The 57,671-nt window shown below is 67.5% G+C and carries 51 protein-coding genes (1 of these 51 running past the window's edge); 27 read left to right on the top strand and 24 right to left on the bottom strand.

The features are described 5' to 3' along the window. Both U1839_RS20945 and U1839_RS20940 read left to right on the top strand, forming a co-directional pair. Positions 1 to 590, top strand: partial view of a carboxylesterase/lipase family protein gene (locus U1839_RS20945; RefSeq protein WP_332805518.1) — the 3' end only. 1,081 nt of this gene lie to the left of the window's left edge; the window shows 590 of its 1,671 coding nt (coding positions 1,082-1,671); its start codon lies beyond the left edge, outside the window; its stop codon occupies positions 588 to 590. A 66-nt stretch (positions 591 to 656) separates the two neighbouring features. Then, positions 657 to 1,310: a TetR family transcriptional regulator gene (locus U1839_RS20940; protein WP_332805517.1), complete on the top strand. Its 654-nt coding sequence runs from the start codon at positions 657 to 659 to the stop codon at positions 1,308 to 1,310. 124 nt (positions 1,311 to 1,434) lie between these two features. Here U1839_RS20940 and U1839_RS20935 read toward each other — a convergent pair whose 3' ends face one another. The 3 genes from U1839_RS20935 to U1839_RS20925 form a co-directional block, all read right to left on the bottom strand. After that, positions 1,435 to 2,394, bottom strand: a complete 960-nt coding sequence (locus U1839_RS20935) for a hypothetical protein (protein WP_332805516.1) — start codon at positions 2,392 to 2,394, stop codon at positions 1,435 to 1,437. Between the two features lie 77 nt (positions 2,395 to 2,471). Further along, positions 2,472 to 3,767, bottom strand: a complete 1,296-nt coding sequence (locus U1839_RS20930) for an MFS transporter (RefSeq protein ID WP_332805515.1) — start codon at positions 3,765 to 3,767, stop codon at positions 2,472 to 2,474. 55 nt (positions 3,768 to 3,822) lie between these two features. After that, on the bottom strand, positions 3,823 to 4,683 hold the full coding sequence (locus U1839_RS20925; protein WP_332805514.1) for a shikimate dehydrogenase: 861 nt from the start codon (positions 4,681 to 4,683) through the stop codon (positions 3,823 to 3,825). Positions 4,684 to 4,866: 183 nt separating this feature from the next. On the opposite strand from U1839_RS20925, the gene U1839_RS20920 reads away from it, so the two are divergent. The 4 genes from U1839_RS20920 to U1839_RS20905 all read left to right on the top strand — a co-directional run bounded on the left by U1839_RS20920 (position 4,867) and on the right by U1839_RS20905 (position 10,810). Then, the gene (locus U1839_RS20920; protein WP_332805513.1) at positions 4,867 to 5,970 is read left to right on the top strand and encodes an alpha/beta fold hydrolase; all 1,104 of its coding nucleotides are present in this window, start codon (positions 4,867 to 4,869) and stop codon (positions 5,968 to 5,970) included. Between the two features lie 50 nt (positions 5,971 to 6,020). Next, positions 6,021 to 9,017, top strand: a complete 2,997-nt coding sequence (locus U1839_RS20915) for a TonB-dependent receptor domain-containing protein (protein ID WP_332805512.1) — start codon at positions 6,021 to 6,023, stop codon at positions 9,015 to 9,017. Between the two features lie 727 nt (positions 9,018 to 9,744). Next, positions 9,745 to 10,047, top strand: a complete 303-nt coding sequence (locus U1839_RS20910) for a hypothetical protein (RefSeq protein ID WP_332805511.1) — start codon at positions 9,745 to 9,747, stop codon at positions 10,045 to 10,047. 16 nt (positions 10,048 to 10,063) lie between these two features. After that, positions 10,064 to 10,810, top strand: a complete 747-nt coding sequence (locus U1839_RS20905) for a hypothetical protein (protein ID WP_332805510.1) — start codon at positions 10,064 to 10,066, stop codon at positions 10,808 to 10,810. Positions 10,811 to 10,835: 25 nt separating this feature from the next. Here U1839_RS20905 and U1839_RS20900 read toward each other — a convergent pair whose 3' ends face one another. Continuing rightward, a complete protein-coding gene (locus tag U1839_RS20900; RefSeq protein ID WP_332805509.1) occupies positions 10,836 to 12,068 on the bottom strand; it encodes an HD domain-containing phosphohydrolase in 1,233 nt (410 codons plus the stop codon). A 627-nt stretch (positions 12,069 to 12,695) separates the two neighbouring features. Between U1839_RS20900 and U1839_RS20895 the strand changes: the two genes are divergently transcribed. The 12 genes from U1839_RS20895 to U1839_RS20840 all read left to right on the top strand — a co-directional run bounded on the left by U1839_RS20895 (position 12,696) and on the right by U1839_RS20840 (position 23,742). Continuing rightward, entirely contained in the window at positions 12,696 to 13,034 is a 339-nt protein-coding gene (locus tag U1839_RS20895; protein WP_332805508.1) for a pentapeptide repeat-containing protein, read from the top strand. After that, positions 13,027 to 13,554 (top strand): hypothetical protein, encoded by a 528-nt coding sequence (locus U1839_RS20890; RefSeq protein ID WP_332805507.1) that lies wholly within the window; start codon positions 13,027 to 13,029, stop codon positions 13,552 to 13,554. Before U1839_RS20895 ends, U1839_RS20890 begins: the two co-directional genes overlap by 8 nt. A 76-nt stretch (positions 13,555 to 13,630) precedes the next feature. Next, positions 13,631 to 14,401, top strand: a complete 771-nt coding sequence (locus tag U1839_RS20885) for a hypothetical protein (protein ID WP_332805506.1) — start codon at positions 13,631 to 13,633, stop codon at positions 14,399 to 14,401. Further along, the gene (locus U1839_RS20880) at positions 14,398 to 15,279 is read left to right on the top strand and encodes an ATP-grasp domain-containing protein (protein ID WP_332805505.1); all 882 of its coding nucleotides are present in this window, start codon (positions 14,398 to 14,400) and stop codon (positions 15,277 to 15,279) included. Before U1839_RS20885 ends, U1839_RS20880 begins: the two co-directional genes overlap by 4 nt. After that, positions 15,272 to 15,940 (top strand): hypothetical protein, encoded by a 669-nt coding sequence (locus U1839_RS20875; RefSeq protein WP_332805504.1) that lies wholly within the window; start codon positions 15,272 to 15,274, stop codon positions 15,938 to 15,940. The genes U1839_RS20880 and U1839_RS20875 overlap by 8 nt, the downstream gene beginning before the upstream one ends. Further along, positions 15,922 to 16,650, top strand: a complete 729-nt coding sequence (locus U1839_RS20870; RefSeq protein ID WP_332805503.1) for a hypothetical protein — start codon at positions 15,922 to 15,924, stop codon at positions 16,648 to 16,650. Before U1839_RS20875 ends, U1839_RS20870 begins: the two co-directional genes overlap by 19 nt. Further along, on the top strand, positions 16,647 to 17,372 hold the full coding sequence (locus tag U1839_RS20865; RefSeq protein ID WP_332805502.1) for a hypothetical protein: 726 nt from the start codon (positions 16,647 to 16,649) through the stop codon (positions 17,370 to 17,372). The genes U1839_RS20870 and U1839_RS20865 overlap by 4 nt, the downstream gene beginning before the upstream one ends. Beyond that, positions 17,366 to 18,064: a 2OG-Fe(II) oxygenase family protein gene (locus U1839_RS20860; RefSeq protein ID WP_332805501.1), complete on the top strand. Its 699-nt coding sequence runs from the start codon at positions 17,366 to 17,368 to the stop codon at positions 18,062 to 18,064. Before U1839_RS20865 ends, U1839_RS20860 begins: the two co-directional genes overlap by 7 nt. A gap of 90 nt (positions 18,065 to 18,154) precedes the next feature. Further along, on the top strand, positions 18,155 to 20,095 hold the full coding sequence (locus U1839_RS20855) for a hypothetical protein (protein ID WP_332805500.1): 1,941 nt from the start codon (positions 18,155 to 18,157) through the stop codon (positions 20,093 to 20,095). Between the two features lie 220 nt (positions 20,096 to 20,315). Further along, positions 20,316 to 20,663, top strand: a complete 348-nt coding sequence (locus U1839_RS20850) for a hypothetical protein (protein WP_332805499.1) — start codon at positions 20,316 to 20,318, stop codon at positions 20,661 to 20,663. Between the two features lies 1 nt (position 20,664). After that, a complete protein-coding gene (locus U1839_RS20845) occupies positions 20,665 to 23,172 on the top strand; it encodes an Hsp70 family protein (protein ID WP_332805498.1) in 2,508 nt (835 codons plus the stop codon). Positions 23,173 to 23,307: 135 nt separating this feature from the next. Continuing rightward, the gene (locus tag U1839_RS20840; RefSeq protein ID WP_332805497.1) at positions 23,308 to 23,742 is read left to right on the top strand and encodes a hypothetical protein; all 435 of its coding nucleotides are present in this window, start codon (positions 23,308 to 23,310) and stop codon (positions 23,740 to 23,742) included. 297 nt (positions 23,743 to 24,039) lie between these two features. Here U1839_RS20840 and U1839_RS20835 read toward each other — a convergent pair whose 3' ends face one another. The 7 genes from U1839_RS20835 to U1839_RS20805 all read right to left on the bottom strand — a co-directional run bounded on the left by U1839_RS20835 (position 24,040) and on the right by U1839_RS20805 (position 35,138). Continuing rightward, positions 24,040 to 25,314, bottom strand: a complete 1,275-nt coding sequence (locus U1839_RS20835) for an MgtC/SapB family protein (RefSeq protein ID WP_332805496.1) — start codon at positions 25,312 to 25,314, stop codon at positions 24,040 to 24,042. A gap of 6 nt (positions 25,315 to 25,320) precedes the next feature. Next, positions 25,321 to 26,142: a universal stress protein gene (locus U1839_RS20830; RefSeq protein WP_332805495.1), complete on the bottom strand. Its 822-nt coding sequence runs from the start codon at positions 26,140 to 26,142 to the stop codon at positions 25,321 to 25,323. Between the two features lie 105 nt (positions 26,143 to 26,247). After that, positions 26,248 to 27,369 carry a tetratricopeptide repeat protein gene (locus tag U1839_RS20825; RefSeq protein ID WP_332805494.1) on the bottom strand — a complete coding sequence of 374 codons (1,122 nt, stop codon included), beginning with the start codon at positions 27,367 to 27,369 and terminating at the stop codon, positions 26,248 to 26,250. A gap of 196 nt (positions 27,370 to 27,565) precedes the next feature. Further along, positions 27,566 to 29,371 (bottom strand): vWA domain-containing protein, encoded by a 1,806-nt coding sequence (locus tag U1839_RS20820; protein ID WP_332805493.1) that lies wholly within the window; start codon positions 29,369 to 29,371, stop codon positions 27,566 to 27,568. A 309-nt stretch (positions 29,372 to 29,680) separates the two neighbouring features. Beyond that, positions 29,681 to 33,457 (bottom strand): FG-GAP-like repeat-containing protein, encoded by a 3,777-nt coding sequence (locus U1839_RS20815; RefSeq protein WP_332805492.1) that lies wholly within the window; start codon positions 33,455 to 33,457, stop codon positions 29,681 to 29,683. 174 nt (positions 33,458 to 33,631) lie between these two features. Next, a complete protein-coding gene (locus U1839_RS20810) occupies positions 33,632 to 34,177 on the bottom strand; it encodes an RNA polymerase sigma factor (protein ID WP_332805491.1) in 546 nt (181 codons plus the stop codon). Between the two features lie 133 nt (positions 34,178 to 34,310). Continuing rightward, the gene (locus U1839_RS20805; RefSeq protein ID WP_332805490.1) at positions 34,311 to 35,138 is read right to left on the bottom strand and encodes a LytTR family transcriptional regulator DNA-binding domain-containing protein; all 828 of its coding nucleotides are present in this window, start codon (positions 35,136 to 35,138) and stop codon (positions 34,311 to 34,313) included. Between the two features lie 59 nt (positions 35,139 to 35,197). Here U1839_RS20805 and U1839_RS20800 point away from each other — a divergent pair, with 59 nt between their 5' ends. The 5 genes from U1839_RS20800 (at position 35,198) to U1839_RS20780 (ending at position 37,273) form a co-directional block, all read left to right on the top strand. After that, positions 35,198 to 35,779 carry a DUF1579 domain-containing protein gene (locus tag U1839_RS20800; RefSeq protein WP_332805489.1) on the top strand — a complete coding sequence of 194 codons (582 nt, stop codon included), beginning with the start codon at positions 35,198 to 35,200 and terminating at the stop codon, positions 35,777 to 35,779. Positions 35,780 to 35,876: 97 nt separating this feature from the next. Further along, positions 35,877 to 36,200: an ArsR/SmtB family transcription factor gene (locus tag U1839_RS20795; RefSeq protein ID WP_332805488.1), complete on the top strand. Its 324-nt coding sequence runs from the start codon at positions 35,877 to 35,879 to the stop codon at positions 36,198 to 36,200. Further along, the gene (locus tag U1839_RS20790) at positions 36,197 to 36,607 is read left to right on the top strand and encodes an SRPBCC family protein (protein ID WP_332805487.1); all 411 of its coding nucleotides are present in this window, start codon (positions 36,197 to 36,199) and stop codon (positions 36,605 to 36,607) included. Before U1839_RS20795 ends, U1839_RS20790 begins: the two co-directional genes overlap by 4 nt. A 40-nt stretch (positions 36,608 to 36,647) precedes the next feature. After that, entirely contained in the window at positions 36,648 to 36,875 is a 228-nt protein-coding gene (locus tag U1839_RS20785; RefSeq protein ID WP_332805486.1) for a hypothetical protein, read from the top strand. Positions 36,876 to 36,880: 5 nt separating this feature from the next. Then, complete coding sequence (locus U1839_RS20780; RefSeq protein WP_332805526.1) at positions 36,881 to 37,273, top strand: DUF1801 domain-containing protein; 393 nt, start codon at positions 36,881 to 36,883, stop codon at positions 37,271 to 37,273. 16 nt (positions 37,274 to 37,289) lie between these two features. On the opposite strand, the gene U1839_RS20775 is transcribed toward U1839_RS20780, so the two are convergent. The 6 genes from U1839_RS20775 to U1839_RS20750 all read right to left on the bottom strand — a co-directional run bounded on the left by U1839_RS20775 (position 37,290) and on the right by U1839_RS20750 (position 41,516). Further along, complete coding sequence (locus U1839_RS20775; RefSeq protein WP_332805485.1) at positions 37,290 to 37,910, bottom strand: MarC family protein; 621 nt, start codon at positions 37,908 to 37,910, stop codon at positions 37,290 to 37,292. 40 nt (positions 37,911 to 37,950) lie between these two features. Continuing rightward, a complete protein-coding gene (locus U1839_RS20770; RefSeq protein WP_332805484.1) occupies positions 37,951 to 38,553 on the bottom strand; it encodes a hypothetical protein in 603 nt (200 codons plus the stop codon). Next, positions 38,550 to 39,425 carry a bifunctional methylenetetrahydrofolate dehydrogenase/methenyltetrahydrofolate cyclohydrolase FolD gene (gene folD / locus U1839_RS20765; RefSeq protein ID WP_332805483.1) on the bottom strand — a complete coding sequence of 292 codons (876 nt, stop codon included), beginning with the start codon at positions 39,423 to 39,425 and terminating at the stop codon, positions 38,550 to 38,552. The genes U1839_RS20770 and folD overlap by 4 nt, the downstream gene beginning before the upstream one ends. Before the next feature lie 7 nt (positions 39,426 to 39,432). Further along, positions 39,433 to 39,729 carry a YggT family protein gene (locus U1839_RS20760; protein WP_503653551.1) on the bottom strand — a complete coding sequence of 99 codons (297 nt, stop codon included), beginning with the start codon at positions 39,727 to 39,729 and terminating at the stop codon, positions 39,433 to 39,435. Between the two features lie 82 nt (positions 39,730 to 39,811). Then, positions 39,812 to 40,711, bottom strand: a complete 900-nt coding sequence (gene argB / locus U1839_RS20755; RefSeq protein WP_281129576.1) for an acetylglutamate kinase — start codon at positions 40,709 to 40,711, stop codon at positions 39,812 to 39,814. 118 nt (positions 40,712 to 40,829) lie between these two features. Next, positions 40,830 to 41,516, bottom strand: a complete 687-nt coding sequence (locus tag U1839_RS20750; RefSeq protein ID WP_332805481.1) for a queuosine precursor transporter — start codon at positions 41,514 to 41,516, stop codon at positions 40,830 to 40,832. Positions 41,517 to 41,873: 357 nt separating this feature from the next. Between U1839_RS20750 and U1839_RS20745 the strand changes: the two genes are divergently transcribed. Further along, entirely contained in the window at positions 41,874 to 43,115 is a 1,242-nt protein-coding gene (locus tag U1839_RS20745; RefSeq protein ID WP_332805480.1) for a NupC/NupG family nucleoside CNT transporter, read from the top strand. Between the two features lie 29 nt (positions 43,116 to 43,144). Next, entirely contained in the window at positions 43,145 to 44,362 is a 1,218-nt protein-coding gene (locus tag U1839_RS20740; RefSeq protein WP_332805479.1) for a M20 metallopeptidase family protein, read from the top strand. Positions 44,363 to 44,487: 125 nt separating this feature from the next. On the opposite strand, the gene U1839_RS20735 is transcribed toward U1839_RS20740, so the two are convergent. From U1839_RS20735 to U1839_RS20725, 3 genes are all read right to left on the bottom strand, one after another. Beyond that, positions 44,488 to 45,657 carry a serine hydrolase gene (locus tag U1839_RS20735; RefSeq protein WP_332805478.1) on the bottom strand — a complete coding sequence of 390 codons (1,170 nt, stop codon included), beginning with the start codon at positions 45,655 to 45,657 and terminating at the stop codon, positions 44,488 to 44,490. 85 nt (positions 45,658 to 45,742) lie between these two features. Beyond that, positions 45,743 to 47,332: an L-aspartate oxidase gene (gene nadB, locus U1839_RS20730; RefSeq protein ID WP_332805477.1), complete on the bottom strand. Its 1,590-nt coding sequence runs from the start codon at positions 47,330 to 47,332 to the stop codon at positions 45,743 to 45,745. Positions 47,333 to 47,449: 117 nt separating this feature from the next. Continuing rightward, positions 47,450 to 48,373: an ABC transporter ATP-binding protein gene (locus tag U1839_RS20725; RefSeq protein ID WP_332805476.1), complete on the bottom strand. Its 924-nt coding sequence runs from the start codon at positions 48,371 to 48,373 to the stop codon at positions 47,450 to 47,452. Between the two features lie 445 nt (positions 48,374 to 48,818). Here U1839_RS20725 and U1839_RS20720 point away from each other — a divergent pair, with 445 nt between their 5' ends. Next, positions 48,819 to 49,526 (top strand): hypothetical protein, encoded by a 708-nt coding sequence (locus U1839_RS20720; RefSeq protein WP_332805475.1) that lies wholly within the window; start codon positions 48,819 to 48,821, stop codon positions 49,524 to 49,526. Positions 49,527 to 49,559: 33 nt separating this feature from the next. On the opposite strand, the gene U1839_RS20715 is transcribed toward U1839_RS20720, so the two are convergent. From U1839_RS20715 to U1839_RS20700, 4 genes are all read right to left on the bottom strand, one after another. Further along, positions 49,560 to 51,452: a glycoside hydrolase family 2 protein gene (locus U1839_RS20715; RefSeq protein WP_332805474.1), complete on the bottom strand. Its 1,893-nt coding sequence runs from the start codon at positions 51,450 to 51,452 to the stop codon at positions 49,560 to 49,562. A 66-nt stretch (positions 51,453 to 51,518) separates the two neighbouring features. Next, positions 51,519 to 52,685 carry a mannonate dehydratase gene (gene uxuA / locus U1839_RS20710; protein WP_332805473.1) on the bottom strand — a complete coding sequence of 389 codons (1,167 nt, stop codon included), beginning with the start codon at positions 52,683 to 52,685 and terminating at the stop codon, positions 51,519 to 51,521. Positions 52,686 to 52,752: 67 nt separating this feature from the next. Continuing rightward, positions 52,753 to 54,063: an alpha/beta hydrolase family protein gene (locus U1839_RS20705; RefSeq protein WP_332805472.1), complete on the bottom strand. Its 1,311-nt coding sequence runs from the start codon at positions 54,061 to 54,063 to the stop codon at positions 52,753 to 52,755. 59 nt (positions 54,064 to 54,122) lie between these two features. After that, positions 54,123 to 56,396 carry a TonB-dependent receptor gene (locus tag U1839_RS20700; RefSeq protein WP_332805471.1) on the bottom strand — a complete coding sequence of 758 codons (2,274 nt, stop codon included), beginning with the start codon at positions 56,394 to 56,396 and terminating at the stop codon, positions 54,123 to 54,125. A gap of 164 nt (positions 56,397 to 56,560) precedes the next feature. Between U1839_RS20700 and U1839_RS20695 the strand changes: the two genes are divergently transcribed. Then, positions 56,561 to 57,364, top strand: a complete 804-nt coding sequence (locus tag U1839_RS20695; protein WP_332805470.1) for a FadR/GntR family transcriptional regulator — start codon at positions 56,561 to 56,563, stop codon at positions 57,362 to 57,364. Positions 57,365 to 57,671: the final 307 nt, after the last annotated feature.

Here is a 57,671-nt window from a genome sequence, read left to right as displayed (position 1 = left end):
GTTATGTGACGAGGCTCGACCAATATCATGCGACGGCGCAGGCCGCGTTCGGCGCCGACGCACCGGCTTTTCTCCACCTGTTCCCGGCAACGACCGACATCGAGGCGAAGGTGATGGCGCACAATGTCGCGCACCTGACCGGCTTTGTGGCGGCATCGCGCCAATGCGCCCGCGACCAGGCGAGCATCGGCCAGCCCGCTTATCTCGACCAGTTTTCGCGCAAGCATCCCTACACGCCGGGCGTGCACTTTGCGGACCAGGACCCGGCGACGATCGGAGCCTATCACACCGGCGACATCCCCTATTGGCTCGGCACGCTCGACAGCTACAACAGCCTGCGCCGGACGCGCGACTGGACGCCGTACGACCGACAGCTCTCGGCGACGATGATGGACGACCTCATCGCCTTTGCGCGCGACGGCAAGCCGGGCGCGGACTGGCCGGCATGGTCGGCGCGGGCGGAGCGCGAAGCCTTGTTCGGCGACAGCGTGGCGGTGCGGCCGCTCGACGTACGGCGGCTCGACTGGCTCGCCGCGCATCCGGTCGCGCGACAGGCAATTCCGCCAAAGGCCGGCTCACCGCGCGACTGACGCCCTGTTGATCGCGTTGGCGGATCGCTCTACGCCTGTGGCCGCAACACCGGGGACACGGAACCGTTGACCAACACCACCACGATGCCGGAACCACGCGGCACCCGGACCGCGGATTCCGAGGCGACCAAGGCCAATATCCTCGACGTCGCGCGCCAGGAATTCGCCGACAAGGGGCTGAGCGGCGCGCGGATCGATGAGATTGCCGAGCGCACCAACACCAGCAAGCGGATGATCTATTACCATTTCGGCAGCAAGGAAGGCCTGTACCGCGCCGTCCTCGAACAGGCCTATACGGGCATCCGCGAGACCGAGACGGCGACGCCGATCGAAACGATGGGTGCCGAGGAAGCGCTCAGGGCCAATGTCCGGCTGACCTTCGACTATCACAACCAGCACCCCGAATTCGTCCGGCTTGTGATGAACGAGAATATCCATCATGGCGCCTTCATCAAGGACGTCGCCGGGATCGAGCGCCGCAACGAGAGCGTGATCCGCGTGCTCGGCGCCATCATCGCCAAGGGCGTCGCCGAGGGCGTGTTCCGCGACGGGCTCGACCCGATCGACCTGCACATGACGATCAGCGCGCTGTGCTTCTACAATGTCTCGAACCGCTATACCTTTTCCGAGATCTTCCGCCGCGACATGACTTCACCCGAGGCGATCGCGCGGCGGCGCGAGCAGGTGGTCGAGGTCGTGCTGGCGGCGTGCCGGCGGTAGAGGGCACAAGAGACCCAACCGTCTCCCGGCCTTGTTCCGGCCGCCAATGTGCCGCGCGAGCGACGCTTGCGGTATGTGCGGAACCGTGGACCCCGGAACAAGTCCGGGGTGACGGGAGGTTCCATTACCGCCCCGGCAGGGGCCGATACGCCAAACGGTCGGCCTGGTATGACCCCAGCCACAGCGCGCCGCCTGCGATGATCGCCGTCGACACGCCGTTGAAGCCCGCCTCGGGCTCGCCATAAGCCAGCGTTGAGACGGCACCCTTCAACGGGTCGATGGTTGCGGCGACATAGCCGCGGTGACACAGCATCTTGTCCGCCTCGCCCTTCACTACCTTGCGCAGCCCGCCGCACGCCGGTTCGTCGAGCCGCATCCCTGCCGCGACCAACCGACCGTCGGTCCAGTGGACATTGTCGGGCATGAAGTCGGGCATCACGATCCTACGCACCGGCGTCGCGCGGTGGCGGTCGAACACCACCACCGCATGCCAGCCGAACGCGACGACGTAGAAATGACGCCCGTCGGGATCGACCTCCAGCCCGTTATCGCCGGGCAGTTCGGTGCCCCTGATCGCGCGGAACCGGTCGTCGCCGACACGCCATTGCCATACCGCGCCGGTCGTTTTGCCGAGCATGAAGTCGCCGATCGTCGTGCCAGGCCGGGTCAGGACGGTGACCAGCAACGTGCCGTCGGCGAAGGTCGCGACGGCATTGCCCACCTGCCCCACCGGCATCACCCGGCAACCGCGCCATAACAGGCGCGGCGTTGCGCCGCCGAGGATGACGTCGAAGACCTCGATCGATTCGCGCCCGCCGTTATTGACGACATGGAGCGACCAGCGCCCCTCGCCGGTGCGGCGGAGCGCGAGACCGCGCACGTTGAACAGCTTCGGGTCGAGCGGGCCGGGGCATGATGGGTAGGCCGCGCGGTCAGGCTCGATCTGGCTGGACGCGCCGGTGAACCACGGGATCGCGCTGTGCCGCTCGGCATCGACCAGCTTCAGCCCCGCGCCAGGTGCGAACCCGCTGGTGACGATGAAGGGCGTGCCGGGGATCGCGACGAGATCTTCGGGCCGCTCCACACCGCAGATATAGTCGAGCTTCGCACCCGGCGCGCAGGCGGTGGGCGTTGCCGCCGCCAGCAGGGCCGCGAGCCAGATCAGAGTTCGATCCGCTTCACGTCGCCGAGGATGAAGATATAGGCCAGCGCCCCCATCAGCGCGAGGCTGCCGACATAGGCCAGCGCATAGAAGAACGAGCCCGTTGCCGAGACGATCGCGCCGATCACCAGCGGCGTGACGATGCCGGCGAGATTGGCGGCGAGGTTGAACACGCCGCCGGTCAGGCCGAGCATGCCCTTGGGGGCGATGTCGGACACCAGCGCCCAGCCAAGCGCCGCCATGCCCTGGGCGAAGAAGGCCAGCGACAGGATGGCAATCACCGCCATATTCGACTCGACGAAATTGGCCGCGATGATGGTCGAGGCGAGCAGCAGGCCGGTGATGATCGGCGCCTTGCGCGCGACATTGGCCGACTTGCCCCGCCGCAGCATCGTGTCGGACCACCAGCCGCCGAACAGCACGCCGACCGAGGCGGCGATGAACGGCAGTACGGCGTAGAAGCCGATCTTGAGGAACGCCATGTGGCGCTCGGTCGCGAGATAGGTCGGGAACCAGGTGAGGAAGAACACAAGAGTCGAATTGCCGGCGAACTGGCCGAGGCAGATGCCCCACATCTGACGGAAGCCGAGCAGCTTGCCAGCCTTGCTCCAGTCGATCTTCGCGGTCTTCGGGTCACTGCCGGCGAGGCCACCGCCAGCCTCGATCAGTTCGAGTTCGGCGGCGTTGACGCCCTTGTGCTCGGGCGGATCGCGATAACGGGAAATCCACACGCCCACGAAGGCGAAACCGATCACGCCGCAGACGATGAACAGCGAGCGCCAGCCGTAATGGACCAGCAGCCAGAACATCACCGGGCTGAGAAAGGCGAGGCCGATATATTCGCCGACCGTATAGACGCCGGTGGCGAAGGCCCGTTCGGATTGCGGGAACCAGGTTGCCACGACACGGCTGTTGGCCGGAAAGCAGGGCGCCTCCGAAACGCCGAGCGCGAGGCGCAACCCGAGCAGCGAGGTCAACCCCCCGGCGAGCGCATGGAGCAGCGTGAACAGCGACCAGAAGCCGACTGACAGCGCATAGGTGACGCGCGTGCCGAAGCGGTCGAGGAATAGCCCGCCCGGGACCTGCGATGCGGCATAGCTCCACGAAAAGGCCGAGAACACCACGCCCATCACCGCGGCGTCGATCGCCAGTTCCCTGGTCAGTGCAGGGGCGGCGATGCCAAGCACGGTGCGGTCGAGGTAATTGACCAGCGTGCCGGTCGCGATCAGCGCGAGCATGCCGAAACGCGCGCGACTCGGGCGCTGGCCCGCGGTCATCGTGTCGGTGTTCGGCATCAGTGGTCCTCTCGCGAGGCGCTTCGTTCGGCGCCCCCTGCTCATCGACGTGATATCAGAAATTCGCCGCCATGCGTTCGCGGTCGGCACGGTGGCCGGTGAACAGGTCGAAGGCTCGCGCCGCCTGGAACACCGCCATGTCGCCGCCATGCGCGGTGCGGCAGCCGATCGCGCGCGCGGCGCGCAGCAACGCGGTTTCGAGTGGGAAATAGACCACATCGGCGACCCACAGGTCCGGGCGCAGCAAGGCGGTATCGACCGGCGTGCCGGGATACCCCTCCATCCCTACTGGCGTGGCGTTGATCAGTCCGCTCGCGCCGGACAGTTCGCCGGCGAGATCGCGGCCGACGCGGGCGATGTTGCCGGGCAGGCGCGAGACCAGATCGTCTGCGCGATCGCCCTGTGGATCGATGATGACGAGGTCGCGGCAACCCAGATTGACCATCGCCATCGCCGTGGCGGCCCCCGCGCCACCGGCGCCGATCTGCACCACACGATCCACGCTCGCGCCGACCAGCTGGCGCTCGAAGCCCTCGGCAAAGCCCGACGAGTCGGTATTGTATCCCACGCGACCCTCGGCGACGAACACCACGGTGTTGACCGCTCCGATCGCGCGAGCCTCGTCGCTGAGTCGATCGAGTAGCGCCATGACGCTCTGCTTGAACGGGTGCGTGATGTTCACCCCGGCAAAGCCGGCGCGCTGCACCGTGTCGAGCGTCGCGGCAAGATTCGCCGCGGCGTGATCAGCGCCGGCGAGATCGAACAGCTCGTATCGCAGCGCGATGCCCTGGGCGGCGGCTTCGCGCATATGCATGTCGGGCGAGCGCGAACTCTGGATATCCATGCCGATCAGCCCGGTGAGGACGGTATCCGCCCCGGTGCCTTGCACCTCGCCACCGGATGAAACGGCATCCACCACCTGATTTCCTCCCCGATTTTCGAGGGCCAACCCCACCGCGTTACCTGCGGCGAAGGCGCCTCATCAACTGCCATTGACTCGGTACGAACCATTTCGTACATCAAATGTCAACGGCGAGATCGGAACAATCCGATCATGACCGGGCAGGCGCGACGAAAGCGCCGCGACGAAAGGAGAGGCATGACGGGGCGTTTTGCACTTGCAGCGATGCTGCTTTTTCCGGGTGCCGCGGTCGCCGCGCCGGTCGGGCAGAGCATCGGCGCCCAGATCGCCGATGCCACCGATGTCGGCCCACGTGTGCAGGCCGTCGGCGCCGATTCACTGTCGGTGGTCAAGGTCGACTTCGCCGCTGGCGTGACTGGATACCCTGACCTCACCTATCAGACGTTGCCGGGCTATCGTCCGCTCAAACTCGACCTGTTCCTGCCGCCAAAGAGCTTCGCTGCGGCCGGCCCGCGCCCGCTGATCGTCTATATCCATGGCGGCGGCTGGATGGCCGGCGGCCCGCGACGCAGTGCAGCCTATAGCGACTGGCCCAAGGTGCTCGCGATGCTGGCTGCCCGCGGTTATGTCGTCGCCAGCGTGTCGTACCGATTCTCGCGCGAGGCGCCGTTTCCGGCCGCGATCCAAGACGTGAAGGCCGGGATCCGCTGGCTGCGCGCACGTGCCGCAACCTATAATATCGATCCGAAACGCGCGGCGATCTGGGGCCAGTCGGCAGGCGGGCACCTCGCCGCGCTGGCCGGGGTGAGTTGCAACGTCGCGTCGCTCGAGCCGGGCGCGCGGATCGTGCCCGGTACCGCCAATGTCGAGACCGTGCCGTCGACCGTCGCGGGCAGCGACACAGCATCGGACTGCGTTCAGGCGGTGGTCGGCTGGTTCGGCATCTATGATTTCGCGACCATGCCCAAGCGTAGCAGCCCGCCACCGGGCATGCCGCCCGGGCCGAGCGCGGAGGACCTGTTCCTCGGTTGCCCGGCGGGGGATTGCACGGCGCAGCAACGCGCCTTCGCCTCGCCGGTAACCTATATCGACCGCACAGATCCGCCGTTCCTGCTGATGCATGGCAGCGACGATCACACCGTGCCCGAGGCGCAGACCGAGACGTTCGACGCCGCGCTGCGGGCGGCAGACGTACCGGTGAGGAAGATCGTCATTCCGGGTGCCGACCATAGCTGGATCGGGACCACGCCGGCAGCAACCAGCGACGCCAGCAAGCGCGCGCTGCGCGAGGCGATCGACTTTATCGACGCACAGATCGGCGACGGACGCCGCAAGAATTGAACGGCAAAATGCCGTCACACGATCAACGATATTATGAGGGGAGAATCATCATGAACAATCACAGCCGCGCTCGCCTGGGCCTGGGACAATCCGTTTCGACATGGGCGATCACCATCGGCGCAGTGACAGCGGCGATGGCCGCGCCGGGCATGGCGTCCGCGCGCACCGCTCCCGACGCGCCCACCGTGGCGGTCCCTGCCGCACAGGCGCCCGATGCGGCCGCCGACGACCAGAGCAAGGACATCGTCGTCACCGGCTCGTTGATCCAGCGCCCCAACAATACCGCAGTCAGCCCGATCGTCACGGTCGGCGACCAGGCATTGAAGGACAGCGGCACGGCAACATTGCAGGATGCGCTGAACCAGTTTCCGAGCTTTACGACGGGCGGCAATGCCGCGACCGGCGGCCAGGGTACCGGCGGCCGCGCCTCGATCAACCTTCACGGCCTCGGCACCAATCGGAACCTCGTGCTGCTTGATGGCCGGCGTCTGCCGACGTCCGATATCAACGGCAATGTCGACATCAACATCCTGCCCGAGGCGATCATCTCGGGCGTCGACGTGATCACCGGCGGGGCCTCGGCGGTCTACGGGTCGGACGCCATGTCGGGGGTGGTCAACTTCAAGACCGTGCGCTCGATCGAGGGCGTGAAGATCGACCTGATGAACTCGATCAGCGAGCGCGGCGACGCGTTCAAGTTCAACGGCTCGCTCGCCTTCGGCGCGAAATTCGCCGATGACCGCGGCCATGTCGTCGCGGCGTTCAGCTACGCCAGGCAGAACCCGGTCAACGGCAGTTCGCGTGATTTCTTCCACGACAAGACGCCCTCGTCGTTCATCGGCAACGGGACTTTCGTGCCCAGCGCGACGAACGCGCCCAACGCCGCGGTCGTGCAGTCGGTATTCGCCACCTATGGGGTGACGGCGACCGTCAATCCGCTGCTCAACCTGGGCTTCAACAATGGTGGAACGCTGTTCACCCAGACCGGCGCGCTCAATTATCGCGGTCCGACCAATGGCAGCGGCTACCTGCTCGTCGGGGGCAATGTGCGCATGCCGGTCGGCCAGCAGGTCGATTTCTACAACGGTATGCAGCGCAAGACCGCCTTCCTCAAGGCCGATTACGACCTGACGCCGGACCTCACCGCCTACGGCCAGTTCATGTATGTCGATCTCAACGTGCATACCGCGAGCGGCAACAGCCTGACGCAGTTCGGTACGCTCACGTCGGTGCCGGTCACCAATCCGTTCATTCCGACCGACCTGCGCACGATCCTCGCCTCGCGCCCGACGCCCGGCGCAGCGTTCACCTGGAACGGCCGTTATGTCGGCGTGCCGTACAAGGCGTGGGACGAGAGTTACCAGATCCAGCAATATCTCGCCGGCGTGAAGGGCGGCATCGCCCCCGGCTGGACGTTCGACCTGTTCGCCTCCTACGACGAGTCGGTTCACAACCAGACGCTGCACAACGCGATCCTCAAGTCCAAGGTGCAGACGCTCCTCAACGCGCCCGATGGCGGCGCCTCCTTGTGCAGCGGCGGCTTCAACCCGTTCGGCGATGCCAACGCCCGCTCGCTGTCGCAGGCGTGCGTCAACTATATCACCAAGGATGCCTTCTCACCCGAGAAGCTGACCCAGACCCAGGCCCAGGCGCAGGTGAACGGCAAGCTGTTCGACCTCGGTGCCGGCGCGGCGCAGATCGCCTTCGTCGCCGACTGGCGCCGCAATACCTATTCCTACGTGCCTGACAGCGACCTCGCCGCGCAGGGGATCGAGGCGGTGATCGCCTCGTCGGCGGCGCGCGGCAATATCTCGGTGAAGGAGTTCGCGGCGCAGGTCGACATCCCGCTGATCGCCGACAAACCGTTCTTCCACGAACTCGGCGTCGGCGCCGCGGTGCGTGTGTCGAACTATTCGTCGTCCGGTACGGTGACCAGCTATGAGGGCGACGCCCGCTGGCGGCCGATCGAATCACTGCTGTTTCGCGGCAGCTACCAGCGCGCCGTTCGGGCGCCGAACATCGGCGAACTGTTCCAGCCGTCGTCGGGCACCCAACTGGTGATCGGCACGCCGCCGGCCTCGCTCGGCGACCCGTGCGACATCCGCTCGACCGCCCGCACCGGCAGCGCGGGTGCCCAGGTGGCCACGCTGTGCGTCGCGCAGGGCATCCCGGCCGCCGCCGTCAGTTCCTACACCTTCCCGACCACCGCGACCGGCCAGACGATCTCCGGCAACACCGGCCTGACGCCGGAACGCGCCGACACGTTCAACATCGGGGCGGTGTTCAGCGCACCACGCGGCAGCGGCGTCTTCGGCGATTTCAACTTCTCGGTCGATTATTACAAGATCAGCATCAAGAACGTGATTTCGACCGTGCCGGGCCTGACGGTGCTGTCGAAGTGCTTCAACCTCGACGGATCCAACCCGACCTATTCGAACAGCAATCTCTATTGCGGGTTGATCCAGCGCGACGCGAGCGGTCAGTTGACGACCGTCGCCACGCCCTATCTCAACCTCGGCGGGCTGAAGACCGACGGCATCGAATTCCAGTTCCACTGGGGCGTGCATGCGCCGTTCCTTGGCCAGAGCGGCAAGCTCTATGTCGACTCGGCGATCGGCAATCTGCGCAACTACAGCGTGCAGCTGCTGCCGGGCGCGGCGTTCGTGAACTACACCGGCGTCAGCAATGGTGGCGCCGGGACCGGTGCCGTGCCGCCGCGCGCGACGCCGCGGTGGAAGGCCCTGACCACGTTCGGCTATCGCTCGGACAGCGTGGGGTTGGGACTGCGCTGGCGTTACCAGAACGCGATGAAAGACGTCAGCAGCGTGCTGACACCCGCCACCGCAGCAGTCGGCGTCCCGGCCTATGCGTTGTGGGACCTGTTCGGCTCGGTCAAGGTCAACAGGCAGTTGGAGTTCCGCGCCGGCGTCAACAACCTGTTCGACAAGGGGTTGCCGTTCGTCGCCAGTTCGCAGAACGGGACCGATACCGCTCTGTACGATCCGATCGGACGGTCCTTCTATTTCGGTGTGAAGGTCGGGTTCTAGCTCAAGTCGTCGCAGCGATCGTCAAAAGCGGGCGTCGGCAATTTTGTGCTGGCGTCCGCTCGTCGCCGACTATCAAGGAATGAAGCGGTCCGCCGCCCGCTGAAGTTGCCGATCAACATTAGCGCCGGGACGTATGGCTGCTTTCGCAGCTCATCTGTCCAAACTTGCCGGTCCGATAGCTGCCAGTCATTCCCGTTCCGAGCCTTCGCTTCCGTGCGGCCTGAATATCCGGTCTTTGGTTATGAGCCGCCCTACGTGCGAAACACGGCGAATGGCCGAGATGTCCCATCGGCGCGTTATTCGACCGACCATAGTCTCACACAGACATCGCCCGTCCGCTGGATGAACAAGCGTCCGTAGTTGGGAAGCGGCGAAGACGGATCGAGCGACCGGGATTGGGTCCTTTCGGACACACTATTTGGCAGAACGAATAGCGGCCTCCCGACCGTGTCACATGGAAAACAGGAGGTATCAGCCGGTCACAACCCTTGCCGCTGCCACGCCTCCCTACGCGACCAACCCCTTCTCCGCCGCCAACCGCGACACCCTTGCCATAGTGGCGTCGCTAGAATCACGCCGCCGATCTCCAACGTGCGCGACGGCTCCTTCGAACCCGCCCCCAGCCCGTCAACCCACCCTGCCCCATGCACAGCCGGTCATAATCGCGTTGGCGGCGGATCGGCGCTCGGCTTGGGTCGGGGAGGTAATTCACCATAGGAAGAATGCGATGTCACCGTTTGTTACCAAAACTGCCGCCGCGGGCGCGATGCTGGTTGGCGCGCTGGGCCTGGGGGGCTGTGCCACCAAGGGTTATGTGCGCGCGCAGATCGCGCCGGTGAACGAGCGCGTCGCGGCGCTGGAGGCGCGCGTGCAGGAAACCGACGGCACCGCCAAATCGGCATTGTCGCAGGCGCAGGCCGCGGCCGGCCAGGCGCAGAACAATGGCCAGCGGATCGACCAGCTCAACGCGCGGGTCGACGGCGTCGAGCAGCGGATGAAGGAAAGCCAGCGCAAGCGGCCGCGCAATTGATGCCGCACGGCAGTGGATGCTGAACCCGGTGCGGGGGCGCGGGGCAGCCCGCGTGGCGCCGGCGTTGCTCGCTATCGCTCTGGCGCTGGCCGGAGCGATGCCGGCCGCGCCGGGGATCGGCGCGACGCGCGTGCCGCGGCCGCGCGCGGCGGCGATGAGGAAGGCGGCGGTGCCGGCGGCGGCGACCCCGGCGCCGAGCCCGTCGGCGGCGACGTTGCGGGTTGCCGCGTGGATCGCCGCCACGGCGGACAACCACGCGCTGCCCTATGCCATCATCGACAAGAACGACGCCGCGCTGATGCTGTTCGATGCCAGGGGCAAGATGATCGGCGCGGTGCCGGTGCTGATCGGCGTTGCCGCCGGCGACGCGGCGACGCCCGGAACCGGCAGCAAGAATCTCGCCGAGATCGGCCCGGCGGAAAAGACCACGCCGGCGGGGCGTTTCCTCGCGCGTTATGGCGTGGCGGCGGGGCGGCAGCGCGTGCTCTGGGTCGATTATGCCACATCGGTCGCGCTGCACCCGATCCCGCCCGGGGCGAGCCCGAAGGAACGCCGTCGCCAGCGCCTGTTGTCGCCGACGCCCGACGACAACCGCATCACCTTCGGCTGCATCAACGTGCCGGCGGCCTTTTATGCCCGGAGCCTCGCCCCGCTGTTCCGGCGCAAGGGCGGTTATGTCTATGTCCTGCCCGACAGCTGGCCGATCGAGCGGGTCTTTCCCGGCTTGCTTGCGATGCCCGTGGCGGCTGGCGACGGGGGCTGAGCGGCCGCTGAGGCGATCGGGTCGGTTACCCCGCCGAGCCGCTCGCCCCGGCCGCCGGCTCGGTCGCATGGGCGGTGGGATCGCCGCCCGCGAGCAGCAGCTCCTTGAGTTCGGCCCAGTCGCCCAGGCCGAAGGCGGCGGGATCGGCCGCGTCGGTCATCAGTTCGCTGGAGTTGATGTCGGCCAGATAGAGTTCGTACGGCGACAGCAGGCGGCGGTTTTCGGTATCGTAGAAGATCGCCAGCCGCGCGCGGCCGGTGTTGCGGCCATTGTCGCGGATGATGGCGAGATGGCCGCTGCGCAGCTGGATGAGCATGCCGGGCGCGAACACGCCGATGCTCTTCATGAACACGAACAGCAGCTGCTGATCGAGATGACCCTGCCAGCTGGCCATCGCGACGATCGCCGCGACCGGCGACCAGGCATTCTTATAGGGTCGATCCGAGGTCAGCGCGTCATAGATGTCGCAGATCGCGCCCATCCGCGCGGCGAGACTGATATCGTCGCCGGCAAGGCCGAAGGGGTAGCCGGTGCCGTCGATCTTTTCGTGATGATGCAGGCAGACATCGAGCGCGACCGACGCGACATCGCCGCCGACGAGCATTTCGTGGCCGCGCGCCGGGTGCTGGCGAACCTCGTCGAATTCCGCGCTGGTCAGCTTGCCGGGCTTTTCGAGGATCTCCTTGGCGATCTGCGTCTTGCCGATATCGTGCAGCAGGCCGCCAAGCCCGATCAGCCTGACCTGGTCTTCGGGCAGGCCGAGCTCGCGGGCGAAGTTGATCATCAACGTGCCGACCGCGACCGAGTGGAAATAGGTATAGGTATCGCGCGTCTTCAGCCGCATCACGCTGAGCAGCATCGAGCGATTGTGGACCAGTGCGGCCTCGATCGACTCGACGACCGCTTCGAGCTCGCCGAGCGCGGTCGTCTCGCCTTCGCTCAGATCGTCGAAGACTTTTTTCATGAAGCGCCTGGCGTCGTCGGTGACGAGCCGGGCGGCGTGCAGGTCTTCGGCGCGCCGCTCGTTGCGATTGCGCTCGCTATCGCGCGGGTTGCCGGGCGAGCGCTTGCGCGCGGTGATCGAGCGGCCGAGATCGATGACCACGCTGGGCACGCCGCTGTGGCGCAGCGTCGCGACCTGTTCGGGGCTGGTCAGCAGAAAGTGCCAGCGCCAGTAATTGTGCGCCAGCCACGGCCCGTCGAGGGCATGGACATACATGCCGAGCGTCACATCCTGCGCGGGAATCCGCTTCAGCACGCGTGGGGATTCCGACGCCGGGCGCGGCCCGCCACTCCCGCGATGATGCAGTAGGTCCATTGCAATCCATTACCGATGCGCCGGCGCGCGCCTTGCCCCCCTTCATTATAGGCGCCGGCGCACCGGGCGGGGCATTGGGCGGACAACGGTGCGCGACGCGATCGACGGGCAACATGATCCGGCGGTCGATGCCGGGTGGCCCCGCGGCAGCGGATCGCGCATCCGCTTAAGTCCGGCCGAAAGCGCCAGCCGATACTCTACAGATCAGGTAGAGATCAGTATCGGCATATTACGTGCCGAAAGCAAAGGCATGTCACAATGGGCAGAGTCCGCTATTCCTAACGACTCGCTTATGACAAGTGCTGCCGTTGGATAATTACGACATTTAACGCGTCGTTGATCATACATCGCGCCGTAACAATGAACTGTTGCGCCATAACGACTCTCATTATGGATGTAATTTGGCGTGCTCCATGACAAGGGACTTGCATTCAACTGTCATCGGCGATAAAAATATCGCCGGCGTTGCCTCAGAGCAGACACAAGCTGCCATTTTCTTTCACGACCCCGTCGCGTTCGCTGATGCGACGGGATTTGCCCTCGTTTGGCCGCAGTGGAGAAATGAAGATGGAGAAAACCACCAGTAAAGACGCGGAACATCGCCGGCCGATTCAGCCGAACATGATGATGCTGAACGCCAACGGACACAGTTCCACGCTGGCGCGGACCGATTTTTCGCATTCGGTGATGAGCGAGATGCGGTTCTTCAACACCCGCGTTCATCAATCAAACCTCGAGGGATGCGCATTCGACGACTGCGATCTCGACGGCTCGACCTTTTCGGGATGCAGCTTTCGCGGCGTCCAGTTGATCAATTGCGATGTCGATCACATGACGATCAACGGGGTCAATGTCGGCAGCCTGATGCGCCTCCTCTCCGGACCGTTGGGAGGCAAGCATGGCTGAGCGTATCGAACCCTTCATCCATTCGACCGACCGACTCGACCTGCTGGCCGATCTCGCGCGGACGCATAGCGAACGCACCTTCAAGGCGATTGCCAGCCTGATCGAGCGCAACATCACGATCGACCCGAACCACAAGAAGGACGGCAAGGACGGCGGCAAGGATGCCGGCGAAGGCGGCTTCTGGGACAAGAAGGACGGCAAGGACGGCAAGGACAAGGAAAAGGACGGCAAGGAATCGAAGGAAGGCAAGGACGGCAAGGAAGGCAAGGACTCGAAGGACGGGAAGGAAGGAAAAGAGGGCAAGGAATCCAAGGACGGCAAGGAGGGCAAGGAGTCCAAGGAGGGCGGCAAGGACAAGGACGGCAAGGACAAGGACAATGACGGCAGCAAGATCACCGGCACCGAGGGTGAGCTGTTCCGCTACGGCCTGGAAGTGTCGCTGCCGGCCGACGCGCTGCGCCGCATCGTGGAAATCCACAATGTTCGCCTGACCGCGCTGCTCAACCAGCCGATCTTTTGACCCCGCGCCTGTCAGGTGGGCCGGCCCGGCCCACCTGCTTTTTTCCGGCCCACCTGTTTTTTTGGGATCGTGCGCCATGAGCAGCGACATCATCGTCGTCGATGAAGCCGACGACTGGTTTTCCGCCGCGTTCGTCGACTATGCCGCGACGCGTGGCGTGACCGCCGAACGCCAGCGACTCGACGCGTTCGGGCGCAGCGCGACGATCCACAGTGCCGGCACGCGGATCAGCGCCACGCCGCAGCTGCCCCTGCTGCTGCGCCCGATCCAGAGCGGGACCGAGCATGACGAGGTCGAGCGTTTCGCGCGCAACGAATGTTTCGCGGCCACCTGGGCGCTGGCGGTGATGACGCCGGCGCCGGTGGTCAATCGACCCAATTGCTATGGCTGGAGTGCGGCGGTCGCCTTTTCCGCCAACCTCACCGACCAGCGGTCAGGACGGGTCGCGCCGGCCGACGAATATTTCTGGGCCGACCTGCCGCCCGATGCTGCGCCCGACGCGCTGTTCCACCAGTCGCTCGACGATTGGGGCGTGCATGAGGTGCTGCCCGACGGCATTGCCGCGCGCTCGCGCCGGCTGCCGCCGTGTCGTGGCTGGGAACAGGTCGTCGTCGTCGGCGACCGGGCGTTTCGGGTGACGCGCGCGGACATCGGCGCGGCCGACGTCGCGACACCCAGCATCGCGCATGTCCGCGCGCTCGGCCTCGTTTTCGCGACGGTGGGGTGGGCGATTCCGGTCGACGGCGCGCCGATCATGGTGCGGACCAACCCCTTTCCCGGCTTTCATGAAGTCGCCCCGGTGTTCACCGACACGGCGGACGCGCTGCTGGCGGTGCTCGCGGCATGACGATCTACGCGGTCGGCCTCGGCACCGACAAGACGATGCAGCATTTCGTCGCCGCCGCCGGCGCGACCGCGCCGGTCGAACTGATCGACATGAACGTGATGTTCGACCATCCGTGGCGTTTCGCGCTCGGCGCGGACGGGCCCGAGGCGCTGTGCCCGGGCGCGTTCGGCCGGCTCGATCCCGCGGCGAGCTATTATATCCGGCCGGTCGATCTCTCGCCGGTGCTGATGGCGCCATGGTCGTCGCGCTGGCGGGCGATGCTCGCGGGGCTCTCGGCCTTTCTCGAAAGCGCCCCGGGGCGGATTGCCAACCGCCCCGGCGGCCACACCCATAACGGATCGAAACCGCTGCACGAATATTGGCTGTCGCAGCAGGGCTTCGATGCCCCGCCGGCGATCGCCTCCTCGGCGCGCGACGCGCTGGCGGCGTTCGCCGCCGAGCATGACGGCGCGATCTGCAAGTCGCTGTGCGGCGTGCGCGGCACCGCCCGGCTCGTCCAGCCGGCGGACTTTGCTGATTTCGACCCGCGCCAGGGGCCGGTCCATCTGCAACGGCGGATCGTCGGCGACGATGTCCGCGTCCACCTGATCGGCACTGTCGCGCATGGCGAGCGGATCGTGTCGCAGGGCATCGACTATCGCGATCGCGCGGTCGAGAGCGACCATATGCCGATCGACGTCCCGCCGGCGCTGGTGGCGCGGATGGCGGAGAGCGCGGCGGTGATGGGGATGGCCTTTACCGGCTGGGACTTCAAGATCGACCGCGACGGGCGGTGGTGGTGCCTCGAGGTCAACCCGATGCCCGGCTATGACGGTTATGATCGGCGCTCGGACGGTGCGATCACCCGGACGCTGGTGCGGTGGCTGCGCGATGGCTAGCCTGACCGACGATGGCGACATCCGGCGGATCGGCCTGATCGACGAGGCGGCGTGTCGCGCGCAGCTGGCGCGGCTCGATGCCGCACGCGCGAGCTGGATCAGGCGCGGTACCGATTTCCATACGCTCGGCGCGGCGACCTATCTCGACGCGTGCGGCGCGAGCGATCCGTTGCGCTACGCAAGCAACCGCGCGCGGTGCAATCCGGTGCTCGAACGCTGTTTCAGTCAGCTGCTCGAAACGGTGCGGGCGACGCTCGAAGGCGTTTACGGCGCAGCGTGCCGCTTTCACGGCGCGCTGGCGTTGCCGGGCTTCCATATCTTTCTGGGGCGATCGCTATCCGGCGCGATGCGCGACAATTTGCATCTCGACCTGCAGCACAGCCATCTCGACCCGGCCTTTGCGATCGACAGCCCGAGCTTCACCTTCACCTTGCCGCTCGAGCTGCCGCGCGCCGGCGGCGGGATCGAGATCTGCCGTGCCGCGCCGGGCGACAAGCGCGGTGCGGTCACCGAATATGAATATCGCTGCGGCGAGCTGTTCCTGCATTCGGGGCGTGCCCTCCACCGCCGGATGCACCGCGCCGCCACCGGGGCCTGCCGGCGCATCACGCTGCAGGGCCATGGCGTATGGAGCGAGCGACATTGGGTGATCTACTGGTGAGCGCGCAGGTGATCGACCTGTTCGTCCTGTCGGAACAGGAAGCGTGCGCCGTCGCCGACGCGGTGCGCGCGATCGAGGATCGCTGGCTGCGGCGTGGCGCCGGCTTCGCGACGATCGGTGTCGCGACCTATCTCGACGTGATGTGTTCTGACGACGCGGAGCGGCACTATTACGCCCGCATCGCGGAGAGCAACCGGCTGATCCAGGAGCATTTCGGCTGGCTGATCGAACGTGTTCGGGCGACGATCGAGGCGCATTTCGAGCGGCCGACGGTGATCGACGAGCGCGTCGCCCTGCCGGGATTCCACATCTTCCATGGCTGCGGCATCACGCTGGTCGACCATGACAGCCAGCATTTCGACCTGCAGTTCCGCTCGCTGCGCTGGCCGTTCGCGGCGACGCCGAGCGAGGTCGTGTCGTTCACGCTGGCGATCGAGCTGCCCGCTGCCGGGGGCGGGCTGGATTACTGGAATTTCACCGAGGACGATCTGGCACGTGTGCAGCGGCTCGGGCGCAGCACCGACATGGCGTTGATCGGGCGTACCAAGCCGCATATGCGTCACCCCTATCGCATCGGCTATATGACGGTGCAGGTTGCCCCGGTGATGCATCGCATCGCGGCGATTCCATCGGTCTCGCCCGGCGACCACCGCATCACGCTGCAGGGCCACAGCATGCGCCGTGGCGAAGAGCTGGTGCTGTACTGGTGAGCGCCGGGGCGCAGGCACCGTGCGGCCTCGCGCTCGAACGGCTTGCCGGCTGCGGCACGGGCCTGCTCGAACTCAGCTGGTCGAGCGCGCGCGACGGTCTGGGCGTGCTTGCCGCGCCGGAGGCGTGGGAACAGGTCGCGGGGGTGGCCGAAGCGCTGCCGCGCTGGAGCGATCTCGCGCCATGGTTGCGCGCGGCATGGGACGAAGGGCATCGCGACTTCCTGCGGCTCGATCTCGCCGACGATCGCATCGCCGCCGTCACCGTCTATGGCCGCACGCTTGCCGCGCACGCCGTGCTGACCTTTCCCCCCTATGGCGCGGCACGGCGCCTGCGACCGGACGGGCGCGAGGCGCAGGCCGGCTATTATGATGTGCGACATCTGGCCGGCACACGGGTTGCCGACGATTTGGCGGCAGCGGCCGGCGAACTGGATGCCGGCTTCGACCGCGCGCTGTTTCTCGAATTTGCCGGGTGCGGCTGGCTGCAGCTCGTCGCCCTGCATGCCGATTCACCGCCATCCTACATCATTGCCGGTCCGGATCGGCGGCGTCTCGCGCGGCTGGCCGGGCGGCTGGCGATCGACCCCGGGCCTGAGCGGCACCGCGCCATGCTGGGCTATGCCGCGCTGCGCTTCGGCGCCGCTCCGATGTTGCGCTGTTACGCGCGCCCGCAGCGCTTCGCCACGCCGGGCGTGACGATCGCGGGACTGGCGCGGTGCTGACCGCGCGCCAGGTAAGCGATCTGTGCGACCAGGGGTGGACGCAGGTCGCCATCGCCGCACCGCTGTCGGAAATGGTCGAGCGTTCGCTGGCCGCATGGCGCGCCTTCTTTGCCACCGGCCAGAAGCTCGTGATGGGCGGCGACCGCCGGGTGCCATGCGGCTTCGTCCCGCTCTGTCACGCCAATGGGTGCGACATGAAGGAGAGCTTCTATATTCAGCCCGGTTATCCGCTGCCCGGCCACCTTGCGCGCGAAACCACGCCGATCACGCGCGAGTTGGGCCGTATCGCGCAGTTCATCGGTGCCGCGCTCGATCATCCCGCGAACCGGGCGATCATCGAAACACCGCGCCACGGCTGCCTGCGGGTCATGCGTTATCCCGCTTTCGAAGGGGATCCGGAATCGACCCTGATCCGGCAATTGGCCGAAGGGGGCGCGCTCCGCGCACCGGCGCATCAGGATCTCAGCGTCATCACACTGTTGCCGGCGGCGAGCGAACCCGGTCTCGAGGTTGAGCTGGCCGATGGCGGGTGGCTGCGCTGCGACGAGGATCCGCGCGTCCTGACGGTGCTGGTCGGCCAGTATGCGCTGGACCGTTCGGCTTGCTTCAAACGGGCCGCGACGCACCGCGTGGCCAACCCCGAGACCCCGCGCCGCGGCGCGCGGATGGCCTGCGCCTATTTCTGCGGCTGACGGGTCGGCACCGGCCCGATAACGTTTTTTCCACGGTTCCTCGCTACTTCCCTGTCATGCGGCACCCCAAGCGCCGCACCGGGAGCCGTCGTGACCTATATGTGGCGAAACCGCGCGACGCCTGGCGTCGCCGATGCAGACGAACCCGACCCCGCCGCGGAAGCCGCAGCGATCGGGCGGCTACGGCGCGTGGTCGGGCGGGCCGAAGGGCGCGAGACGGCCGCGGCGGCGCCAATCGACGCGACCCCGCGGCGCTTCGCCGGCAGCGATCTCACGGGCAATGCCTTTGCCGTGCTCCGCGTCGCGCTCGATGCCAGCACGGCGGCGATCAGCGCGGCGGTCGACGATCTTTCCTTCGAGCCCGGGCATGACCCCGAAGCGCTCAACGCCGCGCGCGCGACCTTGCTGTCGGCGCGCGACCGGCTCGACGCCGAGCTGAGCTGGTTGCCCGACATGTCGCCGGCACTGCTGGCGCAGGTGCGAACCGCGCTGAGGGCGGGCGACGTGGCCGCGCTGAGCGCGGCGCGCGATGCGACGATCGGCCTGTCGCGGCTCAATCTCAGTCTGGCACTGGCGGTGGCGGTGCCGGGCGAGGTGGCGCGCGCGACGCGCGTCATCGCCGACGCCCAGGCGTGGGACACCAATGCGACGCTGGGCCTGCTCGGCGAGGCACGGGCGCGCGCCGGCTTCCGCGCGATCGACGACGACGGTTATGACCGCGCGGTGCAAGCCCGCGCCGTGACGGCGGCGCAGGCCCTGGCACCCTTGTTCGCGGCGACGACCTCGGCGCAACTCGCGCTGACCAAGGCGATGCAGGCGGCGGCGACGGGCGCCGGCGGATTCGGCGCGATGTTCCTCGACGAGGTGCTGCGCTGCTATGCCGCCGGGATCGACCCGGCGCTCGAGGCGGCGGCGACGCGGATCGCCACGGCGACCGCGGCGCTGCGCGAGCGCCCGGGCGACCAGACCCAGGCGATCGCGCTGACCGCGGCGCTGGAAACCTGGTCCAACCTGCGGCGGCCGGTGCAGGTGCACGAGGCGGCGCGCGGGCTCGACGACCCGGCCTCGGCGACGATCTTCGAGAATGTCCGCAGCCTGACGGTGGCGCTGTCCAACGACCATGACGAATATGACATCGCGCTGCGGCTGGCGCGTGCGCTGATCGTCTCGTTCGCGCTGGTGCCGTTCCACCGTGCCGCGCTGGAGCAGCAATTGCCGACGCTGATCGGCAATGTGCTGGCCAAGCGGCTGCGCCAGGCCTGTGCGCGCGCGCTGGCGGCGCATGCCGGCTTTGCGCGCGAAGTCCTGGCGGGCGGGCTCGAGCGGCCCGGCGGGCGGGCCGGCGCGGTGGCGGCGAGCTTTGCCGAGGCGAACGAGACGCAGCGGGACAATCGCGCGGCCTTCTTCATGATCGTGCGCGAGCTGGCGGTCGAGCTGTGCAATACGCATCGCGAGCGCCGCGCGGCGCTGGCAATCCTGCAATGGCTGTTGCTGCTCGACCCGCCCGAAGAGGCCCGCGCGAAGCTGGCGGCGGATGTGCAGCAACTGGGCGGCGAGGCACAGGCCCCGGCGCCGGCGCGCGCGGCGGCTGGCGAGGCGCCCGCGCCGGGCAGCTTCGGCCGGGCCAATCGCGGCGCCACCACGGCACCCCCCGCTCCGCCGCGCTGGGTGCCGCCCGCGCCCGAGATGCCGCCGGCCTGGACGCCGACGCCCGGGCGCCGCAAGCGCGGGCGATCGGCGACGGGCACGATGCTGCTGATCTTCGCGATGATGGTCGGCTTCTGTTCGCGTTTGCCACGCGCGCACCGCCCGCACGCTGTGCCCTCGCCTTCGGGCATGCGCGACGACGCGCCGCCATCCTATCGCAGCAGCGAGGATATCGAGGCGCGGTTCCGCGAGCTCGAGGCACGCGCCGGGCGCGACCGCAATGCCGGCCCGCGCATCGTCCCCGGCAGGCCGATGTCGGACGCGCGACCGATGGACCCGACCCCGGCGGTCGACCGGCCGGGTTACGGCGGAGACACGCCATGACGACGGGATATGTTGATGACGTCTGGCAATTTTTCGCCCCTCCCCTTCAGGGGAGGGGTTGGGGGTGGGGCCTCTCCGCCAGCGCTGTTTGTGCGGCTCTGCCCCACCCCAGCCCAGCGTTGGGTCGGTCACGCCCCCGGCGTGACCTGAACCGTGCGGCGCACGGTTCACCCGACGCTCCTGAAGGGGAGGGGCCAAACAGTGATGGGTCGCGCGCGCCATGACATCGCCCGATCCCGCCCCGCTCGCCGCGCTGGCGGTGCAATATTGGAAATTATGCGCGGCATTCGAACGTGAGCTGAGCTTCGCCAACGCGGAGCGCGCGGCGGCGGGTGAGGCGCAGCTGCGCTTCGCGCGGCGCAGGCTCGACGCGATCCTTGGCGAGGCCGGGCTCACGCTGGCGAGTTGGGACGGCGCACCCTTCACCCCCGACATGCCGGCGAGCCCGGTCAATGCCGAAGACATCGGCGACAACATGGACGCGATCGTCGCGGCGACGATCGAACCGACCGTGACCGGCCCGGCGGGCGTGGTCGTCGCGGGCAAGATCATTCTCAAGGAAATCTGACATGTATCTCGGCATCGATCTCGGCACCTCCAACTCGGCAATCGTCGGCAATCGCGGCGGGCGGCTCGAATTGTTCAAGGCGATCAGCGGCGAGGACGTGCTCGCCTCGGTGGTGATGTGCGACCGCAGCGGCAGCCGTTATGTCGGCAAGCGCGCCTATGACCAGCTGCGCACCTCGCCCAAGGGTATCGCGGCACGCTTCAAGCGGCTGCTGGGCACGAGCACCGTGCTGCCGTTCGGGCCCGAGGACGGCACGATCACCCCCGAAGACGCGAGCGCCGAGGTGCTGCGCCAGCTGGTCAAGCAGATGCGCAGCGGCGCAGGCGAGGCGGTCATCGAGGGCGCCGTGGTGACGGTGCCGGCGGCTTTCAACCAGATGCAATCCGAGGCGACGATCCGTGCGGCGCATGCCGCCGGACTGGAACAGGTCGGGCTGCTGCAGGAGCCGATCGCGGCGGCGCTGGCGTGCCTCGAACGGCCCGAATCGCGCAACGGGCTGTTCCTGGTCTATGATCTGGGCGGCGGCACCTTCGATGTCGCGCTGGTGCGGGCGATCGACGGGGCGGTGTCGATCGAGGCGCATGAGGGCATCAACATGCTCGGCGGCAGCGATTTCGACCGCATGCTGATCGACGCGACGGTGCGGCCATGGCTCGAACAGACCTTCGCGCTGCCCGAGGACTGGCATCGCCAGCCCGATTATCGCCGGCTGATCGCGCTCGCCACGGCCAATGCCGAGCAGACCAAGATCGAGCTGTCGAGCGCGCAGGAGGCGATCGTCTTCGTCTCGGAGCATGATGCCCGCGCCGAGGACCTGAACGGGCGCGCGATGTTCGTCGAGGTGATGGTGACGCGCGCCGATCTCGAGGCGCTGGTCGCCGACAAGATCGACCAGTCGATCGCCTTGTGCCGCAAGGTGATCGCCGACCATGGTTATGCCAGCGCCGACATCGACAAGGTCGTGCTGATCGGTGGCCCGTCGCGCATGCCGATCGTGCGGACGCGCGTGCCGGCCGAGCTGGGCGTGGCGACCGATCTCGACATCGACCCGATGACCGCGGTGGCGCGCGGCGCGGCGATCTATGCCGAGAGCCGCGAATGGAAAAAGGGCGAGGCGGCGGGCAAGCAATCGCGCGTGCAGCAGGCGGCGGGCGCGGCGGTGTCGTATGATTTCGAGGCGCGCACGACCAAGGAGCGCGCGCGGATCCGCGTCACGGCGGCGGGCGACACCAGCGGCCTGCGGGTGAGCGCGGTGGCGAGCGACGGACGCGATTATGGCGAGCGCGCGGTGGGCGAAGCGCCGATCTACGTCGTCCAGCTCGGTGACGGCGAGACACGCGTGGCGATGACCGTGGTCGACGGCGCCGGGCAGCGCGTGATCGAGGCCTGTGCCGAGCTGACCATTACGCGCGTCGCGGCGGTGGCGGCGGGCGCGCCATGCACCAGCACGATCTCGGTCAAGGTCGAGGATGGCGACGGGACACGCGCGATCAATGTGCTCGAGCCGTTGCTGCGCAAGGGCGAGACCCTGCCGAAACAAGGCGCCAAGACGCTGCGCGCCGGGCGGCGGCTCGACCCGGGCAGCGCGGACTTCATCGACGTCGAACTGTTCGAGCAGGCCGAAGGCGTGCCCGAACCCGAGGCCAATCTGCTGATCGGCTCGTTCCGGCTGAGCGGCGAGGACCTGCCGGCCTATGCCGCGCCGCTCAAGCCCGGCGAGCAGGTCGTGCTGCACTGGTCGGTCGACGACAGCCAGCTGATCCGCTGTTCGATCGAGCTGCCCGAACAGGGGCTGCATTTGCGCGATCACAGCTTCTATGCCGACGATCTCGCGCGGATCGATTTCGCGCGCGCCGGGCATGATTATGCCGCGCAGGCGCTGCTCGCGGCCGATACGCGGCTCGACGATCTGGTCGCCGCGCAGCGCGGCATGGCGAACGACGACACGACCGCGCTGCGGCTGCGCATCAGCGCGCAATCGGCGCGGCTGCGGCTGGTCGACGATGCCGATGGCTATCGCTCGATCGCCGAAGAGGCGCGGCTGATCCGCCAGGAGATTTCGCGGCTGCGGCATCATCCGTCACTGCGCGCGCGCATCCTCGGCAACGACCTCGCGACGGTCGAGTCGGACGCGCGGTCGCTGACCGCGCTGCTGTCGGCCGAGCAACACGCCCAGATCGGACAGATGCACCAGGCGGCGCAGGCCGCGCTGGCCGACGGGCGCTTCGGCGTTGCCGAGCGCTCGATCGAGGCGATCCGCGCGGTGCTGTCGCGCACATTGTTCGAGCAGCCCGACGTGATCCTGATGCACTATCGCCGGATACGCGGCGAGCGCCACCTTGCGACCGACACGGCACGCTTCGACCAACTGGTGCAACGTGGCGACCTCGCGGCGGGCAGCGGCAACATCGCCGAATTGCGCGGCGTGTTGCGCGACATGGTGCAGGTCATGGCCTTCCCCGGCGAACCGAGCGCCGACGTCGCCGCGCTGGCCGGATTGCGGCGCTGATCGCGACGCGGGCGGGAAAAATACCGGGCGTTACAAAAAGCGGTTGACGAGGTCGCGGCCGCTTGTATACCGCCCGGTATGGAAGAGCGGCGCGCCGCTCATCCGTTCCCGCACCTCGCATCAAAAGACCGTCCGATGGCCTATCTCGATCTCGACCAGCCCTTCGCCGCGCCCGCTGGCGCGCGTATCGCGCAGCGCAGCGCCACGCTGGTCGCCGATCTGCCCGGCTTCACGCCGCTCGAATGGAGCGTGATCGCGCTGGCGAAGCGCGACACGCTCGCCAGCCTCGGCACGCCAAGCCGGCTGTCGCGCGCGCTGGGCAGTCTGTTCGGGCTGGGCACCGCGTCGAAACTCGCCGATCCGAAGCTCGAGGCGTTGCGGCGCATGGCGGTGCATGCCTGGTGCTACGGCTTTGCGCTGCCGATGGCCGAGATCGATCGCTTCGTCGCCGCCGGGTTCGACGAGCGCCAGATCGAGACGATGGTGACGAGCATCACCGGCACGCGGATCGGCACGCGCCAGCGCGATATCGGTACGACGGCGCGGATCGTGCGGACGGCGCAAGCCTGACGCAGGCGCGGTCGACTCATACTCATCTCATCGATTGGCACCTTTAGCCCCTCCCCTTCAGGAGCTGCGGGCCGGTCATGCCCCCGGCATGACCTGAACGGCGCGGGGCGCCGTTCACCCGAAGCTGGGTTGGGGGTGGGGCCGCGCCGCAGACACAGCGCTCGGGGAGATGCCCCACCCCAACCCAGCGGCAGGTCGGTCAGGCCCCCGGCCTGACCTGAACCATGCGGGGCATGGTTCACCTGCCACTCCTGAAGGGGAGGGGCTTGAGAGAGTCATACTCGCCGGGATTTGGTATCAGCCGAGATTGACCAGCACGAGCAGCGCGATGACGGTCATCGCGGCGAGTGCGATCGGCGCGGCGGCGCGCATCCCCGCAGCATTGCGCGCGAGGCCGGCGGCCAGCCCGCTCTTCAACACGAGATTGCCGGCGACCGGCAGCGCGAGCGCGGCTCCGGCCAGCGCGCCCTGGTCGGCTCGCGGCATGGCGGAAAAGGCCAGCACCGCGGCGTCGACATCAACCAGCCCGATCAGCGCGAGCACCGGCGCGGCGCCAAGATGGCCGAAGCGCGCAATGCCCCAGCGCGACGCGACGATCGCCAGCGCCGTCAGCCCGGCGAGCGTCAACGCACCGCCAAGTTCGAGCGGGTTGCCCAAGCCGGCGCGGTAGTGGCGCGCAGGCCCACGCGGGCGGCGCCATGCCCAGGCGGCGGCACCGAGCAGCACGAGCAGCGCGGGACCGAGCGGCGTGGCGATGGCGACGAGCCAGCCGGGCGCGAGCAAGGCGACGAGCAACAACACGCGCCCGACGCTGACCGCCGAGGCGAGCACGATACCGATCTCCAGCCCGCCATCGCCGTCCTGCCCGTCGCGCAGCCGCCGCGCGAAAGCACCGGTGACGGCAGTCGACGACACCACCGCGCCGCACATCGCCGCGATCAGCGTGCCGCCGCGCCCGCGCGTGCGTCGTGCGAGCAGATAGGCGATGAACGACAGGCCGCTGACTAGCACCACGACGAGCAGCAAATAGCGCGGGTTGAGGGCGTGATAGGGCCCGAGATCGCGGTCGGGCGCGAGCGGCAACAGCACCAGAGCGAGCAAGGCGAAGCGCGCGGCGGCGCGCAATTCGGCCAGCGTGATGCCCTTGAGCATGCCGTGGAGCGGCTGGCGCGACGAGAGCAGGAACATCGTCGCGGCGGCGACCGCGACGGCGATGGTCGGCTGGCCCCGCGCGGCGAGCACGCCGAGCCCGAGCACGAGCAGCCCGGCGACCGCGCTGGTCGCGCTGCGCCCGGTCGGCACGCGGCTCTGGCGGAGATAACCGGCGAGCAGCAGCAAGGCGGCGGTGGCAACGACGATGCCGCCAAGCCAGGGCGGCAGTCGCGCGCCGACTCCGCCGGCCAGCCCGAGCAGGCCGAAGGTGCGGATGCCGGCAACGCGCGCCCCATCGGGCTGGTCGCGCCCGTTCCAGCCACGTTCGAGCCCGACGAGCAGGCCGATGGCGAGCGCATAACCGAGCGGCAGCAGCGCGTCGATCGTCGTGCCGTCAGGGGGCGTGGCGGCGATGTTCATCGGCGATCAGTGTGACAGCATCACCGGCAGATGGGTATCCTTGATCAGCGCCTCGGTGACGCCGCCGAGCACCAGTTCGCGTACGCGGCTATGCGCGAAGGCGCCGATGGCGAGCAGGTCGGCCCCTTGGTCGAGCGCATGGACAACGAGCCGGTCGGCCGGATCGCCACCCTGATCGAGCCACAGCGCCTCGGCCGCGAAGCCATGCTGCGTGAGGTACCGCACCGCGCGTTCCTGCGCGCGCGCCTCGTCGACCGTCGCCGGCCCGGAGCCGACCGCAGCAAGCTCGATCCGCGCGCCCGGCGTGGCGAGCGCGACGAGATCGTGCAGCGCGCGCACCGCAGCGGCGCCGGCTTTCCAGCCAAGCACGGCATGGCCGACATGGCGCAGCGTGCGGCCCGGCGGCAGGATGATCAGCGGCGTGCCGGAGCCGAGCGCGAGCGTCTCGGCCACGCGGCGGTGCAGCCACGGCACCGCCCAGCTCTCGCGTGCGCCGATCATCGCGACGTCGGTGACGATCCGCGCCTTGCGCAGATCACCGACCAGCCAGGCGACGTCATCGTGCAGGCCAAGCAGTTCGACCGCGACCGGCGCCGCGCCGATTACCGCGCGGAGTTTGCCGAGTTGCTCGGCGGCATGCGCTTCGCGCTCGGCCGGCAGCACATAGATGGCGCCGAGCGGGGCATATTCGGGCAGCAGCAGCGGGTCGGGCGTGAGCAGCTGGAAGACGACGCCGGCGCCGGCATATTCTGCCTGTGCGAGCACCGCCTGGATAAAGCCCTGCGATTTCTCGACATCGTCGAGCACGGCGAGGATCGACATGGTCATTGCGACAGCCTCTCTTCCTCCGCGACGCCATACCGCGCGGCTTCGACCGCTTCATCGCGCGCCGTACGTTGCGGATCGATACGTAGAGTTACCGGGCCGTGCCGCTCAGTCGGCGTCGAGCGCGTCAGCGCGCGCCTCGTCGGCCGCGGCACGCCGTGGGTCGCCGCGCTGGCGCAACAGCTGCGCACGCTGGCGATAGCCGAGCGGGTCTGCGGGCGCGAGGCGCACCGCGCGATCGAGATCGGCCAGCGCGCGGTCGAGGTCGCCCTTGCGCTGCCGGGCGAGGCCGCGATTGAGCCACGCGCGGGCCAGGCGCGGGTCGATCGCGATCGCGCGGTCGAACGCGGCGATCGCGCCGTCGAGGTCGCCATTCGCGGCGCGTGACACTCCCTCGTTGAGGCGCCCGGTGGCGCTGGGAGCACCGGCCCTGGCTTGCGCACCGAGCGCGCGACGACAGGCGACGAGGTCGCGGTCGGGATCGTCGATTGCGCAGCGATCACGCGCCGCGCGCGCGGGCTCGGCGGCACGCCCGACGCGCGCGCCGGTGACGACGATGTTCGCGGCATCGGCGGCGGCGCTTTCCTCCAATCGGGCGGTGGGCGCGGCGGCAATGGCCGCAGGCGGCGGGGCCGGCGGCGGTGGAGGTGGCGGTGGAGGCGGTGGCGGTGGTGGTGGTGGCGGCGGTGGTGGCGGTGGTGGCGGTGGTGGCGGTGGTGGCGGCGGTGGTGGTGGCGGTGCGGCGGGTTCGTCGCGCACTGCCTTCATCGCCGGTGTCGCCACGGCATCGGCACGGCCGCTGACGATGCGCGGACAACCGCCACCGGTGCAGGGCGATGCGGCGCCCGGCGTAGCGGGCTGCGGCGCGGTCGTCGGCGCGGCATCGGCGGGCGCGGCGCCCGGCCTGACCGGCGCCGTCGCGGCACGGCCCGTATCGACCGGCGCTGCGGCAGCCGACACCGACGGCGCGGGCGTCGGGAAGCGGTCCTTCAGGGTAATCAACGCAGCGGGCGCACCAATCAGCGCGATCAACGCGACCGTGACGAGCAGGCCGACATGGCGGCGGGGGATTAGCGGTCGCCGCGCTGGGCTGACGGGAGGCGCGGCAGTCGCCGGCTCAGCGACCCCGTCGAAACGCCGCAGCGCCGCGGCGATGGCCGCGTCGCGCGCCGCCGGGCGCGGCGGCGGCGCGGTCGGCAACGCGCCGGCGATGTCGTCGTCGATCGCCATTCACCGGGCGCGGCAGGAGGAAGTGCGCAGCATTGCTTGGCCTTATAGCGGCATTTGCCGTGGCGTCGAAAGGTGGGGTTTGGTGGCCCCCTCGCCGTTCGTGCTGAGCCTGTCGAAGCACCGCTCTTTTCCCCCGAGGCGAAGAAAGAACGGCCCTTCGACAGGCTCAGGGCGAACGGCGGTGGGGTAGCTCGCCCTACCGCTCGATCGTCGCCATCGCCCCCGCCCCCCTGGCGGCGCGGACGAGCTGGATGAACTCGGCGCGGTAACCGAATGCGTCCTCGCCGCGCGCCGCCGTGGCGATGCGCAGCACATCGTCATAGCCCATCGCGCCATTATATTTCCCGCCGCGCAGCAGTTCGGCAAAGGCGGCGACGCTGGTGGCGAAACGCGCATCCTGTGGCGCGTCGGCGAAGCGCGCCACTTCGGACGCGCGGCCGATCGGCGTCGAGATCAGCCGGCTGGTGTCCGATTTGGGCAGCTTGTAGCGGATCTTGACGAAGCCGAGCTCGCCGCCCTGCCCCGCGACGCGCGGCGCGGGCCGGGCGTAGCGCAGGTCGCCGATCGAGCGCGGGCCGCCGACCGGCACGACCTCGTACAATGCGGTGACGGTCTGGCCCGAGCCGACATCGCCGGCATCGACCTTGTCATTGTTGAAATCGTCGCGGTTGAGCATCCGCGTCTCGTAACCGAGCAGGCGATATTCGGCGACCGTGGCGGGGTTGAACTCGACCTGGATCTTGACGTCCTTGGCGATCGGGAAAAGCGTCGAGCTCGCCTCGTCCACCAGCGTCTTCCGCGCCTCGTTCAGCGTGTCGATATAGGCGGCGGTGCCGTTGCCGTTCTGCGCCAGCGTCTGCATCATCGCGTCATTGTAATTGCCCATGCCGAAGCCGAGCACCGACAGGAACACGCCCTTGCTGCGTTCGCGCTCGATATAACCCTTGAGCTCGTTCTCGCTGGTGATGCCGACGTTGAAATCGCCGTCGGTCGCAAGGATCACGCGGTTGACGCCGTGCGGGTCGAGATTCTCCTCGGCCAGCGCATAGGCCTGGCGGATGCCCTCGGCGCCCGCCGTGCTGCCGCCGGCGCCAAGCCCCTCGATCACCGCGCGGATCCGGCCCTTTTCGCGCGCCGGGGTCGGCGCGAGCGCGGTGCCCGCGCTGCCGGCATAGGTGACGATCGCGACACTGTCGTTCGGGTCGAGCTGGTCGAGCAGCATTTCGAGCGATTGCTTTACCAGCGGCAGCTTGTTGGGCGCGTACATCGAGCCCGAGGTGTCGATCAGGAAGACGAGATTGGCGCGCGGCCGCGTCGCCTGCTGGATGGTATAGCCCTTGATGCCGATGCGGACGAGCTTGCGCCCCGCCGTCCACGGGCTGGGGAAGACCGCGACATTGGTGCTGAACGGCTGCGCCGCGCTGCGCGGCGCGGCATAGTCATAGGGGAAATAATTGACCATTTCCTCGGTCCGCACCGCCGCCGGTTGCGGCAGCGTGTTGCGGTTGAGCGAGGCGCGGACAAAGGCGTAGCTGGCGGTGTCCACGTCGATCGAGAAGGTCGAGACGGGTTCCTGCTGCACCAGCTTGAACGGGTTCTGCGCGGTCGCTGTGAAGCGATCGCGCCCGACCTCCTGATAATAAGGCGGGCTGTAGGGACGCGGTTCGGACGGCATGGCGGCGCGGGGCGATGCCAACATGGCGCCGCTGACCATCATCGCCGGCGGCGGAGGCGGAGGTGGTGGCGGCGGCGGCGGCGGCGGCGGTGGCGGTGCCGCCATGTCGACGCGGACAAAGCGCTCGTCGCGGGCTTCGGCGGCGCGACCGGACGCGACCTTGCTGCCGGTGACGACCACGTCATTCGCCGGCGACGCGGCCGGCGGCGTGCCATCGGCGGTCGTCGACGCCTGATCGAGGCCGGCGTGCGTGCACGACACGACCAGCATCATCGACAGCCCGGCGGCGATCGTTCGTCCCAGCGGCGTTGGGTAGAGGCGAGGCATGAGAAACTCCCTGATGACTGCGGCGCACCATCGTCCGCATGTCACTGGGACGTGCCGGCTCGGGATTTCCTTGGGTGTCGGGAAAAAATATTCTCACCGATTAGTCTAAGTGCGGGCACTTTTGCAGGCCGCGTTAAGTCAGCACCAGCGACCGCGTCGTCTATGCGTCTTCATCGCGTCGATCGAGGACAGATACATGTCTGGCCTCGAGCTTTGCGCACAGGGGAAGATGCCGGCCATGGCGGGTACGTGAACGGAACGCCAAGGCGGACCTTGGCACCATCGGCCAGATGTCAAGAGCGCCGCGCCTCAAACGAGATGTAGACTTATATCGGCGTTACCGAGGGTGTTTCCCTGTAGGATGTGTATATCGTCCATTAGCCATGCGGCATAAGCTCCGGCGTGTTCGAATACGAGGTCGGCCTTGCCGTCGCCGTTGATGTCGAACACCTTGGCGAGGGTGAAGCCATCGCCGGGGTTACCGATATCGCCGCCGCCGATGATGGCGTTGCCGTCCAGATCCCAACTGGCATAGGAGCCGTTCACGTTCTGGAACAGCATGTCGGCCTTGCCGTCGCCGTTGAGGTCGGCCAGCGCCTTGAACGTCCAGCCCGCCCCCGGATTGCCGATCGTGCCGCCGCCGATGATCGCGGTGTCGCTCAGCAGCCATGCCGCGTAATTGCCCGACGCATCCTTGAACACTATGTCGGCCTTGCCGTCGCCGTTGAGGTCGCCGGTCGCCACGAAACTGTAGCCGCTCGCAACCCCGATATTGCCGCCACCGATGATCGCGTTGCCCGACACATCCCAGGTCGCATAGACGCCGGTCGTATTGTTCTGGAACAATATGTCGATCTTGCCGTCGCCGTTGAAGTCGCCGACCCCCTTGAACGCATAGCCCGCGCCTGGATTGCCCAGCGCACTGCCGCTGATGAAGTGCGCCCCGTCCGAGTGCCACGTCGCCAGCGTGCCGTCGCTATACTGGAACAGCACGTCGCTCTCGCCCGTCCCGGCAAAGTCGCCCACCGCCTTCGCCGTCCAGCCCGCTCCCGGATTGCCGAGCGTGCCGCCGCCGACGATGACCCCGGCGTTGATCTGCCAGGTCGCGACCGTGCCGTCGGTGCCCTGGAAGAGGAGCGTCGCAAAGCTGTTCGCACCGTGGCCGTTCGCCACCGCGAACGATGATCCCGGATCGCCAAGATTACCACCACCGGTGATGGCGGTGTCGTTCATCGTCCAGGTCGCCAGCGTTCCGTTCGCACCCCGGAACACGATGTCCGACTTGCCGTCGCCATTGTAGTCGCCGATCCCGGCGAACGACCACGCCGCCCCCGGATTGCCGATCGTGCCGCCGCCGATGATCGCACTGTCGTTCAGATCCCAGGTTGCGTAGCTCCCGTCGGCATTCTCGAACAGCAAGTCGCTCTTGCCGTCGCCGTTGAAATCGCCAACGCCCTTGAAGAACCAGGATGAACCGGGATTGCCGAGATTGCCGCCACCGCTGATTTTGGCATCGTCCAGCGTCCAGATCGCATAACCGCCGTTCGCGTTCTCGAACAGCACGTCGCTCTTGCCGTCGCCGTTGAAGTCGCCGGTCGCCTTGTACACATACCCCGCGCCCGGGTTGCCGATCGTACCGCCGCCGGTAATCGCCGTGCCGCTCAGATCCCAGGTCGCATAGGCCCCGGTCAGACCGTTCAGGAACAACAGGTCACTCGTCCCGTCACCGTTGAAGTCACCGGTCCCGACCAGCGCATAGGCAGCTCCGGGATTGCCGATGTTTCCGCCACCAGTGATCGCCCCCCCCGCCACCTGCCACGACGCCAGAGTCCCGTCCCGCCCGCGGTACAGGAGATCGCTCGTGCCATCGCCGTTGAAATCTCCCACCGCAGCCAGGCGAAAGAGGGATCCAGGATTACCAATGTCCCCGCCGCCCGTGATCGACGTGTCGGCCAGATGCCACGACGCAAAACCCCCAGACACTGAGCGAAACAATACATCACCAACATGGTCACCGTTCAAATCAATACCCGTCGGCAAGTGAATCCGTGTGTTCGCAGGCAGGATAAAATCGGCGAGGGTCGCTACGCCATCGATCCGGATCGTCATCGTGACGCCCGACACGGTCTCGATCGTGACGGTCGTCCAATGCACCCCGACCCACGGGTTATTGAAATCGGCGAACGAGAAATGGCTCGGCGCCACAGCGGTGAGATCGACCTTGTCGATACCGTGTTCGAAATATTGCAAATAATCCATCTGCGCGGCGGTGGAATCGGTGGTCGCGCGATAGACGAAACGGTCGGCACCATTGCCGCCGATCATCGTATCCGCGCCGCCCGCACCGTAAATGGTGTCGTCGCCACCAGCGCCCGACAAGTAATTGTCGGCATCGTTGCCCGAAAGGATATTGGCGAGATCGTTGCCAAGCAAACCGACTGCTGCGGCGCCCAAAATCCGACCGTTCTCGACATTGGCCTGCAGCGAATAGTCGATATAGGTGCGGACCTCGTCGACCCCTTCGCCGACCGCTTCGAGCACGCGGTCGCCGTCCGTGCGGATGACATAGATGTCGTTTCCGCGCCCGCCGAACATCGTGTTCGCGCCAGCCCCGCCATCAAACAGATCGTCGCCGTCGCCTCCGACCAAGGTGTCATCGCCGCCCATGCCATAGAGCTGACCGCCGCCCGTCGCCGCGACCAACAGTTCGCCACCATCGGTACCCGTTTGAACCGTGCCGGGCTGGGTCGTGACGATATCGCCCAGCGAAACCATTCCATTCACGATGATGCGGAAATCGCCGCCGACGGAAGTGCCGGAAACCACGGTCTGGCTACCACTTGCTGCCAACGACATCGAAAGCGGAGCCAGTGCGCTCAGGTCGATGTGATCCACGCCCGTCTGGAAATCGGTGATCGTGTCGGCATTCGCCCCCGCCGAGTCTTCCGCGCCAGTGTAGACGAAGGTGTCCGCCCCGGCGCCGCCGGTCAGCATGTCGGCGCCACCGCGACCCACCAGCATGTCGGCGCCATCCCCGCCGCTTAGCCGATCGACTGCTGCGCCCCCGCGCAGAAGATCGATTCCGCCACCGCCATCCACCGAACCGGAAACGCTGCCGCCCGCACCGTCGAAATAGTCAGCGGTCGCGCCCAGCGTTATCGATCCCGTGATCGTTCCCGCATTGCGGAACAGATCGGGGAAACGTCCGAGTTCCAGCGTACCGACCCAGATACCGCCTGCCGCATTGGTGACGATGTCAAGCCCACCGTCACGCCTGAGATCACCCTGAATCAAACCGCTATTGGTGATCGTCAGCGCGACATTATAGCCTTCCGTCGCGCGGATTGCGGTCTTCGCGATGATCGTGCCGCTGTTGAGGATCGTACCGGGCTGGTAGAGATTGGTGTTGTCTGGAAAGAGGTAGATCCCGACCGCCTCCGCGCCTCCGCCCGAAGCAGTCGCAGTGATCGTGCCGCGATTGTCGATCAGCGTCCGCACGCCGTATCCCGCGACGCCCGATACGAATGTCGGCTCTGCCGCGGTCGCATAGCCGCTGACATTGATCGTGCCCGTATTGAGCAGCGAGGCGCCGTTCTGCGAAAGATGGACGGCACCCGCGGTGCCGTGATCGGATCGGACGTCGATCAAACCGTTGTTGATGACGGTGCGGCCGTTTACGCCACCCGCGCCGTTCAGATAGGATTGTTGGCCGTTGGCCGTATTAACGACACGCACGATGCCATTGATCGTGATGGTCTGAAAACCTTGAGGCCCGGCAGTGTCGCTTGTCACGACGCCACTCGCCCCGCCCCCAGACACGCCGGCGGTAACGTCGAGTTCGCCATTGAGCACGAGAGACGGCAGATACCGCGCGTCCACGTAATCGAGGCGAATCCCGATCGCCTCCTTCGTCGTCGCGTCTCCGACCACAATGTTGCCATCGATGGTCAACATGGTCGGGACGCGATGCGTCGGCTGCGCGAACAACCCGGTCGTCTGCACGCCCGGGTTATCGGGCTGCTGGTCGTCGACGAACAGGAGGTTCTGACCAACGGCCAAATGATAATCATCGTTGATCGTAAGCATTTAACCCTCCGCCTCGCCCGTCAGATGTCTAAACTCGCGCAGCGGGCCATACAAGCGGCTATCAGGCCAGATCGGAGGGTGAGCGATTGGCGCCGCCAACTTCGCACGAACAGGGTGCGCAGCCCGGTTAATACTTTTAGAAGTGTCAGTCGAAATTAGTCCAATCCCGCGCGGTTAGTCTGGCTCGCGCTGCGCGCCGGAGAGCAGCCGGCGCACCTCGTGCATGCGCCACGATACCGTCGCCTCGGCCACGCCGAGAATGGCGGCGGCCTCGGCATGGGTCAGCTGCTGGCCGGCGACAAGGATCGCGGCGTCGCGATAGGGTGGCGCGAGCCGGGCGATCGCGCTCTTCACCCACATCGCGTCGTGCAGGTCGCGCCCGTCGGGGCCGCGCGCCAGGCCGACCAGCACCGCGAGCCGATCGGTCAGGCCGCTGAACGAGCGGCGGCGACGGTGCAGATCGCGCGCCGCATTGTAGACGATGCCACACAGCCAGGTGGAGAATTTCGCCTCGCCGCGAAAGCCGCCGATCTTCTCGACCAAAGTGCAGCACACATCCTGCGCGATGTCGTCGGCATCGGCGCGCGTGCCGGTCAGCTGCCAGGCAAGCCCGTGGATGCGATCATAATGGCGTTCCAGCAGCGCGGCGAAGGCGTCGCGGTCGCCGGTCATGGCGGCGGCGAGCAGGTCGGCGTCGGGATCATCCGCGGTCCGCGCCATCACTCACGGTCGCTCGCGCAGGCGCGTGGCACTCATGCGCCGGTGCGGCTTTGAACAGCCTGTCGCGATATGCCCTGACACGCGCGCTATCTGCCCGATCCACGACAGCGATGCCACCCGCGCGCCGACGCCCTTAACGCGTTAGCGCGCGGTTGAGCCAGCCCAGGGCGCGCAACGTGGACACGAAGCGCGCACTGACCGCCAGCCGCGTGCCATCGGCCAGCACCAGTCGCCAGGCGCGCCCGTCACGCTCGGCTGCGACCACGGCAGCATTGGCCGCCCACGCACCGCGATGGATCTGACACCCGTCGAACCCGGCGACCTCGCCGAGGGCGTCGCCGAAGCGGTGGTGGATCAGCCGCGACCGACCATCGACAAGAAACAGGCGGCAATAATGATCTTCTGCACGGATAGCGGCCAGCGCGGCCGGCGCGATAATACCTGCCTTGGCGAGCACACCGCCGGGGACGATCCCCGACGCGGCGAAGACGGTCGAGACGGGGCGGGACCGCGACCGGGCGAGATAGAGCATCGCGAAAACCACCGCCGTCATCGCCAGTGCGCTGGCCCACATATGCGGCGCGGCGCGCGTTGCTGCCGGGACACCGACCAGCCGCAACGCCACGCCGATTTCGAGCGGCAAGGGCAGGTTGAGCCCCACCGCGCCAAGCAGTACGGCGCGCGTCCAGTCGCGCGGTTGTCGCACCGTCAGTGCGAACCACGCCTGCCATTTGGCTGTGCTCCACCCCATCAGCATCGCCCAGAAGACGAGGCGCGTCGGCAATGGCAGGGCGCCGGTGCCGAACGCGCCGACGACGACCAGGAGCACGGCCGCCGCCGCCGCGACGATTTCGATCGTCGGGAAACCGGGCAAGGCGCGCGCGCGATCCGCGAAGCGCCGGACATGCTTCGCGAAAGCGCCGTTGCGCGGGACCAAAGCGGGGGTGACGGATCGGGGCATCGCGCGGCACAGGCTGCCACCGCGACCGCCGCCACGCAACCAGTCGGAAAGGTCAAGTCATGTCGCTCTTTCATACACTGCTGCCCGCATTGATGATCGGGGCGATGGTCGCACCCGGCGGCGCCGCGCCGGCAGCGGCGCAATCGGCCGATCCCGCCTTGTTGCAGGCCGAGCGTGAGGCAATGACCCGGCTTGCCTGGATGGACGGCAGCTGGCGCGGCGAGGCGGTGACCACTGCCCCGGACGGCCCGCATCGCGTCACGCAGACCGAACGCATCGGGCCGTTGCTCGGCGGGACGATCAAGCTGATCGAGGGCAAGGCGTTGCGGGCCGATGGCAGCACCGGTTTCAACGCGTTCGGCGTGGTGTCGTACGATTCGGCCGGCAAACGTTACACGCTGCACAGCTATGCACAGGGCCATGCCGGGGATTTCGTGCTGACACCGACCGCGACGGGTTATGTCTGGGAAATCCCGCTGGGCGCGGTGACGATCCGCTACACCGCGACGCTGAAGGACGGCGTGTGGAACGAAGTCGGCGACCGGGTGACAGCGAACCAGCCGCCGCAACGCTTCTTCGAAATGAACCTCAAACGGCTCGGCGACAGCGCGTGGCCCGGCGAGGGCGCGCAGGCCCGCTGACATGCTCATTGCCCGGTAAAGCAGGGCGCGCCGCGTTGACAATCTCATAACTCGCTGGTTATGGCATTGACCGATAGCCAGCGAGTTATGTATTCCTATGCCCGACAGCCACGAACTGCTGTTCAAGACGCTCGCCGATCCGACGCGCCGCGCGCTTTACGAGCGCTTGTGCCGCGACGGCGAGCAGACCGTGGGGGCGCTGACCGCGCTGGCCGGGGTCTCGCAGCCCGCGGTGTCCAAGCATCTCGGCATACTCAAACAGGCCGGGCTGGTCGGCGATCGCCATGCCGGCCGCCAGACGCATTACCGCGCGCGGGCCGGCGCGCTCGCCCCGCTGATCGACTGGACCAGCCGGATGAGCGGATTCTGGGAGAGCCGGATCGACGAGCTCGAAGACCTGTTGGGGAGGACGGACCAATGAGCGATGTCACGACCGAAACGCGCACCGTCGTGGTCGAGCGCGAGATCGGACATCCACCGGAAAAGGTGTGGCGCGCGCTGACCCAGCAGCAGCTGATCGCGGAGTGGCTGATGCAGAACGACTTCGCGCTCGCGGTCGGCCATCGCTTCACGCTGCGCGCCGACTGGGGCGTGGTCGATTGCGAAGTCGAGGCGATCGAGCCCAACCGGATGCTGGCCTATAGCTGGGCGGCACAAGGCCTTGAAAGCGTCGTCACCTGGACGCTCACGCCATCGGCGACGGGGACGCGCTTGCGCATCGAGCAGGTTGGTTTCCGGCCCGACCAGCAACGCGCCTATCACGGCGCGCGGACCGGCTGGCCGCGCTTCCTCGCGGCACTCGAAACCGTGCTGGCGCAGATCGACTGATCCCGGGCCCGCTCCGCTTCATCATCATGAGGAGGTCGTCTTGAATATCACCCAAGGGATCAGGCAGGCGCATCGCTGGCTGTCGATCGCCTTCACGCTCGCCGTGATGGCCAATTTCATCGCCATGGCGCTGGGCGAGCCGCCACGCCTTTTGGTCTACGCGCCGTTGCCCCCGCTCTTCCTGCTGCTGTTCAGCGGGCTGTATATGTTCGTCCTGCCCTATGCGATGAAGGCGCGCAGCGGGCGGCGCGTGGCGACACGGGCGTGACCGCGATGGGTGCGGCCGAGTCCGCCGACGGCAAATCGCCGTCGCAACGGATCGACGAAAAGATCGCCGCGCTGGGCGACTGGCGCGGCGCGCTGCTCCCCCGGCTTCGCGCCATCATCCACCGCGCCGAGCCCGAGATCGTCGAGGAATGGAAGTGGCGCGGTGTGCCGGTCTGGTATCGCCACGGCATGGTCGTCACCGGCGAAACCTACAAGGCAGTGGTCAAGATGACCTTCGCCAAGGGCGCCGCGCTCGACGACCCGAGCGGCCTGTTCAATGCCAGCCTCGACGGCAATATGCGGCGCGCGATCGATTTCCATCAGGGCGCGGAGATCGACGAGGCGGCGCTGACCGCGCTGATCCGCGCGGCGGTGGCGCTCAACGCATCGCGCGGCTGATCACGCCGCGGCGCCGTCACCCGAGGCTGATGCGGATCCCGTCGATCACGAACTGCACCGCCAACGCCGCGAGCAGCACCCCGAGCAGGCGGGTGATCACCGCCTCGATCTTGGCGCCGAGCACGCGCATGATCGGCCCCGCCGCGAGCAGCGCGGCGAGCGTCAGCAACAGGATCGAGGCGAGCGCGGCGAGCACCACCGCGACACTTTCGATGCCGTGGTTGCGGCTCATCATCAGCATCACGCTGGCGATCGAGCCGGGGCCGGCGATCATCGGCATCGCCATCGGGAAGATCGACACATCCTCGACCTCGGGCGTCGCGGCGATCTTGGCGGCGCGGTCCTCGCGGCGCTCGGTGCGCTTCTCGAACACCATTTCGAGCGCGATCAGGAACAGCATGATCCCGCCGGCGATGCGGAAGCTCGCCAGGCTGATGCCGAGCGCGCGGAGCAGCGTTTCGCCGAAGCCGGCAAAGGCGAACAGGATGAGCGAGGCGACGAACACCGCGCGGATCGCCATCGCGCGGCGATGCGCCGGCGTCGCGCCGGCCGACAGGCCGGCATAGATCGGCGCACAGCCCGGCGGATCGATCACCACGAAGAAGGTGATCAGCGAGGAGATATAAAGTTCGAACATCAGCGTGCGGCGGGTGTTGGCGCGGCGATGCGGTCGGCGATCACACTGCGCATGCGGCGCCCGTCCCACAACCAGACGTCGAAGCTTCGCGCGCCGTCGGGCGCGACATGCCAGCGCCATGCCAGCGCCATGCCAGCGTGCGATCCTCCGACATGCCCTCGCCGGTCTCACCGGCGGCATAGCGCACCGCGGCGACCGTCGTCGGCGTGCCGCGGCAGGCGGCGCGGTGCAGGCGCGGGCCATCGCCCGCCGCGCGCGGCGTGGTCAGCGCGTCGCCGCCATCGACCAGCCACTTCCAGCCGCCATCGGCCTGGCGTACCCAGAGCGTGCTGAAATAACCGACGCTCTTCTCTGCCGGGCGCAGCCACGGCCCGGTATTGGCGGCGAAGCTGCGGTCGCACGCGACATAGCTGTCGGCCGCCCACCACATCACCGCCACCGGCGGGTCGCGGCGATCCTTGAGGAACGCCTGGGTCCTGACCGGCTGCGGCACGAACATCGTCGCGTCCTCGGCGGCATAGCGGCGAAAGGCGGTCCATTGCCCATCGGTCTGTGCCGCGCGCGCGAAGTCGCGCTCGGCGTCCGCCGCGCTGGGCGCCGCCGCCACAGGCGCGGCCGCCAGCAGCAGCAGCGGCAACATCACAGCGAGTCGCTGTCGAACGCCACGCCCTCGCGGCGATGCGCGGACACCAAAGTATTGCGCAGCAGCACGGCGATGGTCATCGGCCCGACGCCGCCCGGCACCGGGGTGATCGCGCCCGCGACGCTCGCCGCGCCGGCGAAATCGACATCGCCGACCAGCCCGTCCTCGGTCCGGTTGATGCCGACATCGATGACGGTCGCGCCGGGCTTGATCCATTCGCCGCGGATCATCGCCGGGCGGCCGACCGCGGCGACGACGATGTCGGCGCGGCGCACCACGCTCGACAGATCATGCGTGCGCGAATGCGCGACGGTGACGGTGCAGCTCTCCCTGATGAGCAATTGCGCCATCGGCTTGCCGACGATGTTCGAGCGCCCGACCACAACCGCGTCGAGCCCCGACAGATCGCCGAGCACATCCTTCAGCAGCATCACGCAGCCAAGCGGCGTGCACGGCACGAACCCCTCGAGCCCCGTCGCCAGCCGCCCGGCATTGACCGGATGGAAACCGTCGACATCCTTGTCGGGGTCGATGCGGGTGATCACCACCTGCTCGTCGATATGCCCCGGCAGCGGCAGCTGGACGAGGATGCCGTCGACCGCCGGATCGCCGTTGAGCGTGTCGACCAGGTCGAGCAGCACATCCTGCGGCGTGTCGGCGGGCAGGCGATATTCGAAGCTCGCCATGCCCGCGGCGAGCGTCGCCTTGTGCTTGGAGCGGACATAGACCGCCGAAGCGGGGTCTTCGCCGACCAGCACGACCGCCAGCCCCGGCATGCGGCCAGCGGCGGCGCGGAAGAGTTCGACCTGGGCGGCGATGCGGTCGCGCAGGTCGGCGGCGAACGCCTTGCCGTCGATGATGCGTGCGGTCATGCCGGCCTCACAGGATCGAGCCGCCATGGGCGACCGATTGCAGATAGGGCAGGATGATCGTGCCGGTGATCATGATCAGGACCAGCGCGACGAACGGCGACAGGTCGAGCGGGCCGAAATCGGGCAGGATGCGCCGGATCGGGCGCTCGATCGGGTCGACGATCTTCTGCAACGTCTGGAAGATAACGCGCACGGTCTCGTTCCACGTGTTGATCACGTTGAACGAGATCAAAGTGGCGAGGATCGCGTGGAGGAACACCGCCCACCACATGAGGTCCAGCAACACCCCGAGAATTCGAAACACGACGTCGATCAAGGCATTCCTCCGCTTGTCAGCACTCCGCCGGTCGATACAGCAAAGCCGGCGACGGCAATAGCCGCTCCGCTCACCGCCGGATCAACGTGCCGGCGCCGCGCTTGGTGAACACCTCGAGCAGCATGGCGTGCGGCACGCGCCCATCGAGGATGACTGCCGCATCGACCCCGGCCTCGACCGCCGCGACGCAGGTTTCGATCTTGGGGATCATCCCTCCGGTGATCGTGCCGTCGGCGCGCAGGCTCGCAACGCCGGCAGGGTCGAGATCGGTCATCAGCGCGCCGGCCTTGTCGAGCACGCCGACCACATCGGTCAGCATGAACAGGCGCGACGCGCCGAGCGCGGCGGCGATCGCCCCGGCCATGGTATCGGCATTGATGTTGTAGGTGTGGCCATCGTCGCCGATCGCGATCGGCGCGACCACCGGGATGATCCCGGCGTCGGACAGCGTGTCGATGATCCGCCGGTCGACCCCGACCGGCTCGCCGACAAAGCCGAGATCGACATGGCGCTCGATGCCCTGCAGCCGGTCGGGCGTATCGCGCCCGACCTTGGCGGCGCGGACGAAGCCGCCATCCTTGCCCGAAATGCCGACCGCGCGCCCGCCGGCCTGGCCGATCCAGCCGACGATTTCCTTGTTGATCGATCCCGCGAGAACCATCTCGGCGATCTTGGCGGTCTCGGCATCGGTCACGCGGAGGCCGTTGACGAAGCTCGATTCGACCCCGAGCCGCTTGAGCATCGCGCCGATCTGCGGCCCGCCGCCATGGACGACGACCGGGTTGATGCCGACCGCCTTCATCAGCACGACATCCTCGGCGAAATCGCGCGCCGCCTCGGGATCGCCCATCGCATGCCCGCCATATTTCACGACGAAGGTCGCGCCGGCATAACGCTGCATATAGGGCAGCGCCTCGACCAGCGTTTCGGCCTTGGCGAGCAGGGCGGGATCGGGGGCGTAATCGGTCATGATGCGCGCGGCCTTAGGGTTCTATCCCCCCTGCCGCAATGGTCGTGATTTTCCGTAGCCAGACGAACGCGCAAGGGGGATCTCCGCCCAACGCCGCTACCCCAATCTGTGCCGGCGCTCAGCCGGCGGCGTTGGTGCCGTCCAGCCGGCGGCCGATCGCGACCATCAGATAGATCAGCGGCGGGACCAGCAGCGCCGACAGCACGACCTTGACGATCATCTGCCCGACCAGGATCTCGCGGATCGGGAAGACACCGTAAAAGGCGATGCTGACGAACAGCAATGTGTCGACGATCTGGCTGAGGATGCTGGCAGCGCCGGCGCGCAGCCACAACATCGACTGGCCCTCGCGCCCTTTCAGGAAGGAGAATACCGTCACGTTGAGCGTCTGCGAGATGCCGTAGGAAATGATCCCGGCGATCCAGATGCGCGGCGTCGCGCCCATCATCAGCGCAAAGGCGTCGCGCCGCACCGGATCCATGTCGCTCGCCGCCGGGATGGTCAGCACGACCAGCGACAGCAGGATCGAGATGATCAGCGGCACGAAGCCGAAGCGCACCAGCGTGTTGGCGGTCTTCGCCCCGTGAAGCTCGGCGATCGCGCTCGACGTGATGACCAGCAACAGGAACGCGAAGATCCCCGCCTCGATCGCCAGCGGGCCGAGACCGAACAGCGGCCCGATCGCCGATAGCGGCCCGAGCGCGACCTGCTTGTTGCCGAGCACGCCGGCGATACACACCATGCCGCCATAGAAGATCGAGAAAGCGAAGAGCGAGCGCGGGATCGCGGGCGAGGTCTGGTTCATAGGCGCCGTTGCTAGCGCAGAACGCGCCGCCGTCAAAACTTGCGCTGTGATGTGGCCCTGTAACCATTCTCCGTCATGCCGGACTTGTGCCGGCATCCACCGCTCCGCAAATTCCATGGGTCGTGATCATGCGGCGTGGTGGTGTTCGGGCGAGCTTGTGTTCCCCGAACACAAGCTTGGCGTGCCGGGGGCAAGCCAAAGCTCGAACACGGAACACGTCCGGGGTGTCGGCTTGTAGACCGCACGTCCGCCGCCGAAAGCGAACGCCGTCGAAACACTAGCCCAATGCGATTGGCCCTGTATGGTGGCGCACATGACCGGCCGATGGCCGGACCAGGTAATTGGGGCGGACAAGCGTTGGTAAATCGACTTCTGATCGGCATCGCGGGCATCGCGGTCATTCTCGGCATCGCGGTCCTGCTGTCGAACAACCGCCGCGCGATCCGCCTGCGCGTCGTCGGCGCGGCCTTCGCGCTGCAGGCCGGGATCGCCTTTCTCGTGCTCTACGTGCCGGCCGGCAAGAATGTGATCGCTGCCATGGCGCTCGGCGTCACGAGCTTGCTCGGCTATGCCCATGCCGGCATCAAATTCATCTTCGGGAATCTGGCCGATCCCGCGATGGGCGGCAACAGCTTCGCGCTCGCCGCGCTGCCGGTGATCATCTTCTTCGCCTCGGTGATCTCGATCCTCTATTACCTGCGCATCATGCAGTTCATCGTGCGCTGGATCGGCGGTGGCATCCAGTTCGTCACCGGCATCTCCAAGGTCGAATCGCTCGGCGCGGCGGCGAACATCTTCGTCGGGCAGAGCGAGGCGCCGTTGGTCATCCGCCCCTATCTCGCCGAACTGACCCCGTCGCAGATCTTCTGCGTCATGACCGTCGGCATGGCCGGCGTCGCGGGCACGATCCTCGCCGCCTATGCCTCGATGCTCGGCCCGCAGCTGCTGCCTTATCTCCTCGCCGCGAGCTTCATGTCGGCGCCGGGCGGCATCCTGATGGCCAAGCTGATCATGCCCGACGACCCCGCCGATGTCGGCAAGGAGCCGGCGGTCGAAGGCGACATCCCGTTCGGCGAGGAGCGCCCGGCCAACATCATCATGGCCGCGGCCGAGGGTGCGCAGACCGGCGTCAAGCTGGCGGTCGCGGTCGGCGCGATGGTGCTGGCGTTCGTCGCGCTCGTCGCGCTGGCGAATGGCATCCTTGGCGGCATCGGCGGGCTGTTCGGCTATCCCGACCTGACCTTCCAGGCGATTATCGGCTACGCCTTTGCGCCGGTGATGGTGCTGCTCAACGTGCCGTGGAGCGAGGCGACCACGGCCGGCGGGCTGTTCGGCACCAAGGTGGTGATCAACGAGTTCGTCGCGTTCAGCTATCTCAGCAGCGCCAAGGCGGCGTTGTCGGCGCATACCATCGCGGTGGTGACCTTCGCATTGTGCGGCTTCGCCAACTTCTCGTCGATCGCGATCCAGATGGCGGTGACCGGCGGGCTCGCCCCCAACCAGCGCCCGACCATCGCCCGGCTCGGGCTGCGCGCGCTGGCGGCGGGCAGCCTCGCCAATTTGATGTCGGCGGCGCTGGCGGGGCTTTTGATCGTCTGACGCGTTTTGCGTCGGCAAGGAGTGAGATGATGGACAGCGTGATGGACGCCGGGACCGACTGGGGCGCCGCCGCCGAGGCCGAACTCGACGATGTCGTGGAACTCCGACGCGCGATCCATGCCGACCCCGAGATCGGGCTGCACTGCGACCGCACCACCGCCAAGCTGCGCGCCGCGATCGCCGGGCTGCCGCTCGAGATCCATACCAGCAAGACGACCAGCGGCTTCGTCGCGATCCTGCGCGGCGGCCGCGACAATGGCCGCACCGTGCTGCTGCGCGGTGACATGGACGCGCTGCCGATGCAGGAGGAGACCGGCCTGCCCTTCGCCTCCAGGGTTGCCGGCGCGATGCACGCCTGCGGGCATGACGCGCACTCGGCAATGCTGGTCGGCGCGGCGCGGGCGCTGTGCGCGCGGCGCGACAGCCTGCCCGGCACGGTCGTCTTCATGTTCCAGCCCGGCGAGGAAGGTTACCACGGCGCGCGCTACATGATCGAAGACGGGCTGCTCGACATCGCCAAGCCCGAGGCGGCGTTCGCGCTGCACATCTCGCCCAATGCGCCGGCCGGGACCTTCGTCAGCCGTCCCGGGCCGCTGCTCGCCTCGACCGACACGCTCTACGCGACGATCCGCGGGCGCGGCGGCCATGCCGCGATGCCGCACGATACGCTCGACCCGATCCCGGTGGCGTGCGAGATCGTCACCGCGCTGCAGACCTTCCTCGCGCGTCGCGTGCCGGTGAGCGACCCGGCGGTGCTGACCATCGCCCAGATCAACGCCGGCTCGGCGCACAACATCGTGCCGCAGTCGTGCGAGATGACCGGCACGCTGCGCACGCTGTCTGAGCGCACGCGCGAGCTGATGCGCGACGCCTTCAAGCGCATCGTCGAGAACATCGCCGCGGCGCACGGGCTGGTCGGCGAGGTGCGGCTCGAGAGCGGCTATCCCGTGACGATGAACGACCCGCGCGCGCATGACCTGATGCGCGGCCAGGCGGTGGCGCTGGGCGGTGACGCGGCATGGCAGATGATGCCCGCGCCGATGATGGGCGCCGAGGACTTCGCCTATGTGCTGCGCGACGTGCCCGGCGCGATGGCCTTCATCGGCGTCGCCGAAACCGGCAGCGACCCCCACACCAACCCGCCGCTGCACAATACCCGCATGACGATCGACGAGGCGACGATGGCGCGTGGCGTTGCGCTGCACTGCGCGATCGCGGCCAAGTTCCTCGAGGACGGCTTCGACTGACCCTTACTCAGCCCCTCCCCTTCAGGGGAGGGGTTGGGGGTGGGGCCTTGCCACGAAGTCCGACCTTCCGCTTGGGGCACTGCCCCACCCCAACCCCTCCCCTGAAGGGGAGGGGCTTGAGAAGATTATGCCGCGCGGTGGTTGGCCACCACGGCTTCGACCACGGCCTGCATCAGCGCCTGGCGCTCGGGGATTGGGCGCGGGGTGTCGCCGATCATCACCGCGATCGAATAGGCCTTGCCGTCGGGCGCGATGAGGAAGCCGACATCGTTGTAGCCGGCGGTGCGCCCGCCGAGATCCTGGCCGGTGCCGGTCTTGTGCCCGAATGTCCAGCCCGGCGGGACCGCGCCGCGCAGCCGCTGGCGGCCGGTGTGCGACAGTTCCATCGTGCCCATGAGATATTGCGTCGAGCTCGGCGTGAGCAGCTTGCCGTCCTTGAGCCGGGCGAGCGCGCCGGCGATCGCCAGCGGCGCGGCGCCGTCGGGCGGATCGGCGACATAGCGCTCGAACGCCTCGAGCCGCGCCGACGGCGTGAGCCTCGCGCGGGCGCGGGTGAAGGCATTGCCGAACGCGAACTCCGGCTTCCAGGCGAGGCCGGCGGTCTGGCTCTGCAAGAGGCGCTCGCCGGGGCCGAAACGGATGTCGCCGAGCCCCTTGCGGACGATGAAGTCGCGCACCGCCGACGGCCCGCCGACATAACGCAGCAGGCGATCGTTGCAGGTGTTGTCGCTCATCGTCAGCGCGCGCTGGAGCAGGTCACCGACGGTGGTGTGATAGCCATCGGCCTTGATCAGCGCGGCGACCGGCTGATGGAACAGCGTCATATCCTCACGCGTCAGCGTGATCGGATCGTCGAGCTTCAATCGGCCGGCGTCGCGGAAATCGAGCACGGTCATCGCGACCCACAGCTTCGACACGCTCTGCTGGGGCATGCGCTGGTTGCCCTGGCTGTCGACGCTCCAGCCCTGGTCGATGCTGCGCACGGCGATGCCGACGCGGCCGTTGAACGACTTGCCGAGCGTGGTGATGCTGGCGACGAGTGGTTGCGGCGCGGTCGGCACGGGTCGCACGACCGGCGGCGGCGGGACGGCGATGACGAGCTTGTAGGCGGGCGGCGGCGGCGCGGCCGCGACATGAACGCGCGTGTCATGCCCGCAGGCGCACAGCGCGCTGGTCAGGGCAAGGACCGCGACCGGCCGGGATAGTCTGATCGGAATGATAGGTTGCACCACCGCTATTGTCCCCACGTCCCCTATGACATGATAGGCGAACAGGTCGGATGAGAAATAGCGCATTGCGCCTGCTGCGGTGAATCGCTCCCGAAGCGGGACGAAATGCGGCAGAGATGCATCTGATTAACCATGATTTTTGCGGCCGCCGCTAGGGCACGAGGACGGTATCGACCGCTTCGGGCAGCGTGGCGGGGTAATCGAGCGTGTAGTGCAGGCCGCGCGATTCGTGGCGATGGAGCGCGGAACGGACGATCAGATCGGCGGTCTGCAGCAGGTTGCGCAGCTCGATCAGGTCGGGCGTGACGCGGAAATGGCCGTAATAATCCTCGATCTCGGCGGTGAGCAGCTTGATGCGGTGCTGCGCGCGTTCGAGCCGCTTGGTGGTGCGGACGATGCCGACATAGTTCCACATGAAGCGGCGGATTTCGGTCCAGTTCTGCTTGATGACGACCTCTTCGTCGGAATCGGTCACGCGGCTCTCGTCCCAGCCATGGATCGGCGGGACGGGCGGGAAGCTGTCCCAGCGCGCGGCGATGTCGCGCGCGCAGGCCTCGCCGAACACGAAGCATTCGAGCAGCGAGTTGGACGCGAGCCGGTTGGCGCCGTGCAAGCCGGACTGGGTGCACTCGCCCGCCGCATAGAGCCCGGGCAGATCGGTGCGACCGTCGCGATCGATGACGATGCCGCCACAGGTATAATGCTGCGCCGGGACGACCGGGATCGGCTCCTTCGTCATGTCGATGCCGAGGCCGAGCAGCTTTTCGTAGATGTTGGGGAAATGTTCGCGGACGAACTCGGGCGGCTGGTGGCTGATGTCGAGATGGACGTAATCGAGCCCGAAACGCTTGATCTCATGGTCGATCGCGCGCGCCACGACGTCGCGCGGGGCGAGCTCGGCGCGCGGATCGATGTCGGGCATGAAGCGGTGGCCGGTGTCGGGGTTCTTGAGCTGCCCGCCCTCGCCGCGCACGGCTTCCGTGATCAGGAAGTTCTTGACGTCGAGATTGTAGAGGCAGGTCGGGTGGAACTGCATGAACTCCATGTTCGACACGCGGCAGCCGGCGCGCCACGCCATGGCGATGCCGTCGCCGGTCGCGCCGCGCGGTGCGGTCGAGAAGAGATAGGTCCGCCCCGCCCCGCCGGTGGCGAGGATCGTCGCGCGCGCGGTGTAGAGCCCGACCCGGCCGGTGGTGCGATCGACGGCATAGACACCCCAGACATTGCCGGCGCCCGAATAGCGCGCCTCATGGCGTGAGGTGGCGAGGTCGATCGCGACCTGATCGGGCACCAGCGTGATGTTGGGGTGTGCCTCGGCCGCCTTTTGCAACGCCTCCTGCACCGCCCAGCCGGTCGCGTCAGCGACATGGACGATGCGGCGATGCGAATGGCCGCCCTCGCGCGTCAAATGGAGCGCGCTGTCCGCAGCGTCGCTTTCGGTCGCGAAGGGCACGCCGAGTTCCTGCAACCGCGCAATCGCCGCCGGCGCGCGCTCGACGACGAACTCGACCGTCGCGCGGTCGTTGAGCCCGGCGCCGGCGATCATCGTGTCCTCGATATGGCTCTCGAAGGTGTCGCCGGGTTCGAGCACCGCGGCGATGCCACCCTGCGCCCAGGCGGTCGACCCCTCGTTCATCGCGCCCTTGGCGAGCACGGTGACGGTGAAGCGATCGGCGAGGTTGAGCGCCGCGGTGAGGCCGGCGGCGCCGGAGCCGATAATGAGGATGTCGGAGGTCTTCATGCCTCCCCTCCCGCTTGCGGGAGGGGTCGGGGGAGGGGAATCCCGCGAGCCTGGTCCGTGGGGCACTGCCCTCCCCCAGCCCCTCCCGCAAGCGGGAGGGGAGCAGCAAGGGCCACGTTACGCATTGGCCGCCCGCGTCAGGTTGAGGAAAACATCTTCGAGATCGGGTTCCTTGGTCGAGACCTCGACGATGCCGAAGCCGCCGGCCTGCACCGCCGCCAGCACCTGGCCGGCATTGGCCTCATCCTTGCGATAGGTGATTTCGAGCACGCGCTCGCCCTTCAGCGCGATCTTCTGGAAGCAGCCATTGGCGGGCAAGGTGGCGACGTCGCGGTCGACGGTGACCTCGACGAGCTTCTCCTGCGCCATGCCGACCAGCTCGCGCGTCGGCTTGTTGGCGATGACGGTGCCGTGGTTGATGATGGCGATGCGATCGCACAATTGCTCGGCCTCTTCGAGATAATGCGTCGTCAGCACCACCGTGACGCCCTGTTCGTTGAGGCTGCGGACATAGGCCCAGAGTTGCTGGCGCAGCTCGATGTCGACGCCGGCGGTGGGCTCGTCGAGCACCAGCACCGGCGGCGTGTGGACCATCGCCTTGGCGACCATCAGCCGGCGCTTCATGCCGCCCGACAGCGTGCGGGCATAGGCATTGGCCTTGTCCTCGAGATGCACCGCGCGCAGCAGCTCCATCGTGCGACGCTTCGCCTTGGGCACCCCGTAGAGCCCGGCCTGGATCTCCAGCGTTTCGAACGGCGTGAAGAAGGGATCGAACAGGATCTCCTGGTTGACGATGCCGATCGACGCCTTGGCGTTGCGCGGATGCGCGTCGATGTCGAAGCCCCAGATTGTCGCGTTGCCGCTGGTCTTGTTGACCAGCCCGGCGAGGATGTTGATCAGCGTCGACTTGCCCGCGCCGTTCGGCCCGAGCAGCCCGAAGACGGAGCCGCGCGGCACCTCGAAACTGACATTGTCGAGCGCGCGCTTGCCGCCCGCATAGGTTTTGCACAGCTGGTCGATGGCGATGGCGGCTTCGGTCATGCCCGGCGTGTAGGCGGGTGGGCGGGCAAGCTCAATCCTTGGGTGCGGGCGATGTTGGTGACGTGCGGGCGGCGCCGATGCGTGGGAATTCCCTGCCGCAGGGGCGCCGGCAGGGAATTTCGTACATATTTTGCCGGCGGTGGCAGGGAATTTGCGGGAAGCGATGTTGGAGGCTCCGCCCTGGATGGCCGGGGGCGCATTATCGTTGCCAGGCTTCCGGTATGAACGGTGTCGCGCATCGTCTTCCCATCGCGCTGATTGGCGCGGATGTGAATCGGCGTGTCGCGCTGGCGAGGAATGGAGGATCGCGACGAGACACCGCAGATCGGTCATTCGGCCCCGGCGCGCCATCGCCCGTCAGCAAGGGTAGGTGCATGCAAAGAAATTTTTCGCCCAAGGCGTCGCCGACTGGCCTGCACGGCGGCTGCGTGCGAAGAGCTGGGGCATGACGGCAGCGCTGAAGGCGATCCACACCCACGCATGGGACTTTTGGCTCGCGCGACTGTCGGTCGTCGTGATCGCCTGCCTGCAACTGCTGATGATCAACGACCTGACCTTCGGCCCGCGCTGGCTGGCGCCGGGGCTGGAGGTGGCGCTGCTGTTGCCGCTGTCGGTCGCCACCGCCTGGACGCAGATCACGGCGCGCGAAGCGCGGACGGATGCGCATTGGCGGCTGGTCGCCCGCGCGCGCTACGCGATCCGCCTGCTCGCGCTGACGATGACCGCGCTGATCACGCTGATCAATTTCGAGGCGCTGATCGAGCTGGTGCATGCGTTGCTCAACGGCAATGCCTCCAAGGTCGGCCAGACACTGCTGCTCGACGCGCTCAACATCTGGGCGACCAACGTCATCATCTTCGCGCTGTGGTTCTGGACGCTCGATCGCGGCGGGCCGGCATCGCACGGCGTGATCGACAGTTGCAAATGCGACTTCCTGTTTCCGCACATGACGATGAACACCGCGGAAGCGGCGACCTGGAAGCCGGGCTTTATCGACTATCTCTATCTCGCCTTCACCAACGCCACCGCCTTCTCACCGACCGATACCCTGCCCTTGTCGCGCCGCGCCAAGCTGATGATGATGTTCGAATCCGCCGTATCGCTGCTGACGATCGCGCTGGTCGCGGCACGGGCGGTCAATATCCTGGCATAGCATCGCGCGCCGGCGCCCGCCCCCATCGACCGCTCAACGCCCCGCCGTCGTTTCCTTTCCCGCATAATAGCCCGCGAGCACATCGAAGGCGAGTTTGTGCTGGCCGGTCTCGGAGATCAGCCCCTTGCGGTTCCAGCCCTGCTGGAAATCGGGGTTCTGCCGGCGCGGCGAGCGGAAATCCTTGAGGATCCAGGGCGACATGCCGCGCAGCGTCGGCAGCCGGTCGACCATCGCCAGCGTCGCGCGGTAGAAATCGGCCTGATATTCCTCGGAGAATTTCTGCGGCCCCGTTAGGTCGTGGAAGCCGGCCTTGGCGTCGGCGCCGAATTCCGAGAAGATCAGCGGCTTGCCGGCGGGCACCTGCCAGGTGAAGCTTGCCAGGTCGGCGAGCCGGTCGGGCGAGTACCAGCCATTATAGGTGTTGATCGAAACCACATCGAGCGCGTCGGCGAGCGGATCGGCCATCGTCATGACCGGGCCGTTGCTGCCTTGCGACCGCTCGACCAGCAACGCAGCGCTGACCAGCCGCGTGTCGTCGAGCGCGCGCACGTCGCTGACCAGGGTACGCAGGAAGGTGTTGCGCGCATCGTTGACCGGGGTCTCGTTGGCGACGCTCCAGATCGCGATCGAGGCGCGGTTGCGGTCGCGCAATATGTTCTCCGCGACCATGTTGCGCGCGGTCGCCAGCGTGCCGGGATTGTCCCAGGCGACGAGCCAGTAGACCGGCACCTCGCTCCACACGATGACGCCCATCTCGTCGGCCATCCGCGTCATCGTGTCGCTGTGCGGATAATGCGACAGGCGAACATAATTGCCGTGCAGCCCGTCCCGGATCTCGCCGAGCAAGGCGCGCGCCGCCGCCGGGGTCATCGCGCGGGTCGGGTCGCTGCCCAGTTCCTCCTCGTGCAGCGACATGCCGCGCAGGAAGATCGGCCTGCCGTTGAGCAGGATATCGGCGCCGCGCACCGCGATGGTGCGGAAGCCGATGCGATCGCGCCAATGGTCCTCGCCGGCGTCAATCGTGACGTCGTAGAGCCTGGGCTGTTCGGGCGACCAGCGGACCAGCGCGCGAGGGGCGGTCAGCGTGGTGCGCCAGTCGCCCTTGGCGTCGGTCGTCCCGGCAAGGTCGATGCCGAGCGCGGCGATGTGCAGGCGCACCGCGGCATTGGCGGCGCGCGGCCCGTCGAGATGCGCATCGACCGCGAGCCGGCCGTCACGCGTCAGACGCACCCAGGCGTCGTCGACATAGGTGTCGGGCGTGGCGATCAGCCGCACCGGGCGGGTGATGCCGCCATAATTTTCCCAGTCGGTCACCGTCGGCGGGACGGTGGTGGCGGTGGCCTTTGAATCGACGCCGACGGTGATCTGGTTGGCGCCGGCGCGCAGCAGCTTGGTCACCTCGAAGGAGAAGGGCGTGAAACCACCTTCATGCCGCCCGACCGGCCGGCCGTTGAGATAGACGACGGTGGCGTAATTGGCCGCGCCGAAGCGCAGGAAATAACGTCCGCTGCGCGTCGCGGGCACGGGGAAGTCGCGCTGATACCACATCAGGCCCTGATAGTGGCGCAGCTCGGGCGCCTCGGTCAGCCAGGACGAGGGCAAGGTGGTGACCGGTGAATGCGCGAGGTCGAACTCGAACAGCACGCGGTTGTCGGCCGCCATCGCCTGGCGGGCATCGACCTCGCGGTAGCGCCGCTGGCCCGGGTCGGGCTCCTCGCCGTGGAACCCCGCCAGCCCGGACCGGTAGGGGTCGATCGAATAATGCCACGGGCCCGAGAGATCGACGCCGCTGCGCATGTCGCCCGAAACGAGCAAGGGGCTGGTCTTTGCCGTGGCCAGCGGCAGGCTGGAAGGCGCGGTTTGCGCGAGCGCGGGCGCGGCCGCGAGCATCGCCAGGGCCATGGCCCGCCGGATCAGCCTGATCATCCGCATTTTCCTTCTCCGCCGTTGCTGCAAGTTTTTCGTTATCGTTGGTTTCGGTCGTTCCGCCCGTTAGCCCGCCCTGTGCGCGATGCCGCGTTCGAGCCCGCGCAGCTCCGACAGCCCGCGCATCCGGCCGATCAGCGGATAACCCGGGTTGGTCCGCCGGGTGAGGTCGTCGAGGATCTGGTGGCCATGGTCGGGGCGCATCGGCAGCGCGCGACCGGTGCGGCGCTGCAGCGCGTGGATCGCCGCCATGATCGCCACCATCCCGGCATCGCCTTCGAGATGCGCCGCCTCATGAAAGGCGCCGTTCGGCTCGCGCTGGACCGAGCGCAGATGCAGAAAGCCGATCCGGTCGCCGAGCCGATCGACCATGCCGGGCAGATCATTGTCGGCGCGCACCCCGAACGAGCCGGCGCAGAAACACAGCCCGTTGGCGCGGCTCGGCACCGCCGCGAAGAGATGCGCCACGTCCTGCTCGGTGCTGACGACGCGCGGCAGGCCGAACAGCGCAAAGGGCGGATCGTCGGGATGGACGACGAGCTGGATGCCCACCGCCTCGGCGACGGGGCATACCGCTTCCAAGAAGGCGACATGGTTGGCGCGCAGCCGGTCGGCGTCGATCTCGGCATAGCTACCGATCGCGGCGAGGAATTCTTCAGTGGTGAAGCTTTCCTCGCTGCCCGGCAGGCCGGCGATGATGGTGCGCGCGAGTTGGTCGCGCGCGGCGTCGTCCATCGCGTGGAAGCGCCGCGTCGCGCTCTCGACCATGTCGGGCGTGTAATCGGCCGCGGCACCGGGGCGGCGCAGGATGTGCAGGTCATAGGCGGCGACCGCCTCGAGCTCGAAGCGTAACGCCAGCGCGCCGTCGGGCAGTTCCCATGCCAGGTCGGTGCGGGTCCAGTCGAGCAGCGGCATGAAATTATAGGTCACGACGGTGATGCCGCAGGCGGCGAGGTTTCGCAGGCTCTGGCAATAATGCTCGATCAGCCGGTCCCATTCGCCACCGCGTGTCTTGATCCCCTCATGCACCGGCAGGCTCTCGACCACCGTCCAGCCGAGCCCGGCGGCGGCGATCATCGCCTTGCGCGCGGCGATCGCCGGTTGCGGCCAGACCGCGCCATTGGCCAGCTCGTGCAGCGCGGTCACCACCTCGGACGCGCCGGCCTGGCGGATGTCGCGCAATGACACGGGGTCGTCGGGGCCGAACCAGCGCATCGTCTGCGTCATGAACATGCCGCTACTTACTCCTTGGGCGGTGTGCCGATACATCCGGCGCCGCTGATGTGTTGATGGTGCGCACCTATTGCGCCGCGCGATATTCGAACGACATGCCCGACGCCTTGTTGGGCTGGAACCCCTTCCACAGGGTGGCGGCGGGCGGACCCGGGCTGTAGCCGGCATAGCGACCGGGCGGCGCGCCGGGCCAGCTGCCGTCATTGGCGTTGACGACCAGCCCGTCGATATAGCTGGCCTTGCCCGCCTCGCCCTTGACGTAACGATCGAGGAACGCGGTGATGAAATGCGTCTCGATCGCCAGCAACCGGTCCTTGCGCCACACCGCGTCCTCGAACCAGTCCTTGTCCCAGAAGGACCCGCGCATCGCCGGCGGCGCGCCGATCAGGCCGATGCTGTGCCCCGCTTCGCGGAAGGTCAGCAGGTAGCGCGGCGCATGGACCGCTTCGGCGAACAGCGTGCGGACGCCGGGATCATAGCCGACGGTGTGATCCTGGCTGCCGACGATGAACAGGGTCGGCGCGCGGATCGCGGCGACGCCGGGCGTGGCCCATAATGCGACACCGCGCACCGCGCGCGCCGGCGAGATCGCGACGACGGCCTTGATGCCGGCGACGACGAGCTCGCCCGCCTTCGGCCCGTCCGCGACATAGGGTGCGAGCACCCCGCGCGTTGCAGCGGCGAGGCCCGGATCGAGCGGCGCGCCCGCCGCGGTCAGCACGCCGTATCCGCCCATCGAATAGCCAATCAGCGCGGTGCGATCGGCATCGGCGCCGGCGAACACACCCTCACCGGCACGCGCGCGGCGCTGCGCCTCGGCGGCAACGAAGGCGATGTCGAGCGGCCGGCGCGCCAGCGGCCCGGCCGCCGCCGCCGCGGTGCGAATGGTGATCGACGGATCGCGAAACGCCGGGGTGACGACGACATAACCCTTGCTGGCGAGATTCTCGCCGAGCCACGACAGCACTTCAGGCGTGTTGCTGTAACCATGCGCGAGGATGACGAGCGGGAAGCGCCCCGCCGCCGCGCGCGCGCCCGCCGACGCGACGCCGGGAACGGTGAACGCAACGTCGCGACCGTCCGCGCCCGGCAGCGCCGTGCGGTACGTCGTGCCACGGCCGGGCACGGCGGCGGGGTACCAGATGGTGAGCGGTATGCGACGGTCGACCGTTACGGGTCGCTCGACGCCCTGCAACGGATCGGCCTGGCCGGGCTGGACGATCGCGATGGCCGTGACACCGACCGGATAATTGCCGAGCGCGGCAAGTTCGGGCGCATCGACGCCGGGGCGCGCCACCGCTTCCTGTGCCAGCGCACCCGCCGCCGGCAGCAGTGCCGCAGCGGACGCCATCGCCAGCGGCAGTGCAAAACGAAACATCACATGGCTCCCGATTCGGTGTGCGGCGGCGGCGGGGGCGTCGCGCGCCCCCGCGAGCATCAGAATTTCACGCCGAGACGCACACCGCCATACCGGCGGAAGTCACGCGGCAACAGCGCCTGGGTGGCAATGTTGCTGCCGAAATTGCCCGCGCTGTTGACCAGCGATGGGTAATATTGCTTGTCGAACAGGTTGTTGACGAAGGCGACCACCTCCCAGCGATGGTCGGCGTCGCGCACGCCGAGGCCGACATTGACGATGCCATAGCTTGGCTGGAAGGTCTGCGGGTCCTCCGCGACATAATAGACGTCGCTTTGATGTTGCCAGTTGGCCTGCACCACGCCGCGCAGATTGCCGCCGAGCGATGGCGAATAGTCGGCCGAGACCGAGAATTTCCATTTCGGCGCCTGGACGGCGCGCGCGCCGGTCAGGTTCTGGCGCGTCGGCGAGCCGGTGCAGCCCAGCGCAGCGGTCTGCAACGGATAGCATTGCGCGACATCGAACGAGGTATATTTCGCATCGAGATAGGTGACCGAGGCGTTGAGGTTGAGATCGTCGCCGAGCCGTGCCGAGCTTTCGAGCTCGACGCCCTGGGTGTTCAACCCGCCGACATTGGTCAGACGAAAATTGGTCGTCCCGTCAGCCAGCGTTTCGATCGTTTGCGCCTGCAAATTGGTATAATCGGTGTTGAAATAGGTCAGATTGAAGGTCAGGTGCCGGTCGAGGAACTGGAGACGCGCGCCGATCTCGCGGTCGCGCGACCGCTCAGGCTTGATCGGGCCGGCATTGGCGCGGTTGGTGTTGAAGCCGGTGGTGAGATCGTAGGTCTGCCCCTTGTACCCGGTCGAATAGGTCGCAAACAGCATGATGTCGCGGGTCGGCTCATAACGCAGGCTGAGGCGATAGGTGCCCGCCGTATCCTCGGCGCTGCCCGCGAAGGAAGTCGGATTGGGGGCGACGGCGAGATTGTCCTTGAAGGTATAGGACACCCGCTCGTTCTGCACGCGGCCACCGCCGGTGAAGGTCACCTTGGGGACGAATTCCCAGTCGATCTGCGCGAAGCCGGCGAGCTGGCGCGATTGCGCCGTGGCATACCAGTTGGCGAGCGAGAAGGCCGGGCCGCGCAGGAACGGGCGCTCGAAATTGACCTTCGCGTAATAGGCGCCGAGCGTATAGCGGAACGGCTGGTCGCTGGGCGACAGCAGCCGGACTTCCTGCGTGAACAGCCGCGAGTGGAATTCACCAACCTGGATGTTGCTGCCGACCGCAGCGGTCGACGAGGTGTCGTCATGGTCGAGAAAGTCGTACAGGCGGAACTTGTCGTACGAGGTGATCGACACAAGCGTCAGGTCGCCAAGGCCGATTTCGCCGCGCAGCGAGCCGCCCCAGCCCCAATAGCGCGTGCGCGACGGATAATTGTTGCTGACATTCTGATTCTGCTCGCTGACCGTGACGCCGGGCAACACCACCGCCGGCGTGAGGCCCGCGGTATTGCGCAGCAGCGCATTCGCCCCGAAGCGAATGAACGGGCGCCCGACGGTGCTGTTGCCGTTGAGATAATTGCCCGCCAGGGTGAAAGTCACGTTCGATGCCGGCGTCCAGCGAAGCTTGCCGCGCGTGTTGAACGACTCATGGCCGTTGACCTTCTGGCCGTTGACCAGGTTGCGGACATTGCCGTCCCATTTCGAATAGCTCGCCGAAAGCGCATAGCCGAGATCCGAACTGATCGGCCCGGAGACGCTGAAATTGCCGCCATATTCGCTGTCGGTGGTGGCGAGCGCATTGGCGCTGAAATGGAAATCCTTGGTCGGGTTACGCGTGATGATGTTGATCAGGCCGGCCGACGCCGCCTTGCCGTACAGCGTGCTCTGCGGGCCGCGCAGGACCTCGATGTGATCGACGTCGGGCAGATCGGTGAAGGCGCGCGCCTGGAATGCCAGCGGCACCTCGTCGACCAACACCGCGACGCTGGGCTCGACCCCGATGCCGAAGGCGAAGGTGCCGACACCGCGCAGCGAGACGTTGGCGTTGACCGGATGCTCGGCCGGGCGGATCGTGATCGACGGCGCGATGCGGCCGAGATCGTCGAACTGCCGAACGCCGGCCGCCTGGAGCTGGGTGGGCGACAGCACCGAAACGGCGAGCGGCACGTCCTGGACGTTTTCCGAGCGCTTCTGTGCGGTAACGACGACATCGCCGGGCAAGGCCGAATCGGGCGCGGCGGCGTTGGCCTGACCAGCCGGTGCGGCATTTTGCGCGAAGGCGGGTGCGGCGATGATTGCCAGCGCTGCGGCAAGCGCACCCCGGCTAACGATAAGCTGACAGCGAGCCATGCAAGTCTCTCCCCTCAATGTCACGCACGGGTTCTGGCGCCCGCGCAGTGATAGCTGGCTAGCAAATGGTCAGACCAAAGGCAAGACCAGCCGGCGCATTGGCCTTACACATAAGTAAACACCGAAGGTTGCCCGCGGCCGTGGGTGCTGGTAATTGCGGCAATATGGCAAAAGCGCGATTGATCAGGCCAATTTCCGTTCCCGCGACGGCCGACGCGGTGCCCGACCCGCGCAAGCTCTACCAGCAGGTCGCGGCGGCCGTGGCCGAGGCGATCCGCCGCGGCGACTATGTGCCGGGCCAGCGCATCCCGTCGGAACGCGAGCTTGCCGACCTCCACAAGGTCAGCCGGCCGACGATCCGCGAGGCGATGATTGCGCTCGAAGTCGTCGGCGTGGTGCGGTCGCGCCACGGCTCGGGCATCTTCGTCGTCGACAACCCGCAGCTCGACGCGCCGACGATCGGCCTCGACATCGGCGCCTTCGAGCTGACCGAGGCGCGCCGCCTGTTCGAGGCCGAGGCAGCGGCGCTGGCGGCGGTGTCGATCGACGACGCCGAGATCGCTGCGCTCGAAGCGCTGATCGTCGACATGGAGCGCGAGAATGACGAGCATGTCAGCGGCGAACATGCCGACCGCGAGTTCCACATGACGATCGCGCGCGCGACGCGCAATTCGGCGGTGGTCGACGTGATCGAATCGCTGTGGGAGGCGCGCAACCGCTCGCCGCTGTGCCAGCATATGCTCGCCCGCGCGCGCGCCGTTGGCGTCGTGCCGCGGATCGACGAACATCAGACGATCCTTGCGGCACTGCGCGAGCGCAACCCCAAGGCGGCGCGCAAGGCGATGCGCGACCATCTCGGCCGGGTGATCGACGGGCTGCTGGTCGCGACCGAGAGCGACACGCTGGAGCGCGCCCGCGCCGAGGTCGAGGCGAAACGCAGCGACCTGGCGCGCCGCGTCGCGGTGTGACCGGCGGCAAGGTTATCGGCCAAGTCGACCTATTGCACCGCCCCTCTGCTCACTTCCCCGGCGCAGGCCGGGGCCCAGTTGGGATGACGGATTTGATGCGCGCTCAACGTCGCAGCGTCGCCCAGCAGGGTATTTCGGGGACACAATACTAAATTCAGTCGAGCGCTAGCATGCGGCGACCGATCGCGAAGAATTTAGTATTGTGTTGTCTAATTGATTTTACATACATTTGATTTTCCTTGGTAATTCTGACCTTGGTCTATGGTTGTCTTCGTGGTCATGGACGAGCGTTGGCGCTGTGATGTCC

It is taken from the genome of Parasphingomonas halimpatiens, from assembly GCF_036663795.1.
GTDB lineage: Bacteria > Pseudomonadota > Alphaproteobacteria > Sphingomonadales > Sphingomonadaceae > Sphingomonas.
Note: the sequence above shows the minus strand (reverse complement) of the source record. Positions and strands in the feature narration are given on the sequence as shown.

What these genes read in the sequence shown, in the direction of transcription:
- U1839_RS20845 (WP_332805498.1), top strand. Translation starts at nt 20,665, where the DNA reads ATGTATCTCGGCATCGATCTCGGCACCTCCAACTCGGCAATCGTCGGC.
- U1839_RS20735 (WP_332805478.1), bottom strand. Translation starts at nt 45,657, where the DNA reads ATGCGCTATTTCTCATCCGACCTGTTCGCCTATCATGTCATAGGGGAC.
- U1839_RS20885 (WP_332805506.1), top strand. Translation starts at nt 13,631, where the DNA reads ATGAGCAGCGACATCATCGTCGTCGATGAAGCCGACGACTGGTTTTCC.
- U1839_RS20915 (WP_332805512.1), top strand. Translation starts at nt 6,021, where the DNA reads ATGAACAATCACAGCCGCGCTCGCCTGGGCCTGGGACAATCCGTTTCG.
- argB (WP_281129576.1), bottom strand. Translation starts at nt 40,711, where the DNA reads ATGACCGATTACGCCCCCGATCCCGCCCTGCTCGCCAAGGCCGAAACG.
- U1839_RS20780 (WP_332805526.1), top strand. Translation starts at nt 36,881, where the DNA reads ATGGGTGCGGCCGAGTCCGCCGACGGCAAATCGCCGTCGCAACGGATC.
- U1839_RS20890 (WP_332805507.1), top strand. Translation starts at nt 13,027, where the DNA reads ATGGCTGAGCGTATCGAACCCTTCATCCATTCGACCGACCGACTCGAC.
- U1839_RS20830 (WP_332805495.1), bottom strand. Translation starts at nt 26,142, where the DNA reads ATGACCATGTCGATCCTCGCCGTGCTCGACGATGTCGAGAAATCGCAG.
- U1839_RS20895 (WP_332805508.1), top strand. Translation starts at nt 12,696, where the DNA reads ATGGAGAAAACCACCAGTAAAGACGCGGAACATCGCCGGCCGATTCAG.
- U1839_RS20835 (WP_332805496.1), bottom strand. Translation starts at nt 25,314, where the DNA reads ATGAACATCGCCGCCACGCCCCCTGACGGCACGACGATCGACGCGCTG.
- U1839_RS20810 (WP_332805491.1), bottom strand. Translation starts at nt 34,177, where the DNA reads ATGGCGCGGACCGCGGATGATCCCGACGCCGACCTGCTCGCCGCCGCC.
- U1839_RS20880 (WP_332805505.1), top strand. Translation starts at nt 14,398, where the DNA reads ATGACGATCTACGCGGTCGGCCTCGGCACCGACAAGACGATGCAGCAT.
- U1839_RS20815 (WP_332805492.1), bottom strand. Translation starts at nt 33,457, where the DNA reads ATGCTTACGATCAACGATGATTATCATTTGGCCGTTGGTCAGAACCTC.
- U1839_RS20720 (WP_332805475.1), top strand. Translation starts at nt 48,819, where the DNA reads ATGACGGCAGCGCTGAAGGCGATCCACACCCACGCATGGGACTTTTGG.
- U1839_RS20715 (WP_332805474.1), bottom strand. Translation starts at nt 51,452, where the DNA reads ATGATCAGGCTGATCCGGCGGGCCATGGCCCTGGCGATGCTCGCGGCC.
- U1839_RS20820 (WP_332805493.1), bottom strand. Translation starts at nt 29,371, where the DNA reads ATGCCTCGCCTCTACCCAACGCCGCTGGGACGAACGATCGCCGCCGGG.
- folD (WP_332805483.1), bottom strand. Translation starts at nt 39,425, where the DNA reads ATGACCGCACGCATCATCGACGGCAAGGCGTTCGCCGCCGACCTGCGC.
- U1839_RS20705 (WP_332805472.1), bottom strand. Translation starts at nt 54,063, where the DNA reads ATGTTTCGTTTTGCACTGCCGCTGGCGATGGCGTCCGCTGCGGCACTG.
- nadB (WP_332805477.1), bottom strand. Translation starts at nt 47,332, where the DNA reads ATGAAGACCTCCGACATCCTCATTATCGGCTCCGGCGCCGCCGGCCTC.
- U1839_RS20700 (WP_332805471.1), bottom strand. Translation starts at nt 56,396, where the DNA reads ATGGCTCGCTGTCAGCTTATCGTTAGCCGGGGTGCGCTTGCCGCAGCG.
- U1839_RS20725 (WP_332805476.1), bottom strand. Translation starts at nt 48,373, where the DNA reads ATGACCGAAGCCGCCATCGCCATCGACCAGCTGTGCAAAACCTATGCG.
- U1839_RS20920 (WP_332805513.1), top strand. Translation starts at nt 4,867, where the DNA reads ATGACGGGGCGTTTTGCACTTGCAGCGATGCTGCTTTTTCCGGGTGCC.
- U1839_RS20910 (WP_332805511.1), top strand. Translation starts at nt 9,745, where the DNA reads ATGTCACCGTTTGTTACCAAAACTGCCGCCGCGGGCGCGATGCTGGTT.
- U1839_RS20750 (WP_332805481.1), bottom strand. Translation starts at nt 41,516, where the DNA reads ATGAACCAGACCTCGCCCGCGATCCCGCGCTCGCTCTTCGCTTTCTCG.
- U1839_RS20800 (WP_332805489.1), top strand. Translation starts at nt 35,198, where the DNA reads ATGTCGCTCTTTCATACACTGCTGCCCGCATTGATGATCGGGGCGATG.
- uxuA (WP_332805473.1), bottom strand. Translation starts at nt 52,685, where the DNA reads ATGTTCATGACGCAGACGATGCGCTGGTTCGGCCCCGACGACCCCGTG.
- U1839_RS20850 (WP_332805499.1), top strand. Translation starts at nt 20,316, where the DNA reads ATGACATCGCCCGATCCCGCCCCGCTCGCCGCGCTGGCGGTGCAATAT.
- U1839_RS20840 (WP_332805497.1), top strand. Translation starts at nt 23,308, where the DNA reads ATGGCCTATCTCGATCTCGACCAGCCCTTCGCCGCGCCCGCTGGCGCG.
- U1839_RS20790 (WP_332805487.1), top strand. Translation starts at nt 36,197, where the DNA reads ATGAGCGATGTCACGACCGAAACGCGCACCGTCGTGGTCGAGCGCGAG.
- U1839_RS20695 (WP_332805470.1), top strand. Translation starts at nt 56,561, where the DNA reads ATGGCAAAAGCGCGATTGATCAGGCCAATTTCCGTTCCCGCGACGGCC.
- U1839_RS20795 (WP_332805488.1), top strand. Translation starts at nt 35,877, where the DNA reads ATGCCCGACAGCCACGAACTGCTGTTCAAGACGCTCGCCGATCCGACG.
- U1839_RS20930 (WP_332805515.1), bottom strand. Translation starts at nt 3,767, where the DNA reads ATGCCGAACACCGACACGATGACCGCGGGCCAGCGCCCGAGTCGCGCG.
- U1839_RS20775 (WP_332805485.1), bottom strand. Translation starts at nt 37,910, where the DNA reads ATGTTCGAACTTTATATCTCCTCGCTGATCACCTTCTTCGTGGTGATC.
- U1839_RS20905 (WP_332805510.1), top strand. Translation starts at nt 10,064, where the DNA reads ATGCTGAACCCGGTGCGGGGGCGCGGGGCAGCCCGCGTGGCGCCGGCG.
- U1839_RS20825 (WP_332805494.1), bottom strand. Translation starts at nt 27,369, where the DNA reads ATGGCGATCGACGACGACATCGCCGGCGCGTTGCCGACCGCGCCGCCG.
- U1839_RS20875 (WP_332805504.1), top strand. Translation starts at nt 15,272, where the DNA reads ATGGCTAGCCTGACCGACGATGGCGACATCCGGCGGATCGGCCTGATC.
- U1839_RS20805 (WP_332805490.1), bottom strand. Translation starts at nt 35,138, where the DNA reads ATGCCCCGATCCGTCACCCCCGCTTTGGTCCCGCGCAACGGCGCTTTC.
- U1839_RS20740 (WP_332805479.1), top strand. Translation starts at nt 43,145, where the DNA reads ATGGACAGCGTGATGGACGCCGGGACCGACTGGGGCGCCGCCGCCGAG.